The organism is Ruminiclostridium papyrosolvens C7 (assembly GCF_000421965.1).
In the GTDB taxonomy this organism is placed as follows: domain Bacteria; phylum Bacillota; class Clostridia; order Acetivibrionales; family DSM-1351; genus Ruminiclostridium; species Ruminiclostridium papyrosolvens_A.
This window is the reverse complement of record NZ_ATAY01000015.1, coordinates 1-57671: the sequence shown is the minus strand read 5'-3', so window position 1 is coordinate 57671 and position 57671 is coordinate 1. Positions and strand designations below refer to the sequence as shown.

Below are 57671 nucleotides of genomic sequence, written 5' to 3'. Positions count from 1 at the left end.
GAGGTTATATGGCTAGTAAGACTTTAAGGCCCAAGGGTCGTGTTATAGCAGCCTACTTAGCTCCCGGTTTGTTAATATATTGTTTCATAGTAATAATCCCGTTGATAATTTCACTGATATATAGTTTTTATAATTACAGCGGTGGTGCTAGTATGAAATTCATCGGGCTAAAGAATTACCAATACCTTATAAAAGACATGGATTTCTGGAATTCATTTAAAAATAACCTGGTGATTATCTTATTATCAATGGTGGGACAAGTAGGAATTGCTCTGGTAATAACAGCACTAATGATTTCAAAGTTGTTAAAGTTCAAGGCAATACACAGGAATATCATTTTTCTTCCGGTAGTAGTATCTGCAATAGTAGTAGGCTTTCTCTGGACTATTATGTATAACAAGGATTACGGCTTATTAAATTTTGTATTGAAGTCAGTTGGGTTAGGATCTTTAATAAGGCCATGGCTTGATAATCCTAAATATGTAATGTTTTCTGTAAGTATGCCCATAATATGGCAGTATATAGGTTTTTACCTTGTAATTTTCTTGTCGGCTGTCCAGGGTATATCCCCGGATATATACGAAAGTGCAGACTTAGACGGAGCAGTAGGAATAAAAAGATCTGTATACATTACAATACCCTTGTTAAAGGATACCCTGAAAGTTGCGGTAATGCTCTGCATAGCCGGAAATATGAAGATTTTTGACCACATATATGTAATGACCGGTGGAGGACCGGGAACAAGCTCAATGGTAATGGCTCAGTATGCATATATAAACTCATTTATAATGTTTAAACTGGGGTATGGCAGTGCAATTTCTATTGGAATTCTGGTACTCAGCCTTACACTTATTCTCCTTAGCAGAAAACTATGGGGAGGTAAAGATAATGAAGCATAAAATAATTACGTTGATTTCACAAATAATTGCAAACCTATTTATGATTATGTTTTCAATTACGTGTATCTTTCCGCTTGTATGGATGCTGTATTCTTCGATGAAAACACAGCAGGAATTCAGCCTTGATATAATCTCATTACCAAAGGTTCTGCACTTTGACAATTTTATTGCAGCAATAAAAGTTGGAAAAATGCATATGTTCTTTGGAAACAGTCTTTTTAACAGTGTCATATCTGTAATATTGATAATATTAATAGGCTTTATAGTAGCATACTTTTTATCCAGATATAATTTTAAGTTAAGAAATGCAGTATATGTATTGTTTTTATTTGGAATGCTTGTGCCTGTTCATAGTCTGCTGATACCGCTTTTTATACAATTCAAGGTGCTGCATCTCCTTGACCAGCGTTTTACACTTATTTTTCCGTATGTTGCTTTTGGATTACCTATGGCTGTATTTCTTTTTGAAAGCTTCATAAAATCTACACCTGTTGAGATTGAAGAAGCAGCATATCTGGATGGAGGCAGTACTTCAACTATAATTTTTAAAATTGTTATGCCCGTGTGCAGACCAGTTATTTCAACAATATTAATACTTTCATTTTTAAATTCTTGGAATGAATTCCCGTTTTCACTTATTCTATTAAGAAAGCAGAGTTTGAAAACCATTCCCATAGGCCTGTCAAATTTCAACGGACAATATACGGTAAATTACCCTCAATTGATGGCGGCGATGGTTATTGCGGTTCTTCCGGTTATTATAATTTATCTGTTGTTTTCCAAAAGAGTTATTGAAGGTATGACAGCAGGCTCAGTTAAAGGTTAGCATAAGATAAGAATGTTGTGTTAGTGAGTCGAAGAAGCTAATAACTACAAGTTAAACAAGAATAATTTTACAAGGACGGTGTCTATTTTGGAAAGAGGAATATATTTTGACGGCTGGTACAAGAATAATCATTGTTACCACCCAAGCTTGCCCATTAGAAGTATGCAGATGGTAGAGGACTTGGAAAAATATCATGGTACGCTGCTTGTCTGGTCTGCACTTGGAGGCGGTTCGATATCTCTTCCATATTTGGAGCATGAAGCGTTTGGAGATGTAGACCCAAGGCTTCGATTTTACGGATATATGAATGACTCTGAATTTATAGCAGAATGTAATAAGCGGGGCATAAAGGTTTTCGGTATAGTATTTGAGGTGCAGGGTTGGGAATTCCCGGCAATATTCAGCCCTGATAATAAGCAGTTTAAGGAGCTTAATGTCATAAAGGACGGTAAACCCCATGATTGGTATGGCTTGAGGGAGTTCTCCAATGACAAGTACTATGAAGTGTTTGGAAAAAAATTCTCAGACTATTTTCCAAATGGCCTGTACAACAGTGACGGGGAATCAGTAACAAATATATGGGAGGAATGCTGTGCAAGGGATTTCAATGGAGTACCCTGTCATGCGGAATGGGTTGAGGTAAAAAATCATGAGCATATAGCATACTCAATGTGCAGAAATAATCCGGTATGGAGAGAATACCTTAAACAAATAATTAAAATACAGATAGATGCGGGTGTTGCAGGGATTCAACTGGATGAATGCGAGCTTCCGATGACATCCATAAGGTATGGAGGCTGCTTCTGCAAGGACTGTATGAAACAGTTTAATGCATACCTCAAAGAGTTGGATGCAAAAGGACAACGTCCTGAAGAGCTGAAGGATGTTAACCTGGATAGCTTTAACTACGGTGAATATCTTAAGGCGAGAAATGTAGTTTATCCAGGCAATGTAGGTGAGCTTCCGTTATTCAAGTATTACTGGGAGTACCAGCTGCGAGCAATAAAGAAACATTTTAAGGAACTTGCGGACTATGCAAAGGGATATGGAAGACAAATAGGCAGGGATATACTGGTATCGGGAAACTTCTTTGATATCATGCCTTCATACTATCCATTGGAACCAAGTGCCGATGTAATAATAACTGAAATGAAGCAAAGTATCCTGAAACAGTCCCACTGGTACAGATATGTGGCAGGCTTCGCAGGGGACAAGCCTGTAATTGTGGCGGAAAATCCTTATGGAAGTGCAGTTTATGAGTTAGTTGACCTGCTTAATGAAGGAAAAGGCTATGACCTTTACAGGCTTCTTTTGATAGAGGCTTCAGCATATGGCTGCAATATGTCGGTTCCATATGGTGCATGGATGGGCAATACAGTTAAAGATGCTTTCTGGCCTCCCAGAAATGTAACCTGTGAGGTACAGTCTTTCCTTGTAAACAACGAAAGACTGTTCACTAAGAAATCTGGAGCCAATGTGCTAGTTCTGTACAGTTTTGCCAGCAACTACTGGTCCGAAGCTATTGCAGGATACTCCAGCAGTGTTTTGGATGGTGAGGAGGAGGGAACTCTTTCATACAGTGTAATTGATCCTGATGATCCAAACGGTGTCAGAATGCCTTTCTGGGAAGTAAGCAGAAGTCTGTCCAAAAAGCAGGTAGGCTTTGACGTAAAGTTTATTGCAGATGGAGAGCTAAGGGAAGATGAGTTTTGTGCAAAAGATATTGAAGATTACGATTTGGTTATTCTTCCTGAATGCAGTATATTAACTGAAAATCAGGCTGATGTCCTAAAAACATATGCAAAACAAATCGGCAGAGTCTTGATATTCGGTCAGGCAGCAAAAAACCTGCCGGAATGGATTGAGGATATGGAGAAAATAGACAATGTTACTTATTGTGTGAATGACAAGTATAAACCTACAGCTCTCAAGGAATTTGATAAAATGTTCCAGAGTGCCTACAAGGATTTATGGAAGGTCACTTTGGATAATGAGACAATCGGAGTGCAGACCCATTCAATTGAAAATGGGATGGCAATACACCTGATAAATTACGACTATTCCAAACAGGAGGATTTCGTAAAACCTTTATCTGAATTGAACTTAAAAATACATTTAACAGGTAATAAATATAGCACTATTAAAATTCATACTCTCAATGGCAGTGAGATAAAATTTAACAACAGTATGGATGGGGATGTTCTGAACATTAAAATTTATGATTTGCCTTTGTATGCAGTTGTGGAAGTTAATAAATAATAGTTATAATTATATAAAACAATACAACGCTTCTTAAACCGTCTTTATCTGAGCTCCGGTTTGATGAGTGTCTGTTTAAGAAAAGGGATGAATAATTTATGTTGAGTAAGCAGGAATTCAGCAAGGTAGTAGAGGCTACCCTGGCTTTTTTTGAAAACGCGTCAATAGTTCTGACAGATGATGAGAAGAAACGTATAGAGGTTGCTGATTTTGGATTGAATGATTTAAAACAGACTGGTCTTCAATTAATAACTTTTGTTAATACTGACAGAGTGTGTGCAAAGGAAATGGTTCTTTTCCCACGCCAGACATGTCCTGAGCACAGGCATCCTGACAGAAATGGTAACCCCGGTAAAGAGGAGACTTTCAGATGCAGAAGTGGAAAGGTTTACCTTTATGTTGAAGGTGAAAAGTCTAAAGAGATTCATTGTAAAGTGCCCGCAGGAAGTGAAGGGTACTACACTGTATGGCATGAAATAATATTGAGTCCCGGAGAGCAGTATACTCTTTATCCAAACACTCTTCACTGGTTTCAGGCAGGTGATGATGGCGCAATCATATCTGAGTTTTCTACAAATTCAGATGACTCATCAGATATTTTTTCGGATAAAAGGATAAAAAGAATCCCTGAAGTAGAAAAATAGTATTATTTGATAGCGGGCAGGAAAAGCCCCGGAAGACTCTTCTTAAATTCAAATGAGTCTCCCGGGGCTTTTTGTGTTAAAATTAGCCTTAAATATCCTTTTAGGTATTTATAGATAAAGTGTTTAACAAGTTTGGATGAGGGTATATAATATTAAAGTATTATTCTCAATGGATAAGTAAATGATAAACTTGAAATTATATGAAAGGACGGTAAAAAAATAAATGATAGAAATAAAGAAGAATATATACTGGTGCGGAATAAGAGACTGGGGACTAAGTGTTTTTCACGGACATGAACTTTCAACCCACAGGGGATCTTCATATAATTCATATATTATAAGAGATAAGAAGACAGTACTTATTGATACTGTGTGGGACCCATACAAGGAACAATTTGTAGAGGATCTGGACAAGAGTGTAGGACTGTCAAATATAGATGCAATTGTTATTAACCACGTTGAGCCGGACCATGGCGGAAGCCTTGGGCTTTTGATGAGCAAAATTCCCAATACTCCTATATACTGTACAAAAAACGGTTCCGAAATCATTAAAAAGTATTTCGAAAAAGATTGGAATTTTAATATAGTTAAAACTGGAGATACTCTGGACTTGGGAGAATATAAGCTGAAATTTGTTGACATGCAGATGATTCACTGGCCTGACAGTATGCTTGAGTATGTTGAAGGTGCGAAACTGGTTATATCCAATGATGCTTTTGGTCAGCACTATTGCGGGACTGATATGTTTAATGACCAAGTTGATACCTGTGAACTTTATCAGGAAGCAATAAAGTACTATGCAAATATTCTTACTCCTTTCAGACCCCTAATAAAGAAGAAGATAGAGCAAATATCTTCTTTAAATCTTGATATTGACATGATTGCGCCTAGTCATGGGGTTATTTGGAGAGATAACCCGGCCCAGATTATCAAGAAGTATGATGAGTGGGCTGACCCCAACTATAATGAAGGCTATGCAGCAATTATTTACGATACAATGTACCATACCACCAGAGCCATGGCAGAAGCAATAGGACGAGGCTTTGAAGAAGAAGGAGTAAGCTATAGGATAATCAATGCTGCTACAAGAGATAAGAGTGACCTGAATGTTGAGATTTTTAAGGCAAATGCCGTCCTCATAGGAAGCTGTACGGTTAACAATACAGTTACAAGACCAATAGCAGCTTTGTTGGAGGAAATTAAGTCCTTGAAAATTAAGAATAAGCTTGCTGCGGGATTCGGAGCATATGGCTGGAGCGGTGAGGCACATAAGAAGATAAGCAAGGATCTTGGAGATGCCGGTTTGACAATTTGTGCAGAACCATTGGGCTTCAGATACAAAATGTCCGGGCCGGAAGTTGAGCAGTGTGTCGAAATGGGGCGTAACATTGCTAGACAGCTTAAAGCAAAATAAGATTATAAAGTAGATTTTTCGTGTTTTTTTTAACAAAATGCTACTTACAACTATCATAAATATGTTATAATAAATGCTGGTATTTTGAATATTTATATTCCAATACCAGCTTTTGTTTTGCTTCTCTGTATGTAGAAACAGAAGTACATAAAATCGAGGTAATAGCCTCAAACTCAATAAAGCTATGAATAAAATTTCAAATAGTTATGCGAAGGGGGAAGTCAAATGAATTACTCACATGAAGTTGAAAATATGTGTGTTGTAAAGAAGGGGCCGCATCATGGTCCTGCTCCAATTCCTGAAGAAGGTAAGTGGGTAAAAGCTAAAGAAATCAGCGATATATCAGGTTTGTCACATGGTATTGGTTGGTGTGCACCTCAGCAGGGATGCTGTAAGCTCACATTGAACGTTAAAGAAGGTATAGTTGAAGAAGCTCTTGTTGAAACACTTGGTTGCTCAGGTATGACTCACTCAGCAGCTATGGCGGCTGAAATTCTTCAAGGAAAAACTATTCTTGAATGTCTAAATACTGACTTGGTTTGCGACGCTATAAACGTTGCTATGAGAGAAATATTCAAGCAGTTGGCATATGGTAGAACACAGTCTGCTTTCTCAGAAGGCGGTCTTCCAATCGGTGCGGGACTTGAAGACCTTGGTAAAGGTTTACGTTCACAGGTTGGTACAATATTTGCTACTAATGCTAAGGGTGTTAGATACCTTGAAATGGCTGAGGGTTACATATTGAACATAGGTCTTGATGCTGATGACGAAGTTATCGGTTACAAGTTCGTATCACTCGGAAAGATGCTTGATGCAATAAAGAAGGGCGTAGATCCTAAGGAAGCTTATGAAAAGAATATAGGCACTTACGGCAGATTTGCTGAAGCAGTTAAAGTAATAGATCCTAGACACGAATAATTAAAGAGAGAGGTGAATACTGTGGTTAGATTTGAAGGTTATGAAAGAAGAATAGCTCAAATAGAAAAATGTTTAGCTGAGTATGGCTTTAAGAGCCTTGAAGAAGTAAAGGACTTCTGTACTTCAAAAGGAATAGATGTAGACTCAATCGTTAGAGGTATACAGCCAATCGCGTTTGAAAATGCAGTATGGGCATACACTCTCGGTTGTGGTGTTGCACTTAAGAAGGGTATAACAAACGCTTCTCAAGCTGCTGAAGCAATCGGTATCGGATTACAGGCATTCTGTATCCCAGGTTCAGTTGCAGAATCAAGAAAAGTTGGTTTAGGCCACGGAAATCTTGCTGCAATGCTTCTTAAAGAAGAAACTAAATGCTTCTGCTTCCTGGCAGGACACGAATCCTTTGCAGCTGCTGAAGGCGCTATTGGTATAGCTAAAACAGCTAACAAGGTTAGAAAAGAACCACTTCAGGTTATATTGAATGGTCTTGGTAAGGATGCAGCATTTATTATTTCAAGAATCAACGGATTTACATATGTTGAAACTGATTATGATTTTTCAACAAACACTCTTAACGTTGTTAGAACCAAAGCTTATTCAAACGGCGACAAGGCTAAGGTTAGAGTATATGGTGCAAATGACGTTCTTGAAGGCGTTGCAATCATGATGCATGAGAATGTTGACGTATCAATCACTGGTAACTCAACTAACCCAACAAGATTCCAGCACTTAGTTGCAGGTACATACAAGAAGTGGGCAAATGAAAATGGTAAGACATACTTCTCAGTTGCTTCAGGCGGAGGAACAGGAAGAACATTGCATCCTGACAATATGGCTGCAGGACCTGCTTCATACGGCTTGACAGATTCAATGGGTAGAATGCATGGAGACGCTCAGTTTGCCGGATCATCTTCAGTTCCTGCTCACGTTGAAATGATGGGTCTTATCGGCGCAGGTAACAACCCAATGGTTGGTATGACTGTTGCAGTAGCAGTTGCTATTGAAGAAAGTGCAAAATAATTGGTTTATTAATTAAGAATTTAAAGCTGGTATAATAGGAGCTGTCGCAATAGTTTATTAAATATTGCACGGCTCCTTTTTTGCAATTATTTCAATTTGACCAAAAGAATATTATATATTCAGTTAGGCATTATAATATTATCAGAAAGCCGATTGTAAAAATGATATTTTTTTCAAAATTTTTTAGTAAGAGTATTGAACAAGGTAAAAATTCGTATTATACTATAACTAAAGTCAAAGAAAGTCAAAATCAATTTAAATAGAGGTGATGTTGTGGCAAGTTTAAGTGATTTGATTGAGGCTTTTATAAAGCAGATGATGGCGGATACAAACGGGTCAATTGAACTGCAACGTAATGAACTAGCAAACCAGTTCAATTGTGTGCCGTCTCAGATTAACTATGTAATATCAACAAGATTTACCGTGGACAGAGGCTACTATGTTGAGAGCCGAAGGGGCGGTGGGGGACATGTAAAAATAAAACGTGTTAATGTCAATATACCGGGAAACTACCTGATGCATATTATATCCTCCATGGGCTCAAGTATATCTCAGCAATCGGCAGAAGTGTTTGTTAACAATTTTGTAGATTATGAGGTTATAAGTGAAAGAGAAGGATTTTTGATGAAAGCCGCTGTGAGTGATAAGATTCTTGGCGGGTTGCCCATGCCGGACAGGGATATTATCAGGGCATCATTACTAAAAAATATGATTATGAGCTTACTGGTTTAGGAATATAGATTTAAGGGTATTGTTTTTTTAGGAGGTAATTTTTATGCTTTGCCAGAATTGTCAGCAGAGAACTGCAAATGTACATTTTACACAGATTAAAAATAACACAAAGTTGGATATATACCTTTGTGAAGAATGTGCACAGGAAATGAGCCAGCAGGACTTTATTTCTCCTTTCGGATTTAATGATTTGATTAGCGGATTATTTGGGGCACAACTGAAACAGGAACCCGCTGTAAAGCTTAAATGCAAGAATTGCGGGATGGAGTATGATGAATTCCTGAAAACATCAAGGCTGGGCTGTACCCAGTGCTATAAGGCGTTTGCAGATAAACTGGATCCTATAGTAAAAAGACTTCATGGAAACGGAGAACATCACGGAAAGGTTCCGGCAAGGGTAAGCAGCAATGTGAATATTAACAATGAAATAGATAAGCTAAAACAACTTTTAAATGAGGCTATTAAAGATGAAAAATATGAAGAAGCTGCAAAAATCCGAGACAGGATAAAAAGTCTGGAGGTGGGACAATGAGTAAAATACCTGCAGAAAAAGGCCCTGAATTTGACATTGCAGTTTCAAGTAGAGTAAGGCTGGCAAGAAATTTTGCCGATATCCCGTTTTCAGCAAAAATGAATACAAAGCAACAAGCTGATTTAATTAAAAGAATGCAGGAAATAATGTCAGGGTTTACTGTTTATGGTAAGCTAATGTTTGCAGACATGAGTACTTTACATCCGGTAGACAGAATTTCACTGATGGAAAGACACCTTATCAGTCCAGAACTGGCTGACAGCAAGGAAAACAGCGGAGCATTCATAAATGAAAATGAAAACATAAGCATAATGGTAAATGAAGAGGATCATTTACGTGTTCAGTCTATTTTTCCGGGGATACAGCTGGAAAAGGCATACAAGGTATGTGATGAAATTGACTCCCTTATAGCTGAAAAAGCAGACTATGCCTTTGATGACAAATATGGATACCTTACAAGCTGTCCCACAAATATCGGTACAGGGATGAGAGCATCAGTAATGCTGCACCTGCCTGCATTGGTTATGACAGGATATATGAAGTCCATATTGGAAAGTTGCAATAAGGTCGGTGTAACTGTCCGGGGAATATACGGTGAGAACAGTGAAGCGGTAGGAGATATGTTTCAGGTTTCAAACCAGGTGACACTGGGCAGAAAGGAAGAAGAAACAATTGCCAGTATTGACGGTATATGCAAGCAGATAATCGATAGAGAAAAGATACTAAGACTTCAGCTGTATAAGAAAAACATAAATAGATTTGAGGACAGGATATTCAGGTCTTATGGAATTCTTCAAAATGCAAGAATTCTTTCATCCCAAGAATCTTTCAAACTCCTTTCTGATGTAAGACTTGGAGTAAGTATGGGAATAATTAATGATATAGATATAGTGACGCTTAACGAAGCTATGGTGTTGTCACAGCCTGCAACACTTCAAAAAATGTCAGGTAAACCCCTTGAACAGGACGAAAGAGATATAAAGAGGGCTGAACTTATCAGAATAAAAATTACAAAATAAGTATACGAGAGGTGATAAAGATGTATCAACGTTTTACAGAAAAGGCAGAGAGGGCAATAGGATTTTCCCAGCAGGCTGCTGTAGATTTGGGACATAATTATGTCGGTACTGAACATATACTCTTGGGACTTGTAAAAGAAGGAACAGGTGTTGCAGCCAGAGTACTTCAGGGTCAAGGAATAACCGAGGAGAAAATTCTCAAGGAGATCGAAGAACTTATTGGTAAAGGAGATGCTGAAGGTACACAGCCTGTGGGGTTCACTCCCAGAACCAAAAGAGTGCTTGAGCTTGCTTTTAAAGAAGCAAGAAGGATGGGACAGGGATACATTGGAACAGAACATCTTCTTCTTGGAATTATGAAAGAGGGAGAAAGTGTTGCAGTCAGGATTATGATGGATTTGGGAGTCGATCCCCAAAAACTTCTTAATGAACTTGTGAAAATTCTTACCGAAGAATCTCCCGGCTCCAACGGTTCCGCTAAGAGTAGCAGTTCTAATTCAAATACTCCTACCCTGAACCAGTTTGGAAGAGATTTGACAGATATGGCGAGGGATGGGAAAATTGACCCTGTTATAGGACGTGACAAGGAAATAGAGAGAGTTATTCAGATTCTTAGCAGAAGAACCAAAAACAACCCATGTCTCATAGGTGAGCCGGGTGTTGGTAAGACTGCTATTGCAGAAGGGCTGGCTCAAAAAATTGTTGAAGGCAATATTCCTGAGATTTTAAGCGACAAAAGAGTTGTTACCCTTGATTTATCCTCAATGGTTGCAGGTGCAAAGTACAGGGGAGAGTTTGAAGACAGGCTTAAAAAGGCAATGGAAGAGATTCGTAAGGCTGCAAACGTAATATTGTTCATTGATGAGCTGCATACTATTGTAGGTGCAGGTGCAGCAGAAGGTGCCATAGATGCCTCAAACATACTCAAACCATCTCTTGCAAGAGGTGAAATTCAGGTTATCGGTGCTACAACCTTAAATGAGTACAGAAAACACATTGAAAAGGATGCAGCTCTGGAAAGAAGATTTCAGCCTATAACCGTAGGAGAACCTTCAAAGGAAGAGGCTGTTGAAATATTAAAGGGTGTTCGTGATAAATATGAGGCCCACCACAGAGTAAAGATAACGGATGATGCACTCGAAGCTGCAGTTAAGCTTGGGGACAGATATATAACAGACAGATTCCTGCCGGATAAGGCTATTGACTTAATTGATGAGGCAGCTTCCAGAATAAGACTCAAAACCTTTACTGCTCCACCTGATTTAAAGGAAATGGAGGAGAGGGTTGAAAAGCTAAGTAAGGAGAAGGAAGATGCCATCAGGTGTCAGGAATTTGAAAAAGCAGCAAGAATAAGAGATGATGAACAAAAGCTTAAAAATGAACTAGATAAGATAAGGGATCAATGGCACCAGAAGAATCAAACAAAAACGGATACGGTTACAGAAGACGAAATAGCTGATATTGTTGCCAGTTGGACCGGGATACCTGTAAAGAGGCTTGCTGAGGAAGAATCCGAGAGACTACTAAAAATGGAAGAAACTCTTCATAAGCGGGTAATCGGCCAGGATGAGGCTGTTAAATCCATATCAAAGGCAATCAGAAGAGGACGTGTAGGGTTGAAAGACCCGAAGAGACCGGTTGGCTCATTTATATTCATGGGCCCTACGGGAGTTGGTAAGACCGAACTTTGCAAAGCATTGGCAGAAGCAATGTTCGGTGATGAAAAGTCAATGATACGTGTTGATATGTCCGAGTTCATGGAAAAGCACAGTGTGTCAAAACTGGTTGGTTCACCTCCGGGTTACGTAGGTTATGACGAGGGTGGACAGCTTACTGAAAGGGTCAGAAGAAAGCCGTACTCAGTACTTCTGTTTGATGAAATAGAGAAGGCACACCCTGACATTTTCAATATACTGCTGCAGATACTGGAAGATGGCAGACTTACTGATTCACAGGGACGTGTGGTAGATTTCAGAAATACCATTATAATCATGACCTCGAATGTAGGTGCAAGAACCATTACTGAGCCAAAGAGACTTGGATTCTCAGCATCAAATGATGAGAGCGCAAAGAATTATGAAGATATGAAGAACAATGTAATGGGCGAGCTCAAAAAGATGTTCAGGCCGGAGTTCCTTAACAGAATTGACGATATAATCGTTTTCCATCCCTTATCCAAGGAAAATATAAAAGAAATTGTACGTCTTATGCTTGATGTTCTTGTAAAGAGACTAAAGGCTAATGAAATAACAATGGAAGTAAGTGAAGAGGCTATGGGCTATCTGGCGCAAAAGGGCTTTGACCCTCTGTTTGGAGCAAGGCCTTTAAGACGTGCAATACAAAGCATGGTGGAGGATAAGCTTGCGGAAGATATGCTGGAAGGTAAGGTTAAGGCCGGAGACAGCATCAGGATAGACTTAGACGCAGAAAACGTTGTTGTTAATAAGAAGTAAGGAAAAACTGTTATTTCCGATTACTAAAAAAGGAATATGAGAATTTAAAACCCCTCTTTGGCGACAATAGCCAAACGAGGGGTTTTATAATGCATTGATTATTTCCGGTATATTTGACGGCTTAAACCCCCTGGATATACAATTATTTACATAAAAGAAGCTAATTGTAATAAACTCAAATATCGGAAAGGAAGTCTGCATTATGATTATATATAAGCTTTTAAAGACTCCGTTACAATATTACGTTTATGACAGGAATAAGAACAAAATCCTAAATATAAGCAAGGAAGAATATCTGGAACTTGACAGATTAAGTAAAAAAGAAACTACTGAAAAAGAGGCAGTCTGTCTTAAAAAATACCAGAAGTGCGGATATTTAAAAGATAATGTTGTTGAAAAAATAGTTCATCCGGAAACCAAATATATCAAGCATTATCTGGACCACAGAGTACAGTTCCTCATATTACAGGTTACACAAAGCTGCAATCTCAGGTGTGATTATTGTACATATTCAGGCCATTATACCAACAGAGTTCACTCCGGCAAGTCAATGACATGGGGATTGGCGAAAAAGTCAATTGACTATCTATATGATCATTCAAATGAAATTGAAAAAGTCAGAATAAGCTTTTACGGCGGAGAACCATTGCTTAGATTTGACTTAATAAAAAAATGCGTAGAATACGTTAAAGAAATTTATCCCGATAGAATTACAAACTATGGAATCACCACCAATGGCACACTTCTTTCAGGTGAAATAGCTGAATTTCTAATAAATAACCAATTCTCTGTTACCATAAGCCTAGACGGCTCCAAGAAGGATCATGATGTAAACAGAAAGTTTGTAAATGGAGAAGGCAGCTTTGATACTATCATTAATAACATTAAAGAGATAAGTAAACATAACAAGGAATTTATTAAGAATATCAGATTTAATACTGTATTAAATCCAAAATCCGATTATGGTACCGTGAGAAATTATTTTAGCTCAGAAGATGTTGTATGCGATGCCGGAGTCGGGCTTAGTCTTATGGAGGAAATTAACTATAAAGGGGATATCTCCTTTAGCGATGAATTTATTAATATAAGAAGATATGACTACTTTCTATTATTAATGACCATGGTAAAGAAATTGAAAAAAGAAGCAATACCAAAGTTCATGTCTGAAATAAAATCAGGTATTGATATTGATTACACTACAATGGAGGATATTAACGAAGTTAAAAGAACATGGCATCACGCAGGACCTTGTATTGCGGGTGCAATGAGAATGTTTGTTAATACAGATGGCGTGATATACCCCTGCGAAAAAGCGGTTGAAACCAGTAAAGCTACAAAAATAGGCAAAATGGATGAAGGTACGGATTCGGAAAAGGTGTCAAAGGTAATGAACATAGGAAGATTAACCGAAAAGGATTGTAAAAACTGTTGGGCTATAAACTGGTGCTCTATGTGTGCATTATATGCTGAGAAGGACGGAAAATTTGACTCGGCTACCAAAAGGAAGAATTGTGCAAAATCTCTTATAGAAGCTCAAGAAAAACTTCTAAACATATGTGTTTTAAAAGAATTTGGATATAAGTTCGAAAAGGAGGAAATGTATGTATAAGCTTCTGGTGTACCCATTCAGTAGAGATGATAACTGCATAGCAAAATATCGTAATATGCTTCGGGGCTACGAGCTTACAAGTCTGGTATGTCTTGAAGGAGCATATGAAAACAGCACAGATGCAGGAGAGTTTGACGAAGTTAAGCCCGGTTTGATAATAACTGATGATTATAACATGGAAATTGATAAATGCGATGTAGTACTTTTGTTAGATATAAGTTTTGATGAATTGAAAGACACATACATTAAGAGGATTAACAATGCTATTTCAAAAAATAAAATTGTTATCACCAATAAGAAGATATACGACTTTTGCCTCAAAGAGTTTTCAGGCAATAAGAATATCAGAATACTGGACAATATTCAGGAGTCTGGGGTGAATTATTTTACATATGACAAGAGAATGACACAGCCGGATATTCCTGTTTTAACTGTCATGTCAATTGGAGAGAACTGCAATAAATTTGAGGCACAGCTTGACCTGAGAAGGAAATTTCAGGATAAAGGATACAAGGTGTTACAGTTTGGTACAAAAGATTACTGTGATTTATTCGGCTTCAAAAAGCTTCCGTCCTTTCTAATGTCAAAAGACATATCAATTGATAAAAAAATATACATGTTTAACTACTATATAAACAGAGAAGTATTAAAGGACGATTATGATGTGGTTATTATAGAGGTTGCGGGAGGCCTACTTCCTGTTAACAGGTATGTCACGAATTATTTTGGAGAAATTCCTCTGATTGTATCTTCTGCGCTGAATATAGATATAAATGTTCTATGCTCGTATCATAATGATGAAATAAAAGTGGAGAACCTGTATGAATGTCGCAACTTCTGCAAAGGAAGGCTGGGATGTTTTACAGATTATTACTATATGTCTGACAGACAATTCAGGATTTCTTATGACCATGATATAGAATACTTTATTCTGGACAGAGAGAACTGTGTAAATAATATACCGGTTATAAACGATGAAACACTTAAATTCTGTCATGTTTTGGATACTGATGTCAAGGATAACCTGCTGGATTCCTTGGTAGAAGAATTGGAAGGTAATGTAGCGCTTGTTTAAGAGGGGGAGACTATGAATAAGAGTGAAGTAATGAAGGAGATAAAAGAAACTGTATTCAGGATAACCGGAATCAAAATAGAGGATGAAAATGACAATATTATTGGATGCCATCATAATTATCCGATTGTGTATGCCATCTATATTGTTGATGAACTTGAAAAAATATTCGGAAAAGAGATTTCAAATATATTTACTGAAAATGATTATACCGTTTGGAGACTATCTATTCTGGCAGAGGCCATAATAAATATATGCAGTAATTCTTCGGATGAGCTTCAGGCAGTTTAATGTGGGAAGGGGTACATCATTTAATTAATTAAATGATTACATAAAAAACTTTTAAGGAGGTATTTTTATGAAAAAATTATCAAAAAGAAGCGACGTAGCTTCAAACACAATTTCAGCGTTTGATCTATGTTCCAGTAATTGTAATTGCTATAGTTTCTGTGTATCCCATTGTAAAACTGCTCCAGGCGCTGAAGGAGCAATCAGCAGCAGTCTCATCAGTGGCTTATACAGTGATGTAAAAGGATACGCAGGATAAGTCAAAACTCATACTTACAAACCGAGAAAAGGAGTGCCATCCGGTACTCCTTTTGTAATATGATGGAATAGAGAACGAGACCTGAGAGTTACCCGTTGCTGTTTTCCAATTCGTTTATACTAATCTGTCGTGTATGGACAGTGTGGTTCCATTCCTTGTTGTTTTTCTCCAGAAAGCCTTGTATTGTAATGGGAATCCAGGTCAGGCAATAGTACGGGTAGATAACAAACCCAAGTATCACCTTCAAGCTGAACTTTTTCTCTGCCAGAATAACCAGCGGCCCGTAGAGTACTTCTAAAAGCCCCATTAAATACCACACTTGAACGGGAAATACATATTGAACGCTATAAAGTGGGAATTGGGGATAAACTGTTTGAACCCACATCATAACAGTCATTAATCCCACAAAAATAAATCTTATTGGTTGAAACAAATATAAGGCACAATCAAGAGATGTAAGGTCACCTTTGAAAAAAGCTTTCTTAAATAAAGCTCCCAGGTATTTTTGTGCACATTCAGCATGACCCTGCATCCATCTTTTTCGCTGGTGCCATGACTGTTTAAGGGTAATGGGTTTTTCATCATAAACCACGGCTTCGTGGGCCCATCCAATTTTCACTCCGTTTAAGGCCAGTTTCATGGTATATTCCAGATCCTCGGTCAGACATGTAGCCCCCCATTTTAAAGATTTAAGTATGGAAGTATCAATACAAAATCCGGTTCCGCACAGCCCACAGCTTAGGTTGAGATAATATCTCGGCAACTGAAATATCCTGTTTGAAAGCCAGAAGGCAATGGAATAAGAGCAGGTTATCCAACTGTCATACGGGTTTTTACTGTCAATGTAACCCTGAACTACTTTGAAGCCTTTACACATCTGCTTGTTCATTTCCAGCAGAAAGTTTGGCGAGACCAGATTGTCAGCATCAAAAACAGCAACGGCATCATAATTTGTGTCCATGTGGAAAATCCTGTTAAACATCCATTCAAGTGCATGTCCTTTACCCCTTTTAGAGGCATCCTCACGGATATGTACCTTAGCTCCGAACTTTCGGGCAATTGCAGCAGTATTATCTGTGCAGTTATCAGCTATTACAAAAACATCATATAAATTTCTGGGGTAGTTTAGTTTAAAAAGGCTGTCTACAATATGGCCGATTACAAGCTCCTCATTATGGGCGGCTACTACAAGAGCAAACTTTTTTGCAGGAACAATAGTTCGTGAAAGTTTTTCCTTCCTCTTAATCCAGCCGAAAACAGATATTCCGAAAAAATAGCAGCCTGCTATGAATACCAATATCTGTATAAGCTCGCTTATATAAAATATTAAATTAATAAATAAAGTTTGCATTTTTTCCTCCAAAATAGTATTTATCCGAAATAGTTTGTGCATAAACGGATTAAATTATTTATATAATTTGATACTCTGTAAATTCAATATGCTATAATGAGGTAGTAAAATGCGGAGGTTTTTATGCAAAAATCATATTATAACAACGCAATCTCAGGGAATTCTTCGATGCTGGCATGTTTTAACGAAAAAGCAGAACTTTTAAGACTTTTTTGGCCTGATATTGATTACGCACAGCATTTTGATAAAATGTTTCTGGGGCTATTTGACAAAAACAAAATCGGAAGCACTGTATGGCTTAATGACATCCGATGTGATAATCATCAGGAATACCTTCCTGATTCCAATATAATTAAAAACACGGTTACAAATTTTTTTGACGGATACAAGGTAGTACTATATGACTTTGTACATCCTGAAATGGATGTTTTGGTACGAAGGCTTGAAATTGAGAATCTTCATAATGATAGCAGGGAATTAGGACTTATGAGTTTTTCAGCCGCTACCAGCTGTGATTCCGAGGTGGCATGCAGCTTGTTTGATTTCATGAATGAAGCAATGGTTCACTATAAGCCGGATAGCTATATTGCCATTACTTCAGATATTCCGGTATACCAGTTTCAAATCGGGAATAATGCCAATGATGCCGCAATTAATACATACCTTTATGGCAAGGACGATATAGGTATGATGAAGGATGCCGCCATCTCATGGGATTTGGGAGTTTTCCAGCCGCACACCGTAAAGACCGTTAATGTATATGTATGTGCAGCAGATAGCCTGAAATCCTGTAAAGCTCTTGTAAGAAAAGTAAAATCAGTAGGAGGGCTCACAGCTCTCAGGGAGACAGGACAGTACTGGAAGGACTATCTGGAGAAAACAACACAACTAAAGTCAGGTAACACACTTTTGGATGAATTGTACAAAAGGTCACTTCTTGTATTCAAGTTAATGTACAACAAAAACAGCGGAGGGTTAATGGCTGCTCCCGAAGCCGATGAATACTTTACGAAATGCGGCAAATATGCTTACTGTTGGGGAAGGGATGCGGCGTTTATAACAGGTGCATTGGACATTGGCGGGCTAAGGGAAAGTGTAGCCCATTTCTATAAATGGGCTGTAAGGGTTCAGGATGAGGATGGCAGCTGGCAGCAACGATATCATATGAATGGTAATTTAGGCCCGTGCTGGGGGCTTCAGGTGGATGAGACAGGGACAATTATATGGGGAATGTTGAACCATTACAACTATACAAAGGACACAGATTTTCTGAAATCCGTATGGGATAGTGTTAAGGCAGCGGCAGATTTCCTTGTAAGGTTTATAGACAGTGAAACAGGTCTTCCATGCCCCAGTTTTGACTTGTGGGAAGAAAGGTACGGCGAACATGCATACTCTTCCGCTTCGGTATGTGCAGGGCTCAGGTCAGCTGTGGAGATAGCACGTATTCTTGGAAAAACACCGAAAGATTTTACTTTATGGGCTCAAACAGCAGACAATATTAAAGAAGCAATAGTAAAATACTTCTGGAAAGAAGATTACAGACGATTTATCAGAAGCATCAGGGTAAAACTAAACGGCTTCGGACAGGAACCATCTGGTGATACCATGTTAATTAAAGTAAATCCAAAGGGTTATGTAAGGGATGTAACCAAAGAGGATTGGATAGTAGATGTAAGCCTTGTTGGGCTGGGCATACCATTCGGAATCTTTGATTTGGATGATCCTATGCTGGGAGATACGGTTTCTTTAATTGAACAAGTCCTCACGGTACAAGGAGTCGGTGGTATAAGAAGATATGAAAACGACACATATATAGGTGGGAATCCATGGATTCTTACCACCCTTTGGATAGCATTGTACCATGCGAAATCAGGAAACTATGAAAAGGCAAAGGAATACCTGATTTGGGCTGCAAACGGAAAAACAGATATGGGACTGCTGCCGGAACAGGTTAACAGGGACACGGGAAAACCCGAATGGATAATTCCCCTTACATGGTCTCACGCTATGTACGTACACGTTTATTCAGAGCTTATAAATGCGGGTGCGCTGTGATGTTCAATATATACGGCGTAAATTAAAAGTAAAAAATGGGGTTGGTTAACATAAAAAACAAGACGGTTTTCAAATGCAGCAATTGCGGATACGAATCCTCGAAATGGGTGGGGCGATGTCCGGAGTGCGATAGCTGGAATACCTTTGAAGAAAGGGAAATACAAAATCAAAAGAACATCAGGTCCACAAGGGTAACAAAGCCCATAGTAAAGCTGACTCACGTTAAGGCTGGTAACAGTGACCGTATTGTAACGGGAATCAGTGAGTTCAACAGGGTTATGGGCGGAGGAATAGTCAAGGACTCAATAACTATCATCACAGCTAAACCCGGTGCAGGAAAATCTACACTACTTTTGCAGGTTGCTGGGGATGTTGCTTCAAAAGGGCTGAAGGTACTTTATGCATCCGGTGAGGAAAGCGAAAGCCAGATAAAAAGCAGAGCCGACAGGATTTTTAGTAAGATTCAGGATAGTGTGTGGGTATATTCTGACAATAGCATGGATAATGTACTAAGTGTTGTATCAGAGGTAGACCCGGATCTCTTAATAGTGGACAGCATACAGACATTTGTGCTGGAAGGCTTCCCCGGCTCCAGAGCAGGTTCTCCTACACAGACCATGGAGTGCGCCAATGAACTTCTGAAACTGGCGAAAGACCCTGTACGACCCAGAGCGGTTTTTCTGGTGGGACAGATGAATAAAAGCGAGGAAATAGCCGGACTCAGGGCCCTTGAACATTTAGTGGATGCAGTGTTGATATTGGATGGTGATAATGAAGAGGAGCTCAGAGGGCTTTCAGTATCAAAAAACAGGTTTGGCAGTACATGGGAGCGGGGCTATTTTTCCATGACTGAAAACGGCCTGGAATCAATAGATAATCCGTCAGAGTATTTCATGACCACCAGGGATAAAAATGAAAAAGTGTCGGGAAGTGCACTTACCGTTGTAAAAGACGGTTCACGACCGATTATAGTAGAGATAGAAAGCCTTGTATCAAAGACATATACGCCGTTTCCTTCCAGAATCGGAGAGTGTGTGAGAAGAGAACAGCTCAATACGCTGATATCCATACTTGAACAGAGGGGGAAAATATCTCTGTTTGATAAGGATGTTGTTATAAAGACCACAGGGGGCTTGAAGTTTAAAGAGCCTGCTGTAAACCTGTCAATAATAATGAGCATTGTATCTTCTGTTTTTGATAAGGAGATACCAAATGACACTGCTTTCATAGCCGACGTGGGACTTACGGGAGAACTGAAAAAGGTGCCTTCCCTTGAATTGAGAATCAGGGAACTTGACAGAAGAGGATTCAGACATGTTTATGTAGCTAAAGGTGCACTTATAAGATCGCTTGACATAAAGAATATAAAAGTACATGAAGTAAAGTCTATTCAAGAAGTAATAGGTATGGTTTTTAAATAATAAAAATTTGTTATATATATCAATTTATTGTAAAATAGTCTAGGGTAAATATAAAGAATAGAGTCAAATGGAGGAGCAGTTTAAAATGAGGTTGGAGAGATTAAAAAATGACAGCTTTTTAGATGTTTTAAGGATGATGGCACCGGGAACTTCACTCCGAGAGGGCCTGGAAAACATATTAAAGGCAAAAACCGGTGCCTTGATTGTAATCGGGGACTCTCCAGAGGTAATAAAGATAGTTGATGGCGGATTTACCATAAATAAACCTTATACCTCATCACACCTTTATGAACTTGCAAAAATGGACGGAGCAATAGTGGTCAGTAAGGACTTAAAGGTAATTCTGTATGCAAATGCACTCCTCATACCTGACGCTAGTATAGTAACCACTGAAACAGGAACCAGACATAAAACAGCGGAAAGATTTGCAAAACAGACTGGTGAGATTGTTTTATGTATTTCCCAAAGACGAAATGTTATTACCCTTTACAAGGATAACAGAAAATATATATTAAGGGATACTTCCACAATACTAACCCGTGCAAATCAGGCTTTACAGACTCTGGAAAAGTATAAAAGCGTACTTGATGCAGGAATAAAGAATTTAAATGTACTGGAACTTGAAGATATAGTTACACTTAACGATGTGGCATATGTTATCCAAAGAACAGAGATGGTAATGAGAATAGTTGACGAGATTGACAGGTACATTTGCGAACTGGGCAATGAAGGAAGACTTATCAGTATGCAGCTGGAGGAACTTCTTCAAAACGTAGAGAACAATGTATGGCTTGTTATAGAGGATTATCAAATAAAGAAAGACGGGCAAAATACAAATGATATAATAAAACAGCTTCGAAATTTGTCAAATGATGAACTTGTAGACCTTGCATGCGTTGCAAAATTATTGGGATTCTCAGGAGCCGCAGTTTCACTGGATACTGCCGTTTCACCAAGAGGATACAGAATGTTAAGCCGGCTGCCAAAACTTCCTGTTACCATAATGAAAAATATAATTGGTGAGTTTCACAATCTTCAGGGCGTAATAAAGGCAAGTATAGAAGATTTGGATAAAGTGGAAGGCATCGGTGAAGTACGTGCAAAATCAATTACTGAAGGCCTCTCGAGAATAAAGGAACAGACTATAATGGATAAAAGGTCAATATATTAGCAGTTATCAGGGAAATAAAATCAAGGGATTAACATATTTGTTAATCCCTTTTAATCATCTCAGATTATATTTGCCGAGCATCCGTATTCTGTCATTTTCCTTTAAAATAATATCATAAAGATTTAAATCCAATGAGTTGCAGATGGAAGCCAGATAAAACAGATTTCTTCCAATATCACGTTCTATCGCATCCCTGCAATTGTCACATAAAGTACCTTCAATATGCCCGTTTACAGAGTTCTTCATTTCATCAAAGCTGGCATCAGCAGGAATATCCTGTTTGTGGGCATTGATGGTCAAACAGCCACATTGAGTAACAGATTTAATAACCGCTCTGTTTACTCTGGAATTCGAATCCTGATATTTCGTAATTAAGTCTAGAATACTCCTATTTCTTACAAGCAGTTCCTGTGCAGTGTATTGAAAATCATCTACAAGTATATCCTTCATGTGATTCACCTCAGTATTTAGATGTCTGACTTTATTATACTTTTACCTATTAGTACTGTCAAACCCCAAAAAACAATATTTAACAGAATTAATTTTAAATGTTAATAGATTTGTTTGATTTTTGACATTAAATATTCTTTGTAGTATACTTAAATTATTGAGACAATTTTATATAAATTAATCCAAACGCACTCAACTATAGTATTAGTGCGTTTTAGTATTTTTTGTTTTATTTTTATTAACAGCTTGACTGAATATAGATTTTTCGTTTAGATTCATAAGAGCTTTTGGATATACAAATAGTGGATAGATTTGCGTTATTTTTTATGGAGGAATGCTATGTATAACGTAGGAGATAAAATTGTATATCCCATGCATGGTGCGGGTGTTATCGAATCCATAGAGGAGAAGGAAATACTTGGGAAGAAATGCAGCTATTATGTCATGAAAATACCTATCGGTGATTTAAAGGTTATGATACCTACCAACAACATTACTGATATAGGCATAAGAGGCGTAATAAGTGTTTCTGAGGCTGACAGTGTCTTTAATTTTTTGAAGGACGGCCAGCATGAAATTCCATCCAATTGGAATAAACGCTATCGCGAAAATATGGTCAAAATTAAAAGCGGCGACATTTTTGAGGTAGCTGATGTTGTAAGAAGCCTTATGCAAAGAGAAAAGGAAAAAGGGCTTTCTACAGGTGAAAGAAAAATGTTAAGCAGTGCCAAACAGATATTAATAAGTGAATTGGTTCTTGTAAAAGGCATTAATCAGCATGAAGTTGAGATTAAAATCCAAGAGTACCTTTACGGCTGAAAAGGCCTTTGAAGGAGAATGAATGTGCTAAACAGGATTATTAAAATATCTTTTTCTATTCTAGGAGCTATTACCGGGTTTACTATTTTACATACAATTTTATCAATGAATATAAAAATCGGTGAAAACTTAAAGGTACCATTAGTGATACTGTTTTCATCTGTTTTTTGTGCCATTTTTTATTTTATGGCGGCTAAGATAATTGAAGTGCTTACCGGTTTCATTGATAAGATTGAAAAAGGTATACAGAATGTAACAATGTCAGAGCTGGTTCTGGGGGCCGCAGGACTTATACTCGGACTTATCGTTGCAAATCTTGTAAGTATACCAATAATAAAAATTCAGATAATAGGGCTGCCCTTTGCAGTAATTATAAATATATTGTTTGGACTTATGGGAGTTATCCTGTCCCAAAGAAAGAAAAATGAAAGCATAGCAGATATTTTTAAAGAACAGTCTTCCGCTCGTAATAAGAAACTTGTAGACACATGCACAATTATTGACGGGAGGATTTTTGATATATTCAATGCAGGGTTTTTAGAAGGTGACATTATAATTCCGGCATATGTCCTTGAAGAATTAAGGCATATAGCTGATTCTCCCGACGGGCTAAGAAGAGCCAGGGGCAGAAGAGGATTAGATATCCTTAATCTGCTTCAAAAGGAAGGTAATAATATAGTAAGAATAGACGAAACAGATTTCCCTGATATACAGGAAGTTGATGAAAAACTTCTTAAAACAGCCCAGAAGCTTAAATGCAAGCTTGTAACAATAGATTACAACCTTACAAAAGTTGCGGCTTTAAAGGGAATACAGGTTCTCAATATAAACGACCTTGCCAATGCGGTTAAGCCCGTTGCTCTACCCGGGGAGGAAATGAATATACTGGTTGTGAAAGACGGAAAGGAAAACGGGCAAGGTGTAGGGTTCTTGGAGGATGGAACCATGATTGTAGTGGACGGGGGTAAAAAGTACCTTAATCAGACAATCCCGGTAATGGTAACAAGTGTACTTCAGACATCTGCAGGCCGTATGGTTTTTGCAAAACCCAGTATAAGTGATTAACTTTACACAAGATATGGAGGCATTTCGATTTGGACTCAAATGATATATCTAAAAAAGTAACTGCTATTATAACTGCAGCAGGAAAAGGTACAAGGATGAATTCCAGTATTAATAAGCAGTATTTAAAAATAGCCGGTATACCTGTACTTGCCAGAACAATAAGTGCATTTGAGAGGTGTTCTGAGGTTGATAATATAATACTTGTTGTTAATGAGGATGATATAAATTTTTGTAAACATGAAATAGTTGAGGAATTTAATTTTACAAAGGTAATATCCCTTGTAAGCGGAGGTGCTGAACGTCAGAACTCGGTTTATAAGGGACTTTGTTCTATTAGGGATAAAAATGGAGTTGTATTGATTCATGATGGTGCAAGACCATTTGTAACAAATGAAAACATCGTGGATTGCATAAATGCCGCAAGAGAATACGGCGCTTGTGGAATCGGGGTTCGGTCAAAGGATACTATGAAGATCTCAGATGAAAACGGTTTTGTACAGTCAACCCCGGACAGAAGCAGTCTTTGGAGTATTCAAACGCCTCAGGGCTTTATGTATGATATTATAAAGAATGCCCATGATAAAGCCGTACAGAATGGCTATATCGGAACGGATGACATGGTTTTGGTTGAGAAATTGGGCATATCGGTTAAAATTGTGGAAGGCAGCTATCAGAATATAAAAATTACTACTCCCGAGGATTTAATAATGGGAGAGTCTTTACTTTCTTCAAGTAAATAGCGTGAAGGGAATGTGATTTATGGGGAGCTTAAAGAGTCTGCTTAAAATAATACCATTTATCAGAAAGTACCGTTTATTTTTTTGTATAGGCATTACAGGTACTATATTGTGTTCACTTGTTTCTGTTCCCATACCTTACTTTATCGGGTATATACTTGATAATGTAGTGGCAGGGTCTAAGAGCTACAAAGAATTATATTATTATGTCGGATTAATTGCATTGCTATATGTGCTCAGGTATGTTATTTCTTTTGTAGCCCAGTATATGTTTGCGAAAGTAAGTAATGAAGTTACCAATGAAATGAGATATTCCGTAATAGGCAAAGTTCTGGATTTGCCAATGAGTTATTTATCAAATACGGAAAAGGGATACATACAAAGCAGAATAGGGGAATGCGGCAATGTCAGTGTTGTATTTTCACCGTCAAATATAGGATTGGTTCTTGGTTTGGTTGATGCGGTGGCAGCGGCAATAGCTATGTTTTCGCTGAATTTCAGATTAGCTTTGGTAGCCGTTATTCTATCACCTGTATTTTACTTTTCCTCCAGGGCGTCAGCCGGTGGATTCATGAAAGTAACCCGCCAGATGATGGAATCAAATGCTGTTTTAAACGGAGAATGTTTTGAAATAATCAACGGGATTGAAGATATAAAGGTACTAAACGGAAAAGAAAACCAGCTGAAAAGGTTTAAAAACAAGCTGGACGACCTTGTAAAGAAAAGTATAAAGCAAAGTAAATCAATATTAGTTTTTATAGAGAATATTACAATTGCCAACAATATGGGAACTCTTTTAATACTGCTGATTGCAGCAATTCTTATTATAAGAGGTCAGTTTACAGTAGGTTTATATACTTCTTTTTCACTTTACATAGGAAGGGTTTTTGGCGCAAGTCAGGGGTTAGCAACAGTGGGAACCACAATAAAGCCGGCATGTCTGAGTATTGAAAGATTGTATGAGTTGTTGGATATGAAGGGCGAAAATGCCGGCAAAACGGAGAATATAGAAAGTAAAATTGATTCCATTAAGGTACAAAATGTATCATTCAGATATAACAGCAATTCCAAAAACGTTATTAATTCATTAAACTTTGAAATAAACAAAGGCCAAAAAGTCCTTTTACGTGGTGAAAACGGTTCGGGAAAATCAACACTCATAAAGCTGCTGGTTGGATTGTATACGCCGGAGGAAGGGAAGATACTTTTTAATGATACGGATTTATCCACTATAAATAACATAAGTCTTAGGGATAGAATCGGTATTGTGTCCCAAAGTATTTTCCTGTTCAGAGGGACTGTTCTTGATAATATACTATACGGTCAGAACGAAAAGAAGCGAGAGGATGTTGATCTGCTGATAAAACAGCTGAATCTTGAATCTTACATAAGCAGGCTTCCAAACGGCTTGGATTCAGAAATATCCCAGAATACGGCCGGAGTTTCGGGTGGACAGGCACAGGTAATTGCTTTTATTCGGGCAATGCTTTTGAACAAGGACATTGTAATACTTGATGAGCCTATTTCAAATGTGGACGTGGAAACACGGGATATCATACTAAATATTTTAAAGAATAATGAATTTAAAGGAATTCTTATTGTCGTCTCCCATATAGTAGATAATATGGAATTTATAAACAAGATAATAGAATTTTAGCTAAAAGAACAGCTTAAAGAGTCTTATTTGACCATTTAAGCTGTTTTTGTAAGTTTTTATATTGCAGTAACTATACAAAAAGCCTGTACGCCTTTACCCTGACCAAATGCGGTCAGACCTTCACCTGTTGTAGCTGTTATTCCTACACAGTTTTCAGGAATAGCCAAAAGTTCAGATATTGACTTCCGCATTTCGGCAATCTTGGGTGATATTTTAGGGTAGGAACACTCTATTGAAATTGAGACGTGTACAACCTTAACATCAACCAGATATTTGAGAGCCTCCCTCAAATATTCGGAGCTGTCTGTAATTCCTCTTTCAAGGCACATTTCATCGCTTATTTTTCCAAGTATGTTAACGCAAGTTACACCGGATATTGCGTTGGTAAGTGCATGGAGAACTACATCTGCATCGCTGTTTCCATCTAATGGCGTTACATCATCAAAAACCACGCCGCCTAATATAAACTTTTTAGTATTGTTTTGAAAATCAAATTTGTGGCTGTCCTGGCCTATTCCAACTTTCATAGTATTCTCCAATTCTTTAAAAATGTACACAACACATTATATTATAACCTTTGAGGCCCGTGCAAGTGCTATTGACATACCATGGTAAATATATTATATAATAGTAGTTAGAACTTTTTTGACGTATCTGTCGGGCTTGTTAAATAAGTCGGCGGGCAGATTATTGATTAACAAATATAAAATTAAGTGTTTAAATACAGTATTGGAGGTAACGATGGCTAAGGATAAAAAACTGGTAGAAGAAATAACTTCTATGAATGATGATTTCGCTCAGTGGTATACCGATGTTATAAAGAAGGCTGAACTTGTAGATTACTCAAGTGTTAGAGGTTGTATGGTTATCAAGCCTTATGGGTATGCAATATGGGAAAATCTTCAGAAGGCATTGGATACAAGATTTAAGGCTACAGGACATGAAAATGTTTATATGCCTATGTTCATACCTGAGAGCTTACTGTTGAAGGAAAAGGAACATGTTGAAGGATTTGCACCTGAAGTTGCATGGGTAACTCACGGAGGAGACGAAAAGCTGACAGAAAGGCTTTGCGTAAGACCTACATCTGAAACCCTGTTTTGCGAGCATTATTCAAACTCTATCCAATCCTACAGAGACCTGCCAAAGCTCTACAACCAATGGTGTTCTGTAGTAAGATGGGAAAAGACTACAAGGCCGTTTTTGAGAACACTGGAATTTTTGTGGCAGGAAGGACATACTGCACATGCTACAGCTGAGGAAGCTCAGGAAGAGACCATAAAAATGCTTAACGTGTATGCTGATGTTTTGGAAAATGTACTTGCAATCCCTGTTATAAAAGGAAGAAAAACCGAAAAGGAAAAATTTGCAGGAGCCCATGCTACCTATACAATTGAAAGCCTCATGCATGATGGTAAGGCTTTACAGTCGGGTACATCCCACAATTTCGGTGATGGGTTTGCGAAGGCTTTTGATATTCAATATACAGATAAGAACAATCAACTCCAATATGTACATCAGACCTCATGGGGCGTAACTACTCGTCTAATAGGTGCAATCATAATGGTACACGGAGATGACAGCGGTTTGGTGCTTCCTCCTGCAGTAGCGCCTACACAGTTGATTATAATACCTGTTTCTCAGCATAAGGAAGGTGTTTTGGAGAAAGCAAATCAATTAAAAGACAAGCTTTCCGCTAAGTTCAGAGTAAAAATGGACGACAGCGACAAAATGCCCGGATGGAAGTTCAGTGAATACGAGATGAAGGGTGTTCCTATGCGTCTTGAAATAGGGCCTAAAGATATCGAAAAGAATCAGGCTGTATTGGTAAGAAGAGATAACAGAGAAAAGATATTTGTTTCTTTGGACAATCTGGAAGAAACAGTTGAAAACACTCTTGCAGACATACAGAAGTCACTTCTTGAAAAAGCCAGAGAGCTAAGGGATAAGAAGACTTATACTGCGACAACTATTGATGAGTTTGAGCAAATCATAAATACTACACCCGGCTTTGTAAAAGGTATGTGGTGCGGCGACCGTGAGTGTGAAGATCTGGTTAAGGAAAAGACAGGTGCAACGGCAAGGTGTATGCCTTTTGAACAGGAGCAGCTTTCAGACAAATGTATGTGCTGCGGAAAACCTGCGAAATCAATGGTATACTGGGGTAAGGCATATTAATTAACAATACTAAAATACAAAACAGGCTGGGCATCATATATTATGATGTCTGCCTATTTTTTTGTTCTTTTTCATTAATATTTCTCAATATTGTAAATAATTATGGAAAACATGTCAATACTATCAACATAAGGCTATTTATCCAAATATAGTTAGTTAAAAGCAGGAGGGGTTGCAGTGAAAACAAGGAAAAAAGCAGCGATAGTATTGAGTATTATGGTTTCCGTATTTACATTTTTACCTGTTAGTACATTACAGTACAGGGTAGATGCATCACAATCTTATCAACAGGTGGCTTCAACAGCCGGAACGGTTACGGCACAGGATGTACATTTACGTACAGGCCCGAATACCAAGTTTGACAGTCTGTGCAAACTGAAAAAGGGACAGAAGTTAACTGTCATGGGAAAGCTGGGAGACTGGTATGCAGTCTATGACAGTGCCAACGGAAATATTGGGGCAGTATCATCCCGGTATTTCAAAGTTATCCAGCCGAAGAAAGCTGCAGTAAAAACAAAGCAGGTCAGTACAGTTAAAAACACCGTTAACACCACTGCACAGCAGACTGTCGCAGCTAAGGTTATAGATGTTTCACCTGATGAAAAGGCTATGCTCGATATGGTTAATAATGCAAGAAAAGAACAAGGGCTGAATCCTCTGGTTTTTGATGAAGAACTTGTGAAGTTAGCCAGAATGAAGGCAAGTGATATGAAAAATAATAATTACTTCAGCCATACATCTTCATATTACGGAACTCCATTTGATATGATGAAAAAGTACGGTGTAAAGTTCAGTGTTGCAGGTGAGAACCTTGCAGGAAATCAATCAATGGAAAAGGCTTTGACAGCATGGCTTAAAGAAAGCGGAAACAATCTATACAACAAAGAATTTACCCACACAGGAATTGGCGTTGTAGAGAGTCCCACATACGGTAAGCTGTTTGTAGAAATGTTTATGAAGAAGTAAAACAAAAAAACTTCAATCAATTGATTGAAGTTTTTTTTTCACAGTTTTTTACTCTGATTATCGGCTACCTGTTTCAGACTAAATGGCGGGTCGATGGAAATGGTTTTCTTATTCAGATAATTTAAATGTCTCGCAGAGCTTTGAAAATCAAAAGTAAGCCTGGTGGCACAAAGAAGCTGGTATTTGGCATTATACTGCTTGTTTTCGGTGTTTTTGCCATATTTGCCGTCTCCTATTATCGGATGGCCATAATAGGCAAGATGAGCTCTTATTTGATGGGTTCTGCCTGTAACCAGCTCTACCTCAAGCAAACTAAGGGAATTCAAAGACTCCATTACACGGTATCTGGTTATTATCTGAACGGAATTTCTGGTTTTCTCAGAGGTTATAAATACCCTGCTGAGCTTTTCGTTTTTGTCCAGATAATCAACCAGTTCTGCTTTCTTTTTTTCCATTTTACCTGATACAATGCAGCTGTAGTACTTCTGTATTTCTCTGTCCTTTATTTTATCCAGCATAACTTCAAGAGTGGCATTATTTTTTGCAATAATCACAAGTCCGCTTGTATTTCTGTCAAGTCTGTGGCATAAGGCCAGATTTGACCCGTATATGCTTTGAAGTTTATCAATCAAAGTTGCTTGTTTTTGGTTTTTATCGGGATGAACAGGAATTCCTGCTTCTTTGTTTACAATTAAAAGGTTGTCATCGTCATAAACCACTGAAAAACCTTCGTCGTCACGGCCAAACAGATAATCGTCAATAATATATACATCTATCTTGTCTCCGAAACTGACGATATAGTCCTCTTTTATGCGCATTCCATTTACTTTTATATCCTTTTTGCGAAGTGCCTTGTATAACATACCCGAAGCTAGATTGGGGAAAAAATCACGTATTACCCTGTCAATCTTTTTACCTTCATGGTTTTCTTCTGCTGTAATTGATCTCATATTAACTGTTTGTAATAATCCTTTCTACAATATTGTGAAATCTGACACAATGTTCTTTGGCTGCAACCGCGGAACTTCCTTCAGAAATTATTTTAAAGGCTGGAGTATCGGCATCAGGTATTATAAGTACCCAGCCGTCTTCAAGGTATAGCTTAATCCCATCGAGAAGTTCAGCTTTTTTGTCTTTATTGTCATTTATTATTCTTCGCATTACCATACCTTTTAACTCCCAGGGACAGTAAATGCTTTTTTTGTCTATGTAGATTTTGGGGATTTCCAGAAGCAGTTGGTTTAGGGTTATTCCCGATGCACACATGTATTCAATTATTTTAACAAGTCCTGCTATAGCATCAAAATTAAGTACAAGCTGGTCAGAACCGGCTGAGCTGCTTCTTTCACTTAAAATCTCATCCATAACCGCCTGTAGGCAATTTTTGGTTCTTTTTACAACGCAACGGTATCTTGAAGCAAGCCTTTCTATTACATCAGAACTTGTAATAGGTACATAAAAGGTGGTTCCCGGTGATCTTTTAAAAATAATAAGGGAAATAAAAGCCTCAAATAAATCATCTTTTACAACAATCCCTTCTCGGCTTATCAGAGTAAGATTTTCACCGTTACTGTCAATTATAGCACCAAATTCGCAATTAGTTTCAACTAATACTGAAGTTACCGAGGATATATCAGAGTAGCTTTCATGGCATATAGTCTGGCAGCCCATGTTTGTAAGCATAGGGCCCACAATGGATGAAACAAAATCAGATCTGGAAAATATACATATTCTGGGGCTAAGCTGCTTTATAGCATTTACATTGGTGTTCTGCAGGAGGTTTTTAACATAATAGCTGCTGAAATCAGTAATGTTATTTAATCTTCTAATCTGTTGGGATGAGCATCTTTTAAAATCTTCACGGAGGAAGGAATTTTCTATTTTTCGTTCAGAGAACTTGCTTATTGAAGTTCCTCTTGAATCCATAAAATCCACTCTTATTAAATTGGGATTATCCATATCAGTTTTTATATGGATTCCCCCTTCTGCTTTTAGAAAGCCTATGGCGTACCGGGATATAGGAGTCAGAAGGCTGCTCATATTAAATACTTCAATACCTACAGAGAGTATTCCGGAAATAAAAGCATGCTTGAACATCCGGGCAGAGTTTGAATTAGTTGAACTGACTACAACTTTAGAACCTGTTTTAAGGTGAGAGCCATAGGCAGCCCCAAGTCTGGTAGCGTATTCAGGGGAAATATCTACATTTATAATACCTGATATACCGTTTTCTCCGAAAATCTTACTATTATGCTTTGCCCCCCAAATCATGTTTCTATCAACTATGGCAAGAGGCTCTACAACTTTTTCCGGCCACAACCGTATATTGGGCTTTATTATAGACCTTTCATTTATTTTACAACCTTCACCTATAACAGAATTTTCGAATACTGAGACGTAATTTTTAAGATTAACATGATTACACAGTATTGCACCTCTGAGTTCGCTTCCATTCTCAACATAGCAGTTGTCCCATAAAATACTTCTTACTACGGATACATCATTTTTGACAATTGTATTATTGCCCATAACGGTATAGCTTCCGATAACTGAACCACTGCCTATTTTGCAGTTGGAACCTATAACACACGGAGCTATAATCCGGGCATTTTTATCAATAACCGTACCGGGGCCAACCCACACATCCTCATTAAATTGGTCGCCAATATTTATTTTTAGTTTTCCATTGAGAATATCGCAATGGGAGTTTATATAAGAATGTGTATCACCTATGTCGCACCAGTAGTCATTAGTGACATAGCCAAAGATTTTCTTGGATGAAGAGAGGAGAGCAGGAAATACATCCCGACTGAAATCCGTATTTTTACCCGAATCAATATAGCTCAGAATTTCCGGTTCCAGTATATATATACCGGTGTTAACCATGTCGCTGAAAATCTCACCCCAGCTGGGCTTTTCAACAAATCCCTTTACAGAGCCGTCCTCATCCGTTAAAACGACTCCATATTCCAGAGGGACATCAACCTTTGCAAGTATAAGTGTGGCAATGGACTTTTTGGATTGGTGATATTTCAGAGCCTTATCAATATCCAAATCAGTAAGAGAATCACCGCTTATTACAATAAAGGTCTCATCTAAAAAGTCTCTGGCATTTTTTATCCCGCCTGCAGTGCCTAAAGGAGATTCTTCAAGAAAGTAATATATATTTACTCCGTGAGAATGTCCGCTGCCAAAGTAGTCTTTGATTATTTGAGGATGGTACAATAAAGTTATACCAATGTCTGTAATACCATAACTTTTTAATAAACCAATAGTATGTTCCAATACAGGTTTGTTCATTATAGGAACCATCGGTTTTGGTAAATCACAAGTAAGGGGTCGGAGCCTAGAACCTTCGCCGCCTGCCATAATAATAGCTTTCACACTATCACCCCGCATTTCTGGTATTTGATGCTACTGGTTAAGTTTTCCTATTATATAATATTCATCTTTTATTGTAATAATCCTTTAATATTTTAATGTCTTCAACCCCAAAACTCTCCTCAAGCACAGAAACCGCATTTTGTTTATTATGAGGCTCAACTTCAACTACCACTTTTACAACAGTTGACGGAAGAGCTCCGGGAAATTTTTTAATTAACTGTTTCTGGCTTATACCGATATGAAGACCAAATTCAGTAGTGGTCAGGTATGCCTTTCGTATTCCGTTATCCTTCAAACTGCCCAGTACGTTTTTTGCATCTGATAAATTGGTATATAGAAAAACAAGTTCTTCCTGCATAATCAGCCAGCCTCCTTGATTTAGTTACAAATAGTATTTGTAACATTGCAAGGAATTAAGCCGGTTTTTTCTGTTAATCCTTAAACGTAAACATCTTATTCAGCAAAAAGCTTACAAGGGTATAAAAAACCATTCCTATAAGCTGAGAAATATTTTTTTCAATATGAATTGTTTCCACAAGCAGAATAACAAATCCCAGCTGTACGGCATAGCACCCTGCAAACACCAATGCAAACCTTATGAACTGGCTTAATGTGGACTTCTGATTACCTTTGAATGTCCAGGATTTATTTAAAATAAAACTATTAATAAACCCGCAAACATAGCCTGCACCGTTTGCAAGCTTGTAGGAAACACCAAAAGCATTCTGAAGAACAAAAAGTACTATCATGGTGATAAGTGTATTAATTACGCCCACAAGGCCATATTTTATCATCTGCCCTATAACATTGCCGAATTTATCCTTCAGGATACCGAAAGAGTTCATTATATTCATCACCCTTTTTAAACATATTTGCGTATTATATAAGTATATATAATACTATGCAAAATCCTTAGTTGTCTAATAATTTTACCATAAAAATTGCCTGAAAAGCCAGGATGGTGAAAACTGCACTAATATAATTTGATTGGAGATAGAATATGTCTAAATTCATGAAAAAATTTTCACTTCTTGACACAAGGAAAAACCAGATTCCTTTCAAAAGGAATCATTTTCTGCATGCTATGATGACTACCTATTTTATAGTTTTTATCATTTTATCAATAAAACCTGTTAATACTTTTGAATGGTGGTATGAAAGTATTATTCCCCTTTTCGTAATAGTAATGCTTGGATTTTTATATACAAAAAACAGGCTTACAAATACTGCTTATTTCTGTATTCTGACGGTATTAGTTTTGCATGCAGTAGGGGCTCATTTTACCTATGCTGCCTGTCCTATAGGAGCTTGGATTAGCAGATTTCTGGGTATGCATAGAAATCATTTTGACAGAGTGGTTAATTTTGTTTTCGGTCTGCTTATTTCAATACCGGTTTTGGAAAGTATATATTACAGGCTGCGAATCAGATATATTGGTGCGTGTATGCTTTCTGTGATAATTATTCTGGCGGCTGCAGCACTCTATGAGATTTTTGAGCTGTTTTCAGCAATGTTTTTAAGTGAGGGACGTATTGAAATTTTTATGGGCTTTCAAGGAGATTTATGGGACTGTCAGAAAGATATGGCATTGGCCATACTTGGAGCATTTATTTCAATGTGCACCTGCATAATATTAAGGATTAATAAGAATCATAAAATATATATGGTAAAATGCCGAAAAAATTAGTTTAAATGGAGAAACAAATGATATTCAGACTGGGATTTGTAGCTATGACACTGGACCTTGAAGACTGTTCACCATCAAGAACGGTAACATATGCCGTATACAATAAGATCAAGGATGAAGCGGGAAAACGTGCAAGATTGGATAGGGTTGCAAAATGCAATATTAACAATACCTTGAGGATTCTCAAAAACAGTCTTGCATTAAATATAAAAGTGTACCGTTTGACTTCAAAACTAATTCCCTTAGCTACTCACGGTGAATTGAAGGATTGGGATTATGTATCAGACTTTCATGACGAATTTGAACGTCTGGGTGAATATATACGAACCAATAATTTCAGGATAAGTGCACATCCTGACCATTTTACAATACTCAACCCAATTAAGCCTGAAATTCTGGAATCCTCGATTCGAGATCTGGACTACCATGTAAAGCTTTTCGAGGCTATGGGATTAGATGATTTTAGATACAAACTGGTTTTACATGTAGGGGGACTGTACGGGGACAAAGAAAAATCCATTGACAGATTTAAGGAAAACTTTTTGAAGCTACCTGACAGGATTTCAAAAAGAATAATTCTTGAAAATGACGATAAATGCTTTACAGCAGCCGATGCCCTAGAAATTTGTGAAGATTTGAAAATTCCCATGGTATTGGATGTTCATCATCACAGATGTGTTAACTATGGGGAGGAATTGGGAGACTTGCTTGACAGAATATTCAATACATGGAATTCGGAACTGGACCCGCCCAAAGTCCATTATTCCAGTCCCAAAAGTGAAAAAGAGTTTAGAAGTCATGCTGATTATGTTGACTTATCTGAATTTATGGATTTTCTTCATACAGCGAAAAAGGCAGACAGGGATATTGATATAATGCTGGAAGCAAAAATGAAGGATAGGGCATTGCAAAGGCTTTCTGCAGAGCTTTTGGAGATTCCGGAAATTAACAGATTGGACAAAGCAACTTTTCGGATATAGCAAACAATCCTGCAAAAAGTTGGTTTATAATTTTTATATGGTTTGTATAAAATAATGCTGATGGCTTGCAAAGCAGTCATTAATACTAAAGGTGAAATAACTTAAAAAGGGGTGCTGTATATGGATAAAGGTAAACCAAAAAGCAGTGACAATGAAAAACTTACATTTGAAAACGACCAGCTTGGAGAAAACAAGGATAATAGAGAAGTAAGACAGCAATCATGTGACTGCAATAAAGAAAGCAAGTAATCGAAGGTACCACAAAAAATAAGAATCGGCTTATATGTCGGTTCTTATTTTGTTTAAGTACCGGTTCCTTTTCTTGCGGGAAAAATTAATATATAATATCTATAATTGTTATTGAAACAGGATAAAATTACCTATATTTAGTATAACAGCGGAGGCAGGATATATGACAGATGTAGTCGGACAGTTAACCAGGGAATTCAACTTGAAGCCTTTTCAGGTACAAAACACCGTTAAGCTCATAGATGATGGAAATACGATTCCATTTATAGCACGTTATAGAAAGGAAGTTACCGGAGAACTTAATGATCAGGTTTTAAGAGAACTATACGAACGCTTAGTGTATTTAAGAAATCTGGATGAGCGTAGGGAGGATGTAAGAAGGCTTATAGATGAGCAGGGTAAGCTTACCGAAGAAATAGTAAAATCCTTGGATAAAGCGGTTACATTGCAGGAAATAGAGGATATTTACAGGCCTTACAAGGTAAAAAGGAAAACAAGGGCATCTGTGGCTAGGGAAAAAGGTCTTGAACCACTTGCTACTATTATATATTCACAGCTTCCAACCAAAACTCCTTTAAATGATATTGCTGCAAAGTATATTGACCCGGAAAAGGGAGTAAACAGTGCCGATGAGGCTATTGCAGGGGCGTTGGATATAATAGCCGAAGAAATTTCTGATAATGCTGAATTCAGAAAAGCTTTAAGAGAAATAATATTTAAAAATGGTCTTGTAGTGTCTTCGGGTAAAAAAGATGAAGACTCAGTATACAGAATGTACTATGATTTCAAGGAACCTGTTTCTAAGATAGCTAGACACCGCGTACTTGCCTTGAACAGAGGGGAAAAGGAAGATTTCCTCAATGTAAGAATTGATGTCAACGAGGATTGGTGTCTGAATTTTTTGAAAGCAGACACTATTAAAAAAACAAACTCTGAAATGGCTAAATATGTAGAATCGGCAGTGGAGGATTCTTTCAAAAGATTGATTTTTCCGTCTTTGGAGCGAGATATACGCAATCAGCTTACAGAGTTGTCTGAGGAGCAGGCTATCAAAGTATTTTCTGAAAACCTGAGAAACCTGCTGTTGCAGCCTCCTGTCAAGGACAGGGTGGTACTTGGGCTTGACCCGGCATACCGGACAGGTTGTAAGCTGGCAGTAGTGGATGAAACCGGTAAAGTACTGGAAACTACCGTTATATATCCGACACCTCCTCAGAATAAAATCGATGAGGCAAAGAAGAAAGTAAAACAACTTATTGAAAAGTACAAGGTTGACATTATTTCAATAGGGAATGGTACAGCCTCCAAGGAATCGGAGATATTTGTAGCTGAACTGCTGAAGGAAATAGAAAGAAAGGTTTACTACATGGTGGTTAGCGAGGCAGGCGCATCGGTATATTCTGCTTCAAAGCTTGGGGCTGAGGAGTTTCCTGATTTTGATGTTGCCCTCCGAAGTGCCGTTTCAATAGCAAGAAGGCTTCAGGATCCTTTGGCCGAGCTGGTAAAGATCGACCCCAAAGCCATCGGAGTAGGACAGTACCAGCATGATATGAATCAAAAAAGGCTTGATGAATCTCTTGGCGGAGTGGTAGAGGACTGCGTAAACAATGTAGGTGTTGATTTGAATACAGCCTCTGCACCTTTACTTTCATATGTTTCAGGAATAAGTACTGCAATTGCAAAGAATGTTGTTGAGTACAGAGAGGAAAACGGTAAATTCAAGGCAAGAAATGAGCTAAAGAAGGTAAAGAAGCTGGGAAATAAAACCTTTGAACAGTGCGCTGGTTTTTTGAAAATAACTGACGGTGGAAATATTCTTGATAATACATCTGTTCATCCGGAATCTTATAAGGCAGCAAAGCACCTTTTGGAAAACATGGGTTACTCTCTGGAGGATGTAAAAGACAAAAAACTGGCTGGACTTGACACTAAGGTTGTGCAGACCGGAATGTCACAGGTTGCAGAAAAGTTGGGCATAGGGATACCAACCTTAAAGGATATTGTAAATGAATTGCTAAAGCCAGGAAGAGACCCCAGAGACGAGCTTCCAAAGCCAATGCTTCACTCTGATGTACTTAACATGGAGGATTTAAAAGCAGGAATGATACTAACGGGGACTGTAAGAAACGTGGCTGATTTCGGAGCTTTTGTGGATATAGGAGTTCATCAGGACGGACTTGTCCATATATCCCAACTGGCTGATAAATTTGTAAAGAACCCCATGGATGTAGTAGCTGTGGGGGACATAGTAAAAGTCAAGGTGCTTGAGGTAGACGTTGAAAGAAAGAGGATATCACTGACCATGAAAGAGATAAACTAAAACTATTTATTTATGGGTTATTGTGGTATTATAAAAATAAGTTTTTTATAAATAAAAGATGGGAAGAAGAATGATATGGGGATAGTTAATAAAGCGGTACATTTAATTGCCAAGAGACCAGCAGTGTTGTTGCTTACGGCACTTCTGAGTACTGTTGTATGTGTTTTTGAATATTTTTTTATGACCCTTTTTTATGGGCTGACAATGTTTAAAACAGGTAGTCCCTTTGATGACTACGTAAATATAATTCAATTTGTTATAAATACGATTTCTGTACCTGAAACAGCAGTGAAAATCATATTGGCACTTGTAATTGCAGTACTTGCAGCGTCTTTGATTCTTGGGTTAATATTCTCAGGATGTTTCAATATACTTTATAATGCGGTTGAAGGAAAAGAGAAAAAGGCCGGAAGTGAATTTGTTCAGGGAATAAAGAAGTATTTTCTTAGGATGATTTCACTAAATCTTTGGACTATATGTGCATTTGTCATTTTTATAATATATGCTTTAATAGCAATTATTCCTGCGGCGATTGTTGTGGATAATTCAATCAGCGGATCAATGAATCCGTTGGCGGGAATTGTTCTTTCAATCATAACTGCTGCAGTACTGTTTTTCAGCTATACTTTTTTCAGACAGTATATAGTATTTTGGTATCCATCAGCCATTGTCCATGATAAAAATCATTTTAAACTGGCAAAAAAAATATCAGACAGTAATTTCTGGTCTTTACTTTCCAAATTTGTGGCGTTTGATATTACATTGGTTTTGTTTGATATTCTGTACATAATTGCTAATTTTACTTTGGCTAATACACAGGTCGTATCAGGGACTATAAATACTATACTGATTGTTGTAAATATTGTATTTAAAACAATAGTTTTTGCAATTTTGATTTGTTTTGTGTTTTCATCTTTTAAAAAATGCAGTGATGATTACAAACAGAAAAAAGCAATCCGTTAGAATATATCCAATAACAGATACAAGAGAATAATCAGCAGAAGTTCATCTTCTGCTTTATCTGTATATATAAGTATAATAAGACCTACAAGCAGCAGGTCATCCAAATATATATCATAATCAAAAACCGTAAACAGAGGACTTCCTGATCGTTCCGCTTTATCTCCGGTTCCCAGAAGCGATGAAAGAAAACCCAAAGGCTTGGGGGTTTTTGTTTCACGGCTGCCGGGACTTGCAGGAGGCATTGACTCTTCTGCCTTAATATTCACCGGTCGCTCTTCTGTTACGGATATATTTGTATCAATTTGCTCATGCTCACCGTTTGGCTGAGCAGAGTGATTTTTATTATATCTGCGGGATTTTGGGGGACGCTTTCTGTAAACCATACTATCCACTCCTAAAAAAACCTTTGGGTATGACCAGAGAGTAAATTGTTTTGCTAAACAGAACGTCCCTCCGATTCATCCAACATCTTGGTTAAACTGCCAATTTTAATAATTTTCATACACTTCTGAAGTTTTTTTTGTCTATTGTCATTAAGGTAGGGCTTTATTGCATTGAGCAGATTAACTCTTGGATCATTGTTCGTATTAAGCATATTCATAGCCTTTTTCATTTTTCTGGCCATATCAGCCAGGTCATCTGTATCAGCTCTGGAAGAATCTTCAGATGAGTTTTCCTTTTCTGAAGAGTTGTCATCTGATGAGGTTTCGTCCTTTGAATTATTTGATGACATGAACATATTCAAAAGCCCTTTTACGTTGTCAGGGATACCACTATTTGAGTCCTGCCCCAGCATTTCGGCTATCTGTTTTATCTTATCTCCCATGTCGTCACTCATCAAAATACCTCCAAGCAATTGAATATATGTACAAAACTAGGAATTCAGAAAATCATTTACCCTTTTCATTATTGCATCGCTGTCTTTACCAAGTATTTTTTGCAGCTTATCAAGGTCCTTTTGGGTAACTTTCTTTTTTATCTCATCTTTATCTATTTTTATATTTTTAAGCTTTTCTTCATCAAATTCGTTTATTTTTTCCATCAGTTCATCCTTATCAATAGATGAAAGCTTTTTTTCAAGATCTTTAGGACTGTCTTTCTTTAACATATCTATAGCTTTATTTACTTTTGACTGGATCATTTTGTCCTGCATCATTTCCTGAATTTTCTTACTTAAAGAATCTCCCATAAAAAATACCTCCTATAAACTGTTTTAACAGTATCATTACAGTGTATGCACTATGGTTGGACTAATATGTTGGATAATAACCCTTAATCTGAAATAGAAGCTTGGATATGTAACCCAAGCTTCTATTCAAACTACTCTTAACAGATTTGACAAAATTAATCGCAACAGTGATCTCCATCATTGCTAAGGAAGAAAATAAGAAGAATAACTGCCAGTACGACAAGCCATTCGCAGTTATCGAGTAAATCCGAACATCCGCCGAAAAATCCATTGTCACCGCCGCAGAAGCAGAAGATAATAATTAATAATATTATTATCCACAACCAACTACAGTTATCAGAAGAACCACCAAAACATCCCATGATTTTACCTCCAAATAAAATATTTAAGATACTGCATATTATGAATTTATAGTAAAAGGTGTTACACATGAAAAAAATAATTTTATAAAAATTTGTTTATTAATATTTGAAAAGGGTATAGTATTCTGGTATATAAATCATATAAAAAAGCTGTCTATTGGAGGAAAAGATATGGTTGATGCAATTATAATAGGCAAGGGACCTGCAGGTATTTCTGCTGCACTTTATACAGTACGTGCGGGGCTGAGAACGTTAGTTATAGGATTGGACAACAGCGCACTTTATAAAACAGACAGAGTGGAAAATTATTACGGGTTCGCTGAGCCGGTGTCGGGGAAATATCTTCTGGAACAGGGAGAACAGCAGGCCAGACGCCTTGGGGTAAAGTTTGTTCATAGTGAAGTAATAGCATTAGAGAAAGCTGAGTATTTTGAAGTATATACAACTGAAGAAAATTATTCCGCCAAAGCAGTACTCATGGCTACAGGGCAACAAACTAAAAAGGTCAATATAGACGGTCTGGAAGAATTTGAAGGCAGAGGGGTAAGTTATTGCACCACATGTGACGGATTTTTCTATAGAGGGCTGAAAGTCGGCCTTGTAGGCTTTAAGGATTATGCAATACATGAGGCTTTGGAATTGGAGCCATTAACAAAAGATATTACTATTTATACAAACGGCAATGAACTTGAGCTTACTGAAAAATATAAATGTTATGCTTCTAGATTTTCTATCAATAATAAAAAGATAAAAAACGTAGTTGGAAATGAAGTTATTGAGGGTATAGCGTTTGAAGATGGTTTAGTTGAAAATCTTGATGGTTTGTTTGTTGCCTTCGAATCAGCATCCAGTGTTGATTTTGCCAGAAAGCTGGGGGTAATAACAAAAAATAATTCCATTGTGGTTAATGAAGATCAAAGCACAAACCTAAAGGGCCTTTTTGCGGCAGGAGACTGTACGGGAGGTTTCAAGCAAATTGCAACTGCGGTTGGACAGGGCGCTATGGCTGGGAGGAAAATTATTGAATTCATAAGAAATAATTCCTGAAAACAAGCAAATTTCTCTGAAAAATGTACAAAAACCGCATGTTTTCAGGGGAAACAACCTGTATGCAGTATTTACCTTGTTTTAGTACATATTGAAAATATTTACAATTAGTGATAAAATATGACCACGCCTTAAAAGTAAAATAGTATTACTTGAATAGGAGATATAATATGTTTGTCATATTTATTTTATTGTGGATAATTTCTATTCTGTTAATTTATGCAAACCCTAAAGAATACTGGGCGTGGTGTGCAAGCCTCTGCCTGCTATTTAACGGCTTTGGCGGGTTGGCGGCGGTTATAAGTGAAAATTTTATTCCCTTTATACAAGGTTATGGCAATGAAAAATTGATTCTGGCCAGCCGTATACTCAAGGGTACAGCCGACATTTTTCAGCATTACTTTGCTACATATCTATTTTTGGTTTTTGTTCTTCTATTTACAAACTTTCTTAATATCCAATTAAAATCAAAAGTTAAAATAGCGGTTGTGGCTGTGCTGTCCCTTCCAAGTATTCTGATGCTTTTAATTTATCCTATTACTCCGGATTTTAATCCAAATTACAGAGTCCTATCTTGCTGGGTATGTGTCTATACTATTTTGGCCAATATAATTCTTATATTAGGTATAATTAAGGAAAGGGATGACTATACCAAAACCCAGAGAATTCTCACAGCTTTATTTGCACTTCCGTCTACAATGTGCATTCTCTGGACAAGTTATATATCGGTAGCCATGGGGTATAGAAATGTTTGGCAGATTAATGTATGGGTAATAGCCGGTGAATTCATTTTGTTTTTTGTCTTCTGTATGAAATACGGCATGTTAGGGATACATTTCAAGATAGAAAGAATAAATATTGATAATAATATAAATTCTGTAATTGGAGGGATGAGTATTGTCTCCCATGCAATAAAAAATGAAGTTTCAACTATTAATTTGTGTGTAGACACAATAATGTGTGTTGAAAAAACAAGCCCCGGAATGGATAATAAATTATCTATTATTAAGGATTCCTGTAAAAATCTTTTGGAATTCACCAGAAAACTTAACGAAATAAAGCTGTATAAGATGAATTTTAAGCCGTGTCTTTTAAGTGAAATTATATCAAAAGTAATAAATCAGGTTGCACCTTCTATCTGCGATAAGAATATTCGGATTATTAATACCAGCAAAATAGATATTACTATGCTCATTGATCCCGTTCACGTATCGGAAGTATTGAAAAATCTCATTATAAATGCTATTGAAGCTATCCAGACGGAGGGTGTTATTAAAGTAAATACGGAGTTTATAAATAACAAAAAAATGTGTATAACGGTTTCTGACAATGGAGTAGGTATTCCAAAAGATTTCATCAATAAAGTTATGACTCCGTTTTTCTCTACAAAAAAAGGAAAAAATAATTATGGATTAGGATTAAGCTATTGCTTTAAAGTTATGAAATCACACAACGGAAGCCTCCAAGTAAAAAGCAAAGAAAATCAGGGGACTGAAATGTGCTTGATATTTCCTGTTAATAAGGTTGTACATGTTTATAGTAAATCTTTACCTCAGACTAAAAATTATAATACATAATTAATGTGTATCTCTCATTAAAAAATATTGACAAGTTTAGAATACTTCCACATGCTTGGGCATAAAAATAAATGTGTAAGGGATGGGTATTCATAAATACAACTTTTAACATTTTAATGTGAGGTGCATGAAAAAATGCGAAAACTAATATGTCTATTTATGGTATTTGGAATTGTTTTTACTATGCTTGCAGGCTGTGGGGCTAAAAGTGAAGATGCTGACAGTGATGAACTGACTCCGGTCAGCAGTCTTACAATGGGGCAGGATGAAGCTAATGGCTTAAAGGATAAAACTCCGGTTCAGTTATACTTTATCAACGAACAGGGTACAAAACTTGCTGCAGAAACAAGGTATATTCAAAATACGGATACAGGTAAGGGTAATGAACATATGGCAACGGTTGTTTTAAAGGAACTTATAAGCGGCCCTGCAAAAGGTAGTCTCTTAAAAGCTTCTGTTCCTAAAGAAACAAAAGTAACTACGGATGTAAAGATAAAGGACGGTGTAGCAACTGTGGATCTTTCAAAGGATTTTATTGAAAAGCATCCCGGTGGCAAAAAGAATGAGCAACTTTCGCTCTATTCTATTGTAAACACGTTAACAGAAATAAAGGATATAACATCCGTACAGTTCAGAATAAACGGAAAAGTAACTAAAGAATTCAAGGGTAGCTATCAAATCGACATAGCTTATTCAAGAGATACCCATCTTATAAGCAATGAACCCGGAAAAGACAGCTCAATAAAAACAACAACAGAAGATAAGGATAATACACGGGATAAAACAGCACAGCCAACAAAAGAAGATGAAACAAAAAAGACAAATTCCGAAACTAAAACAAATGCTGATTTGGATGATGAAATTCTAGAATAATTCCGGTTGGGCATCTGTTATATACAACAAGGTATCTTTTAGGGAAATTATGCTCCTTTAAGATACCTTGTTTTTTTGCAGTGATATTTACATACCCCGAAAGGAAAAAATCAGTGGTTACAGCACCCGCCGCACACATGTCTGTTGGGACAGTCTCCGCCGGAGTCTTTTCTGGACTGAATAATATTTACATTCTTAAATATGGTTTCAAGATCATTGCTTCCGCAGCCGGGGCATTTAATCTCTTTGTTTTCACGTTGGGACATTTTAGCCATTACGTTGAATTCACTACCGCACTTACTGCATTTAAGATCATAAAATGGCATAAATCTACCTCCTTTATTATTTTGTATTATATCATCTAAAAAAACAGGGATAAATAGTTGAATAAATAAAATCTTAAATACGGACAATAAATATTAATTATGGAGGACCAATTATGCATACAGTTTGGAAGGGCTCTATCAGTTTCGGTTTGGTTAATATTCCTGTAAAAATGTTTACGGCAACGGAAGACAAGGATATCCGGTTTAAGTACATTCATAAGGAATGTCATAGTCCGGTAAAGTACAAAAAGGTTTGTCCTGTCTGTAATAAGGAGGTTCAACCTGAAGATATTGTCCGGGGCTTTGAGTATGAACCCGGTAAGTACGTTATAATGAGCGGCGAAGATTTCGAATCTCTTCAGGTTAAAAGTGAAAAAACAGTTGAAATAGTGGACTTTGTAAAACTTGAAGAAGTTGACCCCGTGTATTTTGACAAGACATATTTTCTTGCGCCTCAGGAGACAGGGGGAAAAGCCTATACACTTCTGCGAGAGGCCTTGGGGCAGAAAGAAAAAATTGCTGTTGCCAAAATAACAATAAGAGACAGAGAATCACTGGCTGTTATAAGGGTATACAAAAATGTTCTGGTTCTTGAAACAATATTTTATCCTGATGAAGTAAAGGATTCGGCTCAGGTACCCGGCATACCTGAAAACGCGAAAACAACTCAGGCAGAGCTGGATATGGCTACACAGCTTATAGAAAATCTGACTACTGCTTTTGACCCGTCAAAATATCTGGACACCTACAGGGAAAAGCTTGTGGAGCTCATTAATGCCAAGGTCGAAGGAAAGCAGGTAGTAGCTAGAAAAGAAGTTGAAAAGGAAAATGTTGTAAGCCTTATGGAGGCATTGAAACAAAGTATACAAATGTCAAAGGGGACTAATAAAAATGAAAAAGATAAGGACACTGATAAAACTGATAAAAGTGCTAAGAATGTTAAAAACCACAAAAAGGACCCGGTATCAGAGGTAGAAAACAGCGATAGCACAACTGAGGAAAAGCCAAAGAAGAGAACAAGGAAAGCAAGAGAGAAGGTTGAATCATGAACTGGATTATACCAATGGAGCCGGCAATTTGTCCCGATGTAAAGGAGGGTGCCGGCTACATCCATGAAATAAAATGGGATGGTATAAGAGGAATGGTTTATATGCAGGATGGAAACGTTAAAATATATACAAAGAAAGGTAAAGAGAGGACAGGCTTCTATCCTGAACTGGATGTTTTAAAAAACGGCCTTGGAGGCAAAAATGCAATACTGGATGGTGAATTTGTTGTTATGGATGAAGACGGAGTTCCCTCCTTTTATAAAAGCCTCATACGGGAGCGTGTCCGCAATAGCAGTAAATTACAATACTACACAAGGGCATACCCTGTTTGCTATATGGTATTTGATATTCTGCAGTTTGGGGACAATATCCTTGTGAATATACCCTTAATTGAAAGAAAACAGATTCTTGAAGAAAATCTAAGTTCATTAACTGGAAACGATACTAAAATATTTTTAGCGAAAATGTATCAAGACAGCAAAGAACTGTTTGAAAAAATGAAAAAGCAGAACATGGAAGGTATTGTTTCCAAAAAAACAGATAGCCTGTATATAGGCGGGAAAAAACATGATGCATGGTTTAAAACGAAATTTATAAAAAAAATGCTTTGCGTAGTTGGAGGAATACAATGGAAATCCATACATCCCAATTCCCTGGTTCTGGGTATAAAGCCCCCGGGCAGCGAAAAGCTTGTATATGTGGGTAAGGCATCTATTGGACTGAAACAATCGGATTTAATGCTTATAAAAGAGTATAGCGGGCAGCTTGAACAGAAGAACTGCTCCTTTACATCGGAGGAGACTATCCAGCTGGACAGAACCGGCGAAAAATTCACATGGCTCTATCCTGCTCTTACTTGCTGGATTAGCTTTCTGGAACTGACAAATGACGGGCATTTGAGACATCCCAAAATAGAGGGGTTTGCCGTACTTCCTACGGAAGAAGCAGATGGAAAGGTGTTGACTGATTAATGGCAGCTGTAACAGATATTATCAAAGTAGAAATTGAAAACAAAGTGATTGATATAAAAAATCCCGACAAGCTGTTTTGGCCGGAAGCCGGGGTTACCAAGCTTGAATTTGTGAAAACCATGACAAAGCTTGCTCCTTTTTTAATAAAATATTCAAAAAACAGAATGTTGACCTCAATACGTTATCCTCACGGTATCAACGACAAAAGCTTTTTTCAGAAGGAAAAGCCTCAGGGTACCCCCGAGTGGGTGGAAACAGTGGTATTCAATCAAAAGAACTATATTGCCTTAAACTCGGCTGCCACACTTGTATGGCTCTGCACTCAGGCTGCGTTGGAGCTTCACACAAGTTTTAACGTACATGAAAAACCAAACCATCCATCGAGTCTTGTATTTGACTTGGACCCGGACGATGACCTTCATTTTGAGGATGTTGCGGAACTCGCTGACAGAATTCATGAAACATTGGATGCTCTGGGCATAAAGGGATTTATTAAAACCTCCGGGGCAACGGGGCTACAGATATTTGTCCCTACGGCTGCGAAGTTTGACTATGACACCGCCCGGAGCCTCAATGAGTTTTTTGCACAGTATTTTGCTGAAAAGCTCAAAAGTACGGTGACGATAGAAAGAATGAAGAAAAAAAGGGATGGCAAGATTTATTTTGACTGGCAGCAAATGTGGATTGGAAAAAGCATGATAACCGCTTATTCTGCAAGGGCAGTGAAAAGTGCAGCTGTTTCGGCTCCGATAGAATGGAGTGAGCTCAATAGTATACGCCCGGAAATGTTTACTCTTAAAAATATAGTAAACAGATTAGAGCAAAAAGGAGATATCTTTGAACCAAGTCTGAAATGCGACAATTCGCCACAGCTACAAGAAATATTGAGACAGATTGAAACTGACAGGTGAAGTAAAATGTTGTTATATTAATAAATATTGTATAAAATATGGTTATGGTTAATTTTAAGAGTAACACCGTTGTATGAGGAAAGTATAGCGTATATAAATATATAGGGGGGAGTCACATGAAAGTATTAGTAACCGGAGGGGCCGGATATATCGGTACCCATACTTGTATTGAACTGCTTGGGGCCGGTTTTGAAGTTATCGTAGTTGATAACCTTTGTAACAGCAAGGAAACAGCAATAGAAAGAGTAGAAAAAATCACTGGCAAAAAGGTAAAATTCTATAAAGTTGATATTTTGGACAAAGAAGCACTTGAACAGGTATTTATAGATAATAAACCGGATTCCGTAATTCACTTTGCAGGACTTAAGGCCGTAGGCGAATCTGTTTCAATCCCGTTGAAATATTATCACAACAATATAACGGGTACATTGATTTTGTGCGAATTAATGCAAAAATACCAAGTTAAGAACCTGGTTTTCAGCTCATCAGCTACTGTATACGGAGATCCCGCCAGTGTTCCTATCGCTGAGGAATTTCCGCTGTCTGTTACAAATCCGTACGGCAGAACAAAACTTATGATAGAGGAAATTTTAAAAGACCTGCATGTAGCAGACGAAACTTGGAATATTGCTCTGCTCAGATATTTTAACCCTATAGGAGCCCATGAAAGCGGTACAATAGGGGAAGACCCAAATGGGATTCCAAACAACCTTGTACCTTATATTACACAGGTAGCAGTAGGAAAGCTAAAGGAAGTAAATGTATTCGGAGATGATTATAATACGGTTGACGGTACCGGAGTAAGGGACTACATACATGTTGTAGACCTTGCAAAAGGCCATATAAAGGCATTGGAAAAGCTATCCCGTGAACATGTGGGAGTAAGGGAGTATAACCTTGGAACCGGAAATGGATACAGCGTTCTTCAGGTAATCAAGGCATTTTCGGAAGCCTGCGGAAAGGAAATACCTTATAGGATTGTAGGCAGAAGGCCGGGAGATATAGCAGAGTGCTATGCAAAGCCGGACAGGGCAAAGAATGAGCTCGACTGGACAGCTGAAAAGGGACTTCCTGAAATGTGCGTAGATTCATGGAGATGGCAGTCACAGAATCCAGAGGGGTATAAATAATTAAAATCGTGCAAGGAGAATTTGACATGAAAAATAACACAGCTTTAGTCATAATGGCAGCAGGTATGGGAAGCAGATATGGCGGTTTAAAGCAGATTGACCCTGTAGGGCCCAACGGCGAAATAATAATGGAGTTTTCTATTTATGATGCCATCAGAGCCGGATTCAACAAGGTTGTATTCATAATAAAAAAGGAAATAGAGGACACCTTCCGAGAGGTGGTTGGTAAGAAAATAGAGGGAATTATTGACGTGGAATATGTTTATCAAAAAGTAGACAACCTGCCTCAAGGCTTTAGTGTTCCTGAAGGAAGAGTGAAGCCCTGGGGAACGGGACATGCGGTGCTAAGTGCCAAAGATGCTGTTAAAACTCCTTTTGCAGTTATAAATGCAGATGATTTTTACGGGGCTGAGACATACAAGCTTCTGAATGGATTTCTGACAAATAATCAGGATGCAGATAACAAATACAAATATTGTATGGTGGGATTTGTTATAGAGAATACACTTACTGAAAACGGCCATGTTGCAAGAGGGGTTTGCAATGTAGACAGTCAGGGAAATCTCATTGATATTCATGAAAGAACAAAGATAGTGAAATTCGGAAATGAGACTAAATACACCGAGGACGATACGAATTGGATTAAGATACCTGAAAAGAGTATTGTGTCTATGAACACATGGGGCTTTAACCCGAGTATTTTACAGGAACTTGAGGAGGGCTTTCCTGAATTTCTGAGAAGGAATAAGGATAATCTTTTGAAAGCGGAGTATTTTCTGCCTACAGTTGTGGATAATCTTATCAAGGAAGGCAAAGCAGATGTCAAGGTGCTCTCAACTGCGGATAAGTGGTACGGTGTTACATATCAGGACGATAAGCCGGTTGTAAAGAAAGCAATAAGTGACATGGTTTCGGAACATAAATATCCTAACCGTCTTTGGGAAAATATCAAATAAACTGTACTTAATTTACTACTTCGGTCAATTTATAGGTAACTATTGTATCAAATGTATATGTATGGAAAATTAATTATTGAAAAATAGGGTCACATGTAATATAATGTAAAACAAATACCTGTGAAGTGAGGGAGATAAAATGTACACTGACAAAACCTTGGTTTGCAAAGAATGTGAAAATGAATTTATTTTTTCTGCGGGTGAACAGGAGTTCTATGCTGAGAAGGGTTTTCAGAATGAACCAACCAGATGTAAAGCTTGTAGAAGTAAGCGTGACCACTCATCAAAAAGAGAATTATTTGAGGCTGTTTGTGCAGAATGTGGGCAAACCACAAAGGTTCCGTTCAAACCTCATTTAGATAAGCCTGTATTATGTAGCAAATGTTTTGCTAATAAAAAATAGTACATACTTAATAGACATATTAATAAAAAATATAATTGGGTTGACTGTAAGGTTTATATTATCTGAGAGTCAACCTGTTTTTGTATTAAGAAATCTACAGAGGTTTAGATGTTATCCACAGTGGAAAATTCCTATATTATAAGTTATAAACAAGGTTATGCACATTATCCACAGAAACATATACACAAAACAGGTGTTTTGTTGAATACCTGTGCAAAACTTTTGTGATTTCCAAATTAAAATTTAACATAAAATAAGTTAAATTGTTATAAAATTATGTTTATTAGCAAAGTTTGGGGAGGATTTTCTTGTTATGACGTAGAATAATAGATTCATAACATGTACCGCTATTGGATATTATAAAGTAATACTTAGACAAAAATGGAGAGGGGCTGTTATTATGAATATAATTATTAGCGGAAAAAATATTGAAATTACAGAGGCACTCAGAGAAAAAGTAACAAAAAGAGTAAAAAAGCTGGAGAAATTTTTTAACAGTGATACTGAAGTGCATGTAACATTGAGTGTTCAGAGAGTCAGCCAGATTGTTGAAATAACAATACCATTCAATGGGGTAACATTAAGAGCAGAAGATCAGAACGAAGATATGTATACATCTATTGATAGAGCAGTAGACCTAATAGAAAGACAGATTAGAAAGAACAAGACCAGACTGGAAAGAAGATTCCACGAGAACGATTTCAGAGTAGATAACTCAAAATTTAATGATGATGTTCAGGAGGAAACTGAATTCAATGTTGTAAGGTCAAAAAGGTTTGCTGTAAAGCCAATGGATGTTGAAGAGGCAATATTGCAGATGAATCTGTTGGGACATGAGTTCTTTATGTTCTACAATGCAGACTCAAGGCAGGTTAACGTAGTTTATAAGAGAAAAGACGGAAATTACGGACTAATTGAACCGGAATTCTAATTAATAAAAAAAGACGGCATGTATCAGCAGTGCTTATAAAGCAGCTGGTACATGCCGTTTTTATTTTGAATAAGACCTGAAATTTCAAGATATTTACATGTACAATTTTAGAAAACTTGTTTTACATTTAACCTGTAAAGTAATATAATACATACAGTCTGTATATAATTTATAAATATCGGGAGAATTGTATTTATGCTGGGAAAACCTTCATATGGAATAGTCATGGCAAATCGCAGGGGTTTTGGCCGTAAAACGCGTATAGTTGATTATCTTACTCAGGAATGGATGTCAATATTGACTCTTGCAATACTTCTTTTTAAATCAATAGTTCTTATGGGTTTTGTATATAGCGAAGATAAATCGATTATTGACATAGCCCGTGGTTTTAGTAATATCACATATATGTCAGTATGCGTGGCTTTTTTACTTATAATCGTATCCTTCAACTTTTTGGCTAAAGGAAAAGGGCGGTTATGGCTTCTTCTGATACTCAATTTTCTATGTTCATTTCTTTTTGTATTTGATGCGGTGTACCTTAGGGCAAACGGGAATTTTCTATCAACCCAGCTATTGAGACAAACCGGAAATGTAAATAATCTTTGGGGCAGTATTTTTGCAATGTTCAGGCCCTGCGATATAATATTTTTTATCGATATACCAATTCTTGCAGCAATACTGATAATTACAAGAAAGATGTATTATTCGTCGCCTTTATTTACAAGTTTAAAAACCAGACTTATTGCTTTCGGTTCATTATTTACCCTGTCTTTAGCCATTATTGTGGGTAGCTATATTGCTACTGACGTATACGGAAACAATAAATATGCTTATATTTTCCATACTTACTGGAAGCCTGAAGCCACCATATGCAATGCTTCTCCTTTAGGATATCATGTATATGACTGCTATGTATTCTTTGCAGATTTCAGGCCATATAAAATATCAGAAAAAGACCGTACAGAGATTCAGACGTGGATTGACGACAAGAAGGAAAATCTACCGGAGAACAGCTATAAAGGTATGTACAAAGGTAAAAATTTGTTGGTGCTTCAGGTAGAGTCTCTTGAAAACTTCGTTATCGGACAGTCTGTAAACGGACAGGAAATTACTCCTACACTGAACAAGCTTTTGAAGAACAGCATATATTTTGACAACTATTATACTCAGGTTAATGAGGGAACAAGTTCTGATGCAGACCTGATGACGAACACCTCTGTTTTCCCGGTGCGAAAAGGAAGTACATTTTTCAGATTTCCATATACTGAGTATAATTCACTGCCTAAGATAATGGAAAAGAACGGTTACTCCACCAAAGCGATTCACCCGGATGACGGTGCATACTGGAATTGGAAAGAAGCACTGACAAACATGGGCTTCCAACAGTGTATAGATGCAAAAAGCTTTAAAATGGATGAGATAATATTCCTGGGATTAAGCGACGGTTCTTATTTCAGACAGATAAAGGATACTATTATAAAGCAGAAGCAGCCATTTTACAATTTTATGGTTACTCTTACAAGTCATTCTCCATTTGAAATGCCTAAAGAGCACCAAAATTTAAAATTGGATAGCTACCTTGAAAACACAAGGCTTGGGGGATACTTCCAGAGCATAAACTACACTGACAGATGCATTGGAACTTTCCTTGATGAACTTGATAAGGAAGGAATACTGGATAATACAGTAGTAGCTATATATGGTGATCACGATTCAGTTCATAAATATTTTGATGACCAAATCAAAAATATAAAGCCGTCTCAAAGCTGGTGGCTTGAAAATGGCAAAAAAATACCTCTGATTTTATACGAAAAGGGGCAGGCACCACAGGTTATTAACACAACCGGAGGGCAGATTGATTTGATGCCGACGCTTTTATACTCTTTTGGAATAGATAAAAGTGAATACGAATCAACTTCATTTGGAAGAAACCTTCTTAATACACAGCAGGACTATGTATTACTGGCTGACGGAGAATTTCGAGGGAATATTGATAAGGCTAAGCAAAAGGAACTGCTTAATGGACTTGAATATGCGGATATGGCAATAAAGACAAACTTTTTCAAAAAATAAAAGGCTTTTCGGAGGGAATATGAAAAATATTATTCTTATTGGAATGCCAAGTGCAGGTAAAAGTACTGTGGGAGTTATTGTTGCAAAGCACCGGGGGATGTCATTTATTGATACCGACGTTTTGATACAGACAACACAAGGAAGGCTGCTACAGGAAATCATAAATAGCGATGGAACAGATGCTTTCCTTAAAATAGAAGAGTCTGCAATACAATCTCTCAGTTGCTCTGATACAGTTATTGCTACAGGGGGAAGCGTGGTATACAGTGAGCAGGCAATGGAGCATTTAAAGAAAACAGGAACAGTAATTTACCTGTATGTAGATATGGACACTGTCTACAAAAGGCTGAAAAACCTTAAAACAAGGGGCGTTGTTTTAGGCCCCGGGCAAAGTCTGAAAGACATATATAGAAAAAGACAGCCCTTGTATGAAAAGTATGCAGATATAATAATAGATTGTTCAGAGGGTTCCATCGATTCAACAGTGGAAATGATACATGAAAAACTTGATTCCTTGTCATAAAGCTTGAAATGAAATATAATTATTATGCCGGGTAGAACTTATCCGGCATTTATAATGTTAATTACTTAATCTGATAAATTATTTTTAGAGATATACAGAGGTTACGGAGGGGAAAAATGGATTTATTAAGCGGCTTGAACAGAGAGCAAAAAGAAGCAGTACTTCATAATGAAGGTCCTCTTTTGATATTGGCCGGTGCGGGGTCAGGAAAAACAAGAGTTCTTACTCATAGGATAGCCTATCTTATTGAACAACATGGAGTATACCCTTCAAATATACTGGCTATAACCTTTACAAACAAGGCAGCACGAGAAATGAAAGAGAGAATAGCCGGACTTATAGGTGATTTGAGTAATGACATGTGGGTGGGTACCTTTCACTCTATTTGTATAAGAATACTCAGAAGGGATATCGAGAAGCTTGGCTACGACAGAAGCTTTGTAATATATGATACTCAGGATCAGCAAGTGGTAATAAAGGAGTGTCTGAAAGAATTAAGCTTAAACGAGAAGAACTTTCCTCCAAAATCAGTCCTTGAAACAATAGGCAAACAAAAGGATGAACTTATAGATGCCGAGCATTATGAAAAGCAGTACGCGTCGGATTTCAGAATGAGTAAGATTGCAAAAGTTTACAAGCTTTATGAAAAGAAGCTTAAAGCAAATAATGCTCTGGACTTTGACGACATTATAATGAATACGATAAAGCTTTTTGACAAGTACCCGGAAGTCCTTGAATATTATCAAAGAAGGTTCAGGTATATTCTTGTGGACGAGTATCAGGATACAAATACTGCCCAGTACATGCTTGTCCGCAAATTGTCTCAGGCACATGAAAACCTTTGCGTTGTAGGTGACGATGATCAGTCAATATACGGCTGGAGAGGCGCCAATATCAGAAATATCCTTGATTTCGAGAAGGATTTCAAGAAATGTTGTACTATCAAGCTGGAGCAGAACTACAGGTCAACACAGAACATACTGGATGCTGCAAACCATGTAATCGGTAATAATACAGGCAGAAAAAGCAAAAGCCTCTGGACTGACAACAAGGGTGGAAGCAAGATAGTAATATGTGAAAATGACAATGAACATGAAGAGGCTCTTTATACAGCAAGGGAAATTCAGCGGATAATATCCGATGAAGACAGGAAATACAAGGATTTTGCAGTACTTTACAGAATTAATGCCCAGTCCCGTGTACTTGAAGAAATGTTCATGCGGGAAGGAATACCTTACAAGATTGTTGGCGGACAAAAATTCTATGACAGAAAAGAAATAAAAGATATAATTGCTTACATGAGGTTAGTACAAAATCCCGGGGACAATGTGAGCCTGAAAAGGGTTATCAATGTGCCTAAAAGGGGAATAGGTGATGCAACAGTTGAAAATGCAGAGGTATTGGCATACCAAACAAATGTATCCTTGTTTACGGTTATTTCAAATTCAGAAGAGTTTCCTTCATTAAAAAGGGCCGCTCAAAAATTAGGAAACTTTTCACTTATGATTAATAAATTCAGGACTATGAAGGAAAATATGTCAATATCTCAACTGTTGGATATTGTAGTTGAAGATTCAGGGATCCTGAGAGAATATGAGATTGAGAATACAGTTGAAGCTCAGTCAAGAATTGAGAACATAAAAGAATTAAAATCGGTTGCCATGGAGTTTGAAAAACAAAGTGAGGACAATTCACTGGAAGAATTCCTTGCACATATATCTCTGGTTTCGGACATTGACAGTCTCCAAGAGGATCAGGATTACGTGGTTCTTATGACAATGCACAGTGCAAAGGGACTTGAATTCCCGGTTGTGTTTATTCCGGGTTTGGAAGAAGGCGTCTTTCCGGGCTACAGGGCAATTACCGAGGGACCGGAACAGCTGGAAGAAGAAAGAAGGCTTTGCTATGTGGGTATTACCAGAGCGAGAGAGAAACTCTATATGTCAAATGCCCGTTTCAGAACTCTTTTCGGGAATTCAAGCTACAACAGACCATCCAGATTTTTAGCAGAGATACCTGAAGAACTTGTGGAATATCCATTTAAACCATCGGGAAGCTCCTCAAGATCCAAGGAAACACTCTCGTGGGGTAAGAGTTCGGGTTCCGGCAATGCTCAAACCTGGAGTACAGCCCAAAGTTCCGGAACACAAGCTGCTTTTGGTACCTCAAAATCAACTTCGTCAACAACTTCAAGTACACCTGCTGGTTCCGGTTCCTTGAAGGATTTGTTAAATTCAAATCTTGTTACACGTGGATTTGGGGGCAGCTCAGCAGGTACATCGGTAAAAAGTCCTACCAGTCAGCAGATTAATGGATTTGGACGTAGTATACCGAAACCTTCATCAGGGGGTTCCAATACATCGGGTGATTTCAGCGTAGGTGATAAAGTCGAGCATAAAAAATTCGGAAAAGGAACTATTTCGAAGGTAACAGCAGACAGCAGCGATCAGGTATTGGAAATACAGTTTGAAGGTGCCGGAATGAAAAGACTAATGGCTTCTATGGCAAATTTAAGAAGATTATAAAAACAGAGGGTGGGTGTTAATTTAATGGCATTCAAAGAAGGTTTTGTTTGGGGTACAGCAACAGCATCATATCAGATTGAGGGAGCTGTACACGAAGGTGGTAGAGGTGAGTCTGTCTGGGACGAATTCTGCAGGATGAAAGGCAAAATAACTGACGGTGATAACGGAGATTTTGCATGTGACAGCTATCACAGGTACTCTGAGGACGTACAGTTGATGAAACAGATCGGTATTAAGGCATACAGGTTTTCCATAAGCTGGAGCAGAATTTTACCTAATGGTACAGGTGAAATAAATATGGAAGGTGTCAACTACTATAATAATCTCATTAATGAGTTAATTGAAAATGGTATAGAGCCATATGTAACTTTATTTCACTGGGACTACCCAATGGAGCTTCAATATAAGGGCGGATGGCTTAATTCTGAAAGCCCTTATTGGTTTGAAAATTATGCGGCAATATGTTCAAGACTATTTTCCGACAGAGTAAAGTATTGGGTAACCAGTAACGAATCCCAATGTTACATTGGATTCGGTTACGGCACAGGCTGGCATGCACCGGGCTTGGAGCTTCCGATAAATCAGGTGGTAAGAGCATGGCATCATAATTTAAAGGGATTAGGACTTGCTGCAAAAGCAATACGTCAAAATGCTAAAGGGGAAGTCAAAGTAGGGCTGGTATCCTGTGGAGAAGTTGGGATTCCTGCATCAGATAGTGAGGCCGACCTGCAGGCTGCACGCAATGTGCTTTTTGACAGAGAACGTTCTGAAGATTCAATCGACTTTGGATTTGGAGACCTTTTCGAGCCTGCAATAAAGGGGGAGTATCCGAAAAGTTTGATACCGTACCTTCCTAAAGGCTGGCAGGAGGATATGAAGGATATCTGCGTGCCCCTTGATTATATAGGCATCAATGTTTATATAGGTTCAATTGTGGAAGCATGTGAAGATAAAAAATACAGAAACCTTAAACTACCTGTTGGTATAGGCAAAACTTCCATGGAATGGTCGTTTAAACCGGAAACTCTGTACTGGGTAACTAGATTTATATCTGAAAGATATAATTTGCCTGTGTACATTACAGAAAACGGTATGGCAAATAATGACTGGGTAAGTACTGACGGAAAAATCAATGATACTCAGAGGGAAGATTATATGAATCAATATCTTTCTGCTCTGTCAAAGTCTATAGATGACGGGGCCGACGTAAGAGGATATTTTTACTGGTCACTCCTTGACAATTTTGAGTGGGCATATGGATATGCAAAGAGGTTTGGACTAGTATACGTGGATTACAGTAACTACAGTCGCAAACTTAAGCAGTCAGCATTAAGGTATAAGAGAATTATAGAAACAAATGGCGAAATATTAATATAAACTCCAAAATAAAAAAAAATATATATATTATTATTATTATTATTATTA

General features: G+C 37.5%; 55 protein-coding genes. 43 read left to right on the top strand and 12 right to left on the bottom strand.

The genetic code is table 11. The annotated features are described in order from the left end of the window. Positions 1-8: 8 nt before the first annotated feature. The 15 genes from L323_RS24165 to L323_RS24095 all read left to right on the top strand — a co-directional run bounded on the left by L323_RS24165 (position 9) and on the right by L323_RS24095 (position 15944). Complete coding sequence (locus tag L323_RS24165; protein ID WP_020814226.1) at positions 9-899, top strand: carbohydrate ABC transporter permease; 891 nt, start codon at positions 9-11, stop codon at positions 897-899. Beyond that, positions 889-1725 carry a carbohydrate ABC transporter permease gene (locus L323_RS24160; RefSeq protein WP_020814225.1) on the top strand — a complete coding sequence of 279 codons (837 nt, stop codon included), beginning with the start codon at positions 889-891 and terminating at the stop codon, positions 1723-1725. Before L323_RS24165 ends, L323_RS24160 begins: the two co-directional genes overlap by 11 nt. An 87-nt stretch (positions 1726-1812) precedes the next feature. Beyond that, entirely contained in the window at positions 1813-3984 is a 2172-nt protein-coding gene (locus L323_RS24155) for a hypothetical protein (RefSeq protein WP_020814224.1), read from the top strand. Positions 3985-4082: 98 nt separating this feature from the next. Continuing rightward, a complete protein-coding gene (locus L323_RS24150) occupies positions 4083-4628 on the top strand; it encodes a D-lyxose/D-mannose family sugar isomerase (protein WP_020814223.1) in 546 nt (181 codons plus the stop codon). A gap of 223 nt (positions 4629-4851) precedes the next feature. Further along, positions 4852-6042: an MBL fold metallo-hydrolase gene (locus tag L323_RS24145; RefSeq protein WP_020814222.1), complete on the top strand. Its 1191-nt coding sequence runs from the start codon at positions 4852-4854 to the stop codon at positions 6040-6042. Between the two features lie 225 nt (positions 6043-6267). Then, complete coding sequence (locus L323_RS24140; protein WP_020814221.1) at positions 6268-6960, top strand: iron-sulfur cluster assembly scaffold protein; 693 nt, start codon at positions 6268-6270, stop codon at positions 6958-6960. A 21-nt stretch (positions 6961-6981) separates the two neighbouring features. Further along, positions 6982-7980: a GGGtGRT protein gene (locus L323_RS24135; protein WP_014312042.1), complete on the top strand. Its 999-nt coding sequence runs from the start codon at positions 6982-6984 to the stop codon at positions 7978-7980. Between the two features lie 273 nt (positions 7981-8253). Beyond that, positions 8254-8712, top strand: coding sequence for a CtsR family transcriptional regulator (locus L323_RS24130; RefSeq protein ID WP_020814220.1), 459 nt, complete (start codon positions 8254-8256; stop codon positions 8710-8712). 43 nt (positions 8713-8755) lie between these two features. Next, a complete protein-coding gene (locus L323_RS24125; protein WP_020814219.1) occupies positions 8756-9244 on the top strand; it encodes a UvrB/UvrC motif-containing protein in 489 nt (162 codons plus the stop codon). Next, positions 9241-10263, top strand: coding sequence for a protein arginine kinase (locus tag L323_RS24120; protein ID WP_020814218.1), 1023 nt, complete (start codon positions 9241-9243; stop codon positions 10261-10263). The genes L323_RS24125 and L323_RS24120 overlap by 4 nt, the downstream gene beginning before the upstream one ends. 20 nt (positions 10264-10283) lie before the next feature. Further along, the gene (locus L323_RS24115) at positions 10284-12716 is read left to right on the top strand and encodes an ATP-dependent Clp protease ATP-binding subunit (protein ID WP_020814217.1); all 2433 of its coding nucleotides are present in this window, start codon (positions 10284-10286) and stop codon (positions 12714-12716) included. A gap of 202 nt (positions 12717-12918) precedes the next feature. Beyond that, positions 12919-14325, top strand: a complete 1407-nt coding sequence (gene ccpM, locus L323_RS24110) for a Cys-rich peptide radical SAM maturase CcpM (protein ID WP_020814216.1) — start codon at positions 12919-12921, stop codon at positions 14323-14325. Continuing rightward, complete coding sequence (locus L323_RS24105; protein ID WP_020814215.1) at positions 14318-15400, top strand: TIGR04066 family peptide maturation system protein; 1083 nt, start codon at positions 14318-14320, stop codon at positions 15398-15400. The genes ccpM and L323_RS24105 overlap by 8 nt, the downstream gene beginning before the upstream one ends. Positions 15401-15412: 12 nt before the next feature. Then, on the top strand, positions 15413-15688 hold the full coding sequence (locus tag L323_RS24100; protein WP_020814214.1) for a hypothetical protein: 276 nt from the start codon (positions 15413-15415) through the stop codon (positions 15686-15688). Between the two features lie 67 nt (positions 15689-15755). Beyond that, positions 15756-15944 carry a CLI_3235 family bacteriocin precursor gene (locus tag L323_RS24095; protein WP_020814213.1) on the top strand — a complete coding sequence of 63 codons (189 nt, stop codon included), beginning with the start codon at positions 15756-15758 and terminating at the stop codon, positions 15942-15944. Positions 15945-16032: 88 nt separating this feature from the next. Here L323_RS24095 and L323_RS24090 read toward each other — a convergent pair whose 3' ends face one another. Beyond that, positions 16033-17295: a glycosyltransferase family 2 protein gene (locus L323_RS24090; RefSeq protein ID WP_020814212.1), complete on the bottom strand. Its 1263-nt coding sequence runs from the start codon at positions 17293-17295 to the stop codon at positions 16033-16035. 123 nt (positions 17296-17418) lie between these two features. Here L323_RS24090 and L323_RS24085 point away from each other — a divergent pair, with 123 nt between their 5' ends. From L323_RS24085 to disA, 3 genes are all read left to right on the top strand, one after another. Then, positions 17419-19353 (top strand): glycoside hydrolase family 15 protein, encoded by a 1935-nt coding sequence (locus tag L323_RS24085; protein ID WP_020814211.1) that lies wholly within the window; start codon positions 17419-17421, stop codon positions 19351-19353. A gap of 35 nt (positions 19354-19388) precedes the next feature. Continuing rightward, positions 19389-20774 (top strand): DNA repair protein RadA, encoded by a 1386-nt coding sequence (gene radA / locus L323_RS24080; protein WP_020814210.1) that lies wholly within the window; start codon positions 19389-19391, stop codon positions 20772-20774. Between the two features lie 85 nt (positions 20775-20859). Then, positions 20860-21945 (top strand): DNA integrity scanning diadenylate cyclase DisA, encoded by a 1086-nt coding sequence (disA, locus tag L323_RS24075; protein WP_020814209.1) that lies wholly within the window; start codon positions 20860-20862, stop codon positions 21943-21945. Between the two features lie 54 nt (positions 21946-21999). Here the strand turns inward: disA and L323_RS24070 are convergent, their stop codons facing one another. Then, positions 22000-22395 carry a hypothetical protein gene (locus tag L323_RS24070; RefSeq protein ID WP_020814208.1) on the bottom strand — a complete coding sequence of 132 codons (396 nt, stop codon included), beginning with the start codon at positions 22393-22395 and terminating at the stop codon, positions 22000-22002. Positions 22396-22734: 339 nt separating this feature from the next. Between L323_RS24070 and L323_RS24065 the strand changes: the two genes are divergently transcribed. From L323_RS24065 to L323_RS24050, 4 genes are read left to right on the top strand one after another with little or no spacing between them, the layout of a single operon-like run. Continuing rightward, the gene (locus tag L323_RS24065) at positions 22735-23214 is read left to right on the top strand and encodes a CarD family transcriptional regulator (protein WP_020814207.1); all 480 of its coding nucleotides are present in this window, start codon (positions 22735-22737) and stop codon (positions 23212-23214) included. 24 nt (positions 23215-23238) lie between these two features. Continuing rightward, the gene (locus L323_RS24060) at positions 23239-24279 is read left to right on the top strand and encodes a PIN/TRAM domain-containing protein (protein ID WP_020814206.1); all 1041 of its coding nucleotides are present in this window, start codon (positions 23239-23241) and stop codon (positions 24277-24279) included. Positions 24280-24308: 29 nt separating this feature from the next. Further along, on the top strand, positions 24309-25019 hold the full coding sequence (ispD, locus tag L323_RS24055; RefSeq protein WP_020814205.1) for a 2-C-methyl-D-erythritol 4-phosphate cytidylyltransferase: 711 nt from the start codon (positions 24309-24311) through the stop codon (positions 25017-25019). Positions 25020-25038: 19 nt separating this feature from the next. Next, on the top strand, positions 25039-26673 hold the full coding sequence (locus L323_RS24050) for an ABC transporter ATP-binding protein (protein ID WP_020814204.1): 1635 nt from the start codon (positions 25039-25041) through the stop codon (positions 26671-26673). Between the two features lie 56 nt (positions 26674-26729). On the opposite strand, the gene ispF is transcribed toward L323_RS24050, so the two are convergent. Then, entirely contained in the window at positions 26730-27200 is a 471-nt protein-coding gene (ispF, locus tag L323_RS24045) for a 2-C-methyl-D-erythritol 2,4-cyclodiphosphate synthase (RefSeq protein ID WP_020814203.1), read from the bottom strand. A 214-nt stretch (positions 27201-27414) separates the two neighbouring features. On the opposite strand from ispF, the gene proS reads away from it, so the two are divergent. Together proS and L323_RS24035 are read left to right on the top strand one after the other, a co-directional pair. After that, a complete protein-coding gene (gene proS, locus L323_RS24040) occupies positions 27415-28851 on the top strand; it encodes a proline--tRNA ligase (protein ID WP_020814202.1) in 1437 nt (478 codons plus the stop codon). Between the two features lie 177 nt (positions 28852-29028). Beyond that, entirely contained in the window at positions 29029-29817 is a 789-nt protein-coding gene (locus tag L323_RS24035; RefSeq protein ID WP_020814201.1) for a CAP domain-containing protein, read from the top strand. Between the two features lie 38 nt (positions 29818-29855). Here L323_RS24035 and L323_RS24030 read toward each other — a convergent pair whose 3' ends face one another. From L323_RS24030 to L323_RS24015, 4 genes are all read right to left on the bottom strand, one after another. Continuing rightward, positions 29856-30767, bottom strand: coding sequence for an RluA family pseudouridine synthase (locus L323_RS24030; protein ID WP_020814200.1), 912 nt, complete (start codon positions 30765-30767; stop codon positions 29856-29858). 1 nt (position 30768) lies between these two features. Beyond that, entirely contained in the window at positions 30769-33216 is a 2448-nt protein-coding gene (locus tag L323_RS24025) for a mannose-1-phosphate guanyltransferase (RefSeq protein WP_020814199.1), read from the bottom strand. Between the two features lie 46 nt (positions 33217-33262). Further along, a complete protein-coding gene (locus L323_RS24020) occupies positions 33263-33559 on the bottom strand; it encodes a hypothetical protein (protein WP_020814198.1) in 297 nt (98 codons plus the stop codon). A gap of 73 nt (positions 33560-33632) precedes the next feature. After that, positions 33633-34046 (bottom strand): GtrA family protein, encoded by a 414-nt coding sequence (locus tag L323_RS24015; protein WP_020814197.1) that lies wholly within the window; start codon positions 34044-34046, stop codon positions 33633-33635. 155 nt (positions 34047-34201) lie between these two features. On the opposite strand from L323_RS24015, the gene L323_RS24010 reads away from it, so the two are divergent. From L323_RS24010 to L323_RS23995, 5 genes are all read left to right on the top strand, one after another. Further along, a complete protein-coding gene (locus L323_RS24010) occupies positions 34202-34888 on the top strand; it encodes a DUF2238 domain-containing protein (protein ID WP_020814196.1) in 687 nt (228 codons plus the stop codon). 17 nt (positions 34889-34905) lie between these two features. Next, the gene (uvsE, locus tag L323_RS24005; protein ID WP_020814195.1) at positions 34906-35868 is read left to right on the top strand and encodes a UV DNA damage repair endonuclease UvsE; all 963 of its coding nucleotides are present in this window, start codon (positions 34906-34908) and stop codon (positions 35866-35868) included. A gap of 120 nt (positions 35869-35988) precedes the next feature. Then, positions 35989-36117 carry a hypothetical protein gene (locus L323_RS41880; protein WP_020814194.1) on the top strand — a complete coding sequence of 43 codons (129 nt, stop codon included), beginning with the start codon at positions 35989-35991 and terminating at the stop codon, positions 36115-36117. A gap of 163 nt (positions 36118-36280) precedes the next feature. Further along, positions 36281-38437, top strand: coding sequence for a Tex family protein (locus tag L323_RS24000; protein ID WP_020814193.1), 2157 nt, complete (start codon positions 36281-36283; stop codon positions 38435-38437). Positions 38438-38512: 75 nt separating this feature from the next. Beyond that, complete coding sequence (locus L323_RS23995; RefSeq protein WP_020814192.1) at positions 38513-39400, top strand: hypothetical protein; 888 nt, start codon at positions 38513-38515, stop codon at positions 39398-39400. On the opposite strand, the gene L323_RS23990 is transcribed toward L323_RS23995, so the two are convergent. The 4 genes from L323_RS23990 to L323_RS23975 all read right to left on the bottom strand — a co-directional run bounded on the left by L323_RS23990 (position 39397) and on the right by L323_RS23975 (position 40951). After that, on the bottom strand, positions 39397-39783 hold the full coding sequence (locus tag L323_RS23990) for a hypothetical protein (RefSeq protein ID WP_020814191.1): 387 nt from the start codon (positions 39781-39783) through the stop codon (positions 39397-39399). The genes L323_RS23995 and L323_RS23990 overlap by 4 nt on opposite strands. A 53-nt stretch (positions 39784-39836) precedes the next feature. Then, positions 39837-40238, bottom strand: a complete 402-nt coding sequence (locus L323_RS23985) for a hypothetical protein (RefSeq protein WP_020814190.1) — start codon at positions 40236-40238, stop codon at positions 39837-39839. Between the two features lie 36 nt (positions 40239-40274). Continuing rightward, positions 40275-40589, bottom strand: coding sequence for a hypothetical protein (locus L323_RS23980; protein WP_020814189.1), 315 nt, complete (start codon positions 40587-40589; stop codon positions 40275-40277). Positions 40590-40744: 155 nt separating this feature from the next. After that, the gene (locus L323_RS23975) at positions 40745-40951 is read right to left on the bottom strand and encodes a hypothetical protein (RefSeq protein ID WP_020814188.1); all 207 of its coding nucleotides are present in this window, start codon (positions 40949-40951) and stop codon (positions 40745-40747) included. A gap of 171 nt (positions 40952-41122) precedes the next feature. On the opposite strand from L323_RS23975, the gene L323_RS23970 reads away from it, so the two are divergent. From L323_RS23970 to L323_RS23960, 3 genes are all read left to right on the top strand, one after another. Next, on the top strand, positions 41123-41998 hold the full coding sequence (locus L323_RS23970; protein WP_020814187.1) for an NAD(P)/FAD-dependent oxidoreductase: 876 nt from the start codon (positions 41123-41125) through the stop codon (positions 41996-41998). 170 nt (positions 41999-42168) lie between these two features. Next, the gene (locus L323_RS23965; RefSeq protein WP_020814186.1) at positions 42169-43575 is read left to right on the top strand and encodes a sensor histidine kinase; all 1407 of its coding nucleotides are present in this window, start codon (positions 42169-42171) and stop codon (positions 43573-43575) included. A 135-nt stretch (positions 43576-43710) separates the two neighbouring features. Then, a complete protein-coding gene (locus tag L323_RS23960; RefSeq protein WP_020814185.1) occupies positions 43711-44448 on the top strand; it encodes a GerMN domain-containing protein in 738 nt (245 codons plus the stop codon). A gap of 110 nt (positions 44449-44558) precedes the next feature. Here L323_RS23960 and L323_RS23955 read toward each other — a convergent pair whose 3' ends face one another. Then, positions 44559-44774: an FmdB family zinc ribbon protein gene (locus L323_RS23955; protein WP_020814184.1), complete on the bottom strand. Its 216-nt coding sequence runs from the start codon at positions 44772-44774 to the stop codon at positions 44559-44561. 113 nt (positions 44775-44887) lie between these two features. Between L323_RS23955 and L323_RS23950 the strand changes: the two genes are divergently transcribed. The 11 genes from L323_RS23950 (at position 44888) to L323_RS23900 (ending at position 57623) form a co-directional block, all read left to right on the top strand. Continuing rightward, a complete protein-coding gene (locus L323_RS23950) occupies positions 44888-45823 on the top strand; it encodes a Ku protein (RefSeq protein ID WP_020814183.1) in 936 nt (311 codons plus the stop codon). After that, entirely contained in the window at positions 45820-46794 is a 975-nt protein-coding gene (locus L323_RS23945) for an RNA ligase family protein (protein ID WP_020814182.1), read from the top strand. Before L323_RS23950 ends, L323_RS23945 begins: the two co-directional genes overlap by 4 nt. Then, positions 46794-47705 (top strand): non-homologous end-joining DNA ligase, encoded by a 912-nt coding sequence (ligD, locus tag L323_RS23940; RefSeq protein WP_020814181.1) that lies wholly within the window; start codon positions 46794-46796, stop codon positions 47703-47705. Before L323_RS23945 ends, ligD begins: the two co-directional genes overlap by 1 nt. A 116-nt stretch (positions 47706-47821) precedes the next feature. Further along, positions 47822-48835 carry a UDP-glucose 4-epimerase GalE gene (gene galE / locus L323_RS23935; protein ID WP_020814180.1) on the top strand — a complete coding sequence of 338 codons (1014 nt, stop codon included), beginning with the start codon at positions 47822-47824 and terminating at the stop codon, positions 48833-48835. Between the two features lie 26 nt (positions 48836-48861). Next, positions 48862-49791, top strand: coding sequence for a nucleotidyltransferase family protein (locus L323_RS23930; RefSeq protein ID WP_020814179.1), 930 nt, complete (start codon positions 48862-48864; stop codon positions 49789-49791). Between the two features lie 139 nt (positions 49792-49930). Then, positions 49931-50194, top strand: a complete 264-nt coding sequence (locus L323_RS23925) for a zinc-ribbon domain containing protein (RefSeq protein WP_004619965.1) — start codon at positions 49931-49933, stop codon at positions 50192-50194. A 400-nt stretch (positions 50195-50594) separates the two neighbouring features. Continuing rightward, a complete protein-coding gene (gene hpf / locus L323_RS23920; protein WP_020814177.1) occupies positions 50595-51125 on the top strand; it encodes a ribosome hibernation-promoting factor, HPF/YfiA family in 531 nt (176 codons plus the stop codon). A gap of 195 nt (positions 51126-51320) precedes the next feature. Next, positions 51321-53198: an LTA synthase family protein gene (locus L323_RS23915; RefSeq protein ID WP_020814176.1), complete on the top strand. Its 1878-nt coding sequence runs from the start codon at positions 51321-51323 to the stop codon at positions 53196-53198. A gap of 19 nt (positions 53199-53217) precedes the next feature. Beyond that, positions 53218-53721, top strand: a complete 504-nt coding sequence (locus tag L323_RS23910) for a shikimate kinase (protein ID WP_020814175.1) — start codon at positions 53218-53220, stop codon at positions 53719-53721. A gap of 116 nt (positions 53722-53837) precedes the next feature. After that, positions 53838-56246 (top strand): DNA helicase PcrA, encoded by a 2409-nt coding sequence (gene pcrA, locus L323_RS23905; RefSeq protein ID WP_020814174.1) that lies wholly within the window; start codon positions 53838-53840, stop codon positions 56244-56246. Positions 56247-56270: 24 nt separating this feature from the next. After that, the gene (locus L323_RS23900; RefSeq protein ID WP_020814173.1) at positions 56271-57623 is read left to right on the top strand and encodes a GH1 family beta-glucosidase; all 1353 of its coding nucleotides are present in this window, start codon (positions 56271-56273) and stop codon (positions 57621-57623) included. The last annotated feature ends 48 nt before the right edge of the window (positions 57624-57671 follow it).

Excerpts from the sequence above, each read along its gene's own strand:
- L323_RS23925 (WP_004619965.1), top strand. The coding sequence starts at position 49,931 with ATGTACACTGACAAAACCTTGGTTTGCAAAGAATGTGAAAATGAATTT.
- L323_RS24100 (WP_020814214.1), top strand. The coding sequence starts at position 15,413 with ATGAATAAGAGTGAAGTAATGAAGGAGATAAAAGAAACTGTATTCAGG.
- L323_RS24030 (WP_020814200.1), bottom strand. The coding sequence starts at position 30,767 with ATGAGATCAATTACAGCAGAAGAAAACCATGAAGGTAAAAAGATTGAC.
- L323_RS23915 (WP_020814176.1), top strand. The coding sequence starts at position 51,321 with ATGCTGGGAAAACCTTCATATGGAATAGTCATGGCAAATCGCAGGGGT.
- ispF (WP_020814203.1), bottom strand. The coding sequence starts at position 27,200 with ATGAAAGTTGGAATAGGCCAGGACAGCCACAAATTTGATTTTCAAAAC.
- hpf (WP_020814177.1), top strand. The coding sequence starts at position 50,595 with ATGAATATAATTATTAGCGGAAAAAATATTGAAATTACAGAGGCACTC.
- uvsE (WP_020814195.1), top strand. The coding sequence starts at position 34,906 with ATGATATTCAGACTGGGATTTGTAGCTATGACACTGGACCTTGAAGAC.
- L323_RS23995 (WP_020814192.1), top strand. The coding sequence starts at position 38,513 with ATGGGGATAGTTAATAAAGCGGTACATTTAATTGCCAAGAGACCAGCA.
- L323_RS24140 (WP_020814221.1), top strand. The coding sequence starts at position 6,268 with ATGAATTACTCACATGAAGTTGAAAATATGTGTGTTGTAAAGAAGGGG.
- L323_RS23955 (WP_020814184.1), bottom strand. The coding sequence starts at position 44,774 with ATGCCATTTTATGATCTTAAATGCAGTAAGTGCGGTAGTGAATTCAAC.
- L323_RS23900 (WP_020814173.1), top strand. The coding sequence starts at position 56,271 with ATGGCATTCAAAGAAGGTTTTGTTTGGGGTACAGCAACAGCATCATAT.
- L323_RS24065 (WP_020814207.1), top strand. The coding sequence starts at position 22,735 with ATGTATAACGTAGGAGATAAAATTGTATATCCCATGCATGGTGCGGGT.
- L323_RS24150 (WP_020814223.1), top strand. The coding sequence starts at position 4,083 with ATGTTGAGTAAGCAGGAATTCAGCAAGGTAGTAGAGGCTACCCTGGCT.
- ccpM (WP_020814216.1), top strand. The coding sequence starts at position 12,919 with ATGATTATATATAAGCTTTTAAAGACTCCGTTACAATATTACGTTTAT.
- L323_RS23975 (WP_020814188.1), bottom strand. The coding sequence starts at position 40,951 with ATGGGATGTTTTGGTGGTTCTTCTGATAACTGTAGTTGGTTGTGGATA.
- L323_RS24165 (WP_020814226.1), top strand. The coding sequence starts at position 9 with ATGGCTAGTAAGACTTTAAGGCCCAAGGGTCGTGTTATAGCAGCCTAC.
- L323_RS23950 (WP_020814183.1), top strand. The coding sequence starts at position 44,888 with ATGCATACAGTTTGGAAGGGCTCTATCAGTTTCGGTTTGGTTAATATT.
- L323_RS24000 (WP_020814193.1), top strand. The coding sequence starts at position 36,281 with ATGACAGATGTAGTCGGACAGTTAACCAGGGAATTCAACTTGAAGCCT.
- L323_RS24010 (WP_020814196.1), top strand. The coding sequence starts at position 34,202 with ATGTCTAAATTCATGAAAAAATTTTCACTTCTTGACACAAGGAAAAAC.
- proS (WP_020814202.1), top strand. The coding sequence starts at position 27,415 with ATGGCTAAGGATAAAAAACTGGTAGAAGAAATAACTTCTATGAATGAT.
- ligD (WP_020814181.1), top strand. The coding sequence starts at position 46,794 with ATGGCAGCTGTAACAGATATTATCAAAGTAGAAATTGAAAACAAAGTG.
- L323_RS23970 (WP_020814187.1), top strand. The coding sequence starts at position 41,123 with ATGGTTGATGCAATTATAATAGGCAAGGGACCTGCAGGTATTTCTGCT.
- L323_RS23980 (WP_020814189.1), bottom strand. The coding sequence starts at position 40,589 with ATGGGAGATTCTTTAAGTAAGAAAATTCAGGAAATGATGCAGGACAAA.
- L323_RS24145 (WP_020814222.1), top strand. The coding sequence starts at position 4,852 with ATGATAGAAATAAAGAAGAATATATACTGGTGCGGAATAAGAGACTGG.
- L323_RS24025 (WP_020814199.1), bottom strand. The coding sequence starts at position 33,216 with ATGCGGGGTGATAGTGTGAAAGCTATTATTATGGCAGGCGGCGAAGGT.
- L323_RS24105 (WP_020814215.1), top strand. The coding sequence starts at position 14,318 with ATGTATAAGCTTCTGGTGTACCCATTCAGTAGAGATGATAACTGCATA.
- L323_RS23945 (WP_020814182.1), top strand. The coding sequence starts at position 45,820 with ATGAACTGGATTATACCAATGGAGCCGGCAATTTGTCCCGATGTAAAG.
- L323_RS24125 (WP_020814219.1), top strand. The coding sequence starts at position 8,756 with ATGCTTTGCCAGAATTGTCAGCAGAGAACTGCAAATGTACATTTTACA.
- L323_RS23910 (WP_020814175.1), top strand. The coding sequence starts at position 53,218 with ATGAAAAATATTATTCTTATTGGAATGCCAAGTGCAGGTAAAAGTACT.
- L323_RS24020 (WP_020814198.1), bottom strand. The coding sequence starts at position 33,559 with ATGCAGGAAGAACTTGTTTTTCTATATACCAATTTATCAGATGCAAAA.
- L323_RS24115 (WP_020814217.1), top strand. The coding sequence starts at position 10,284 with ATGTATCAACGTTTTACAGAAAAGGCAGAGAGGGCAATAGGATTTTCC.
- L323_RS24160 (WP_020814225.1), top strand. The coding sequence starts at position 889 with ATGAAGCATAAAATAATTACGTTGATTTCACAAATAATTGCAAACCTA.
- disA (WP_020814209.1), top strand. The coding sequence starts at position 20,860 with ATGAGGTTGGAGAGATTAAAAAATGACAGCTTTTTAGATGTTTTAAGG.
- L323_RS23930 (WP_020814179.1), top strand. The coding sequence starts at position 48,862 with ATGAAAAATAACACAGCTTTAGTCATAATGGCAGCAGGTATGGGAAGC.
- L323_RS24050 (WP_020814204.1), top strand. The coding sequence starts at position 25,039 with ATGGGGAGCTTAAAGAGTCTGCTTAAAATAATACCATTTATCAGAAAG.
- L323_RS24085 (WP_020814211.1), top strand. The coding sequence starts at position 17,419 with ATGCAAAAATCATATTATAACAACGCAATCTCAGGGAATTCTTCGATG.
- L323_RS24120 (WP_020814218.1), top strand. The coding sequence starts at position 9,241 with ATGAGTAAAATACCTGCAGAAAAAGGCCCTGAATTTGACATTGCAGTT.
- L323_RS24015 (WP_020814197.1), bottom strand. The coding sequence starts at position 34,046 with ATGAACTCTTTCGGTATCCTGAAGGATAAATTCGGCAATGTTATAGGG.
- L323_RS24070 (WP_020814208.1), bottom strand. The coding sequence starts at position 22,395 with ATGAAGGATATACTTGTAGATGATTTTCAATACACTGCACAGGAACTG.
- L323_RS23990 (WP_020814191.1), bottom strand. The coding sequence starts at position 39,783 with ATGGTTTACAGAAAGCGTCCCCCAAAATCCCGCAGATATAATAAAAAT.
- L323_RS24095 (WP_020814213.1), top strand. The coding sequence starts at position 15,756 with ATGAAAAAATTATCAAAAAGAAGCGACGTAGCTTCAAACACAATTTCA.
- L323_RS23960 (WP_020814185.1), top strand. The coding sequence starts at position 43,711 with ATGCGAAAACTAATATGTCTATTTATGGTATTTGGAATTGTTTTTACT.
- L323_RS41880 (WP_020814194.1), top strand. The coding sequence starts at position 35,989 with ATGGATAAAGGTAAACCAAAAAGCAGTGACAATGAAAAACTTACATTT.
- L323_RS23965 (WP_020814186.1), top strand. The coding sequence starts at position 42,169 with ATGTTTGTCATATTTATTTTATTGTGGATAATTTCTATTCTGTTAATT.
- L323_RS23985 (WP_020814190.1), bottom strand. The coding sequence starts at position 40,238 with ATGAGTGACGACATGGGAGATAAGATAAAACAGATAGCCGAAATGCTG.
- L323_RS24090 (WP_020814212.1), bottom strand. The coding sequence starts at position 17,295 with ATGCAAACTTTATTTATTAATTTAATATTTTATATAAGCGAGCTTATA.
- radA (WP_020814210.1), top strand. The coding sequence starts at position 19,389 with ATGGGGTTGGTTAACATAAAAAACAAGACGGTTTTCAAATGCAGCAAT.
- galE (WP_020814180.1), top strand. The coding sequence starts at position 47,822 with ATGAAAGTATTAGTAACCGGAGGGGCCGGATATATCGGTACCCATACT.
- pcrA (WP_020814174.1), top strand. The coding sequence starts at position 53,838 with ATGGATTTATTAAGCGGCTTGAACAGAGAGCAAAAAGAAGCAGTACTT.